This window comes from Blautia schinkii (genome assembly GCF_013304825.1).
Taxonomy (GTDB): Bacteria; Bacillota; Clostridia; order Lachnospirales; family Lachnospiraceae; genus Blautia_A; species Blautia_A schinkii_B.
In genome coordinates this window covers 1-57671 of record NZ_JAAWUO010000004.1, presented here as the reverse complement: position 1 = coordinate 57671, position 57671 = coordinate 1, and the positions used below count along the sequence as shown (strand labels likewise).

49 protein-coding genes and 1 pseudogene (1 of these 50 running past the window's edge) are annotated in these 57671 nt (G+C 44.5%); 42 read left to right on the top strand and 8 right to left on the bottom strand.

Annotation, left to right across the window (positions count from 1 at the left end; translation table 11 throughout):
- Both HFM85_RS16180 and uvrB read left to right on the top strand, forming a co-directional pair.
- On the top strand, positions 1 to 32 hold the 3' end of the coding sequence (locus HFM85_RS16180; RefSeq protein WP_243097245.1) for a hypothetical protein. 160 nt of this gene lie to the left of the window's left edge; 32 of the gene's 192 nt are visible here — the last part of the coding sequence; the start codon falls outside the window, past its left edge; its stop codon occupies positions 30 to 32.
- Positions 33 to 439: 407 nt separating this feature from the next.
- Entirely contained in the window at positions 440 to 2428 is a 1989-nt protein-coding gene (uvrB, locus tag HFM85_RS04325) for an excinuclease ABC subunit UvrB (RefSeq protein ID WP_173737336.1), read from the top strand.
- Between the two features lie 262 nt (positions 2429 to 2690).
- On the opposite strand, the gene HFM85_RS04320 is transcribed toward uvrB, so the two are convergent.
- Together HFM85_RS04320 and HFM85_RS04315 are read right to left on the bottom strand one after the other, a co-directional pair.
- Positions 2691 to 4286, bottom strand: a complete 1596-nt coding sequence (locus tag HFM85_RS04320; protein ID WP_243873810.1) for a response regulator — start codon at positions 4284 to 4286, stop codon at positions 2691 to 2693.
- A complete protein-coding gene (locus HFM85_RS04315; protein WP_179976547.1) occupies positions 4261 to 6087 on the bottom strand; it encodes a sensor histidine kinase in 1827 nt (608 codons plus the stop codon). Before HFM85_RS04315 ends, HFM85_RS04320 begins: the two co-directional genes overlap by 26 nt.
- A gap of 245 nt (positions 6088 to 6332) precedes the next feature.
- Here HFM85_RS04315 and HFM85_RS04310 point away from each other — a divergent pair, with 245 nt between their 5' ends.
- From HFM85_RS04310 to thiI, 13 genes are all read left to right on the top strand, one after another.
- A complete protein-coding gene (locus tag HFM85_RS04310; RefSeq protein WP_148447350.1) occupies positions 6333 to 7568 on the top strand; it encodes an ABC transporter substrate-binding protein in 1236 nt (411 codons plus the stop codon).
- Positions 7569 to 7646: 78 nt separating this feature from the next.
- Positions 7647 to 8525, top strand: coding sequence for a carbohydrate ABC transporter permease (locus HFM85_RS04305; protein WP_118062778.1), 879 nt, complete (start codon positions 7647 to 7649; stop codon positions 8523 to 8525).
- Positions 8526 to 8536: 11 nt separating this feature from the next.
- Positions 8537 to 9391, top strand: coding sequence for a carbohydrate ABC transporter permease (locus HFM85_RS04300; RefSeq protein WP_119240922.1), 855 nt, complete (start codon positions 8537 to 8539; stop codon positions 9389 to 9391).
- 36 nt (positions 9392 to 9427) lie between these two features.
- Positions 9428 to 10537, top strand: a complete 1110-nt coding sequence (locus tag HFM85_RS04295) for a glycoside hydrolase family 172 protein (RefSeq protein WP_173737335.1) — start codon at positions 9428 to 9430, stop codon at positions 10535 to 10537.
- 15 nt (positions 10538 to 10552) lie between these two features.
- Positions 10553 to 11806, top strand: coding sequence for an ABC transporter substrate-binding protein (locus HFM85_RS04290; protein ID WP_243097477.1), 1254 nt, complete (start codon positions 10553 to 10555; stop codon positions 11804 to 11806).
- A gap of 174 nt (positions 11807 to 11980) precedes the next feature.
- Positions 11981 to 13024: a heat-inducible transcriptional repressor HrcA gene (gene hrcA / locus HFM85_RS04285; RefSeq protein WP_015527075.1), complete on the top strand. Its 1044-nt coding sequence runs from the start codon at positions 11981 to 11983 to the stop codon at positions 13022 to 13024.
- An 18-nt stretch (positions 13025 to 13042) separates the two neighbouring features.
- On the top strand, positions 13043 to 13678 hold the full coding sequence (gene grpE, locus HFM85_RS04280; RefSeq protein WP_173737334.1) for a nucleotide exchange factor GrpE: 636 nt from the start codon (positions 13043 to 13045) through the stop codon (positions 13676 to 13678).
- Between the two features lie 57 nt (positions 13679 to 13735).
- Positions 13736 to 15628, top strand: a complete 1893-nt coding sequence (gene dnaK, locus HFM85_RS04275) for a molecular chaperone DnaK (protein ID WP_015527076.1) — start codon at positions 13736 to 13738, stop codon at positions 15626 to 15628.
- A 21-nt stretch (positions 15629 to 15649) separates the two neighbouring features.
- Positions 15650 to 16840: a molecular chaperone DnaJ gene (dnaJ, locus tag HFM85_RS04270; protein WP_119240925.1), complete on the top strand. Its 1191-nt coding sequence runs from the start codon at positions 15650 to 15652 to the stop codon at positions 16838 to 16840.
- 158 nt (positions 16841 to 16998) lie between these two features.
- Positions 16999 to 17952: a 50S ribosomal protein L11 methyltransferase gene (prmA, locus tag HFM85_RS04265; protein WP_173737333.1), complete on the top strand. Its 954-nt coding sequence runs from the start codon at positions 16999 to 17001 to the stop codon at positions 17950 to 17952.
- Between the two features lie 4 nt (positions 17953 to 17956).
- Positions 17957 to 18700, top strand: a complete 744-nt coding sequence (locus HFM85_RS04260; protein ID WP_173737332.1) for a 16S rRNA (uracil(1498)-N(3))-methyltransferase — start codon at positions 17957 to 17959, stop codon at positions 18698 to 18700.
- A 3-nt stretch (positions 18701 to 18703) separates the two neighbouring features.
- The gene (locus tag HFM85_RS04255; protein WP_173737331.1) at positions 18704 to 19858 is read left to right on the top strand and encodes a cysteine desulfurase family protein; all 1155 of its coding nucleotides are present in this window, start codon (positions 18704 to 18706) and stop codon (positions 19856 to 19858) included.
- 20 nt (positions 19859 to 19878) lie between these two features.
- Complete coding sequence (thiI, locus tag HFM85_RS04250) at positions 19879 to 21060, top strand: tRNA uracil 4-sulfurtransferase ThiI (protein WP_173737330.1); 1182 nt, start codon at positions 19879 to 19881, stop codon at positions 21058 to 21060.
- Between the two features lie 186 nt (positions 21061 to 21246).
- On the opposite strand, the gene HFM85_RS04245 is transcribed toward thiI, so the two are convergent.
- Complete coding sequence (locus HFM85_RS04245; protein ID WP_015527084.1) at positions 21247 to 21483, bottom strand: HPr family phosphocarrier protein; 237 nt, start codon at positions 21481 to 21483, stop codon at positions 21247 to 21249.
- A gap of 130 nt (positions 21484 to 21613) precedes the next feature.
- Between HFM85_RS04245 and mtaB the strand changes: the two genes are divergently transcribed.
- The 9 genes from mtaB (at position 21614) to HFM85_RS04200 (ending at position 28665) form a co-directional block, all read left to right on the top strand.
- On the top strand, positions 21614 to 22942 hold the full coding sequence (mtaB, locus tag HFM85_RS04240; protein ID WP_173737329.1) for a tRNA (N(6)-L-threonylcarbamoyladenosine(37)-C(2))-methylthiotransferase MtaB: 1329 nt from the start codon (positions 21614 to 21616) through the stop codon (positions 22940 to 22942).
- 89 nt (positions 22943 to 23031) lie between these two features.
- Positions 23032 to 23304 carry an IreB family regulatory phosphoprotein gene (locus HFM85_RS04235; RefSeq protein WP_015527087.1) on the top strand — a complete coding sequence of 91 codons (273 nt, stop codon included), beginning with the start codon at positions 23032 to 23034 and terminating at the stop codon, positions 23302 to 23304.
- 1 nt (position 23305) lies between these two features.
- Positions 23306 to 23761 (top strand): Holliday junction resolvase RuvX, encoded by a 456-nt coding sequence (gene ruvX / locus HFM85_RS04230; protein WP_173737328.1) that lies wholly within the window; start codon positions 23306 to 23308, stop codon positions 23759 to 23761.
- 68 nt (positions 23762 to 23829) lie between these two features.
- Entirely contained in the window at positions 23830 to 24099 is a 270-nt protein-coding gene (locus tag HFM85_RS04225; RefSeq protein WP_173737327.1) for a DUF1292 domain-containing protein, read from the top strand.
- Between the two features lie 290 nt (positions 24100 to 24389).
- Positions 24390 to 26030, top strand: a complete 1641-nt coding sequence (locus HFM85_RS04220; protein ID WP_173737420.1) for a ribonuclease J — start codon at positions 24390 to 24392, stop codon at positions 26028 to 26030.
- A gap of 4 nt (positions 26031 to 26034) precedes the next feature.
- Positions 26035 to 26373 (top strand): YlbF family regulator, encoded by a 339-nt coding sequence (locus HFM85_RS04215; protein WP_173737326.1) that lies wholly within the window; start codon positions 26035 to 26037, stop codon positions 26371 to 26373.
- A gap of 14 nt (positions 26374 to 26387) precedes the next feature.
- Entirely contained in the window at positions 26388 to 26792 is a 405-nt protein-coding gene (locus HFM85_RS04210) for an endolytic transglycosylase MltG (protein WP_173737325.1), read from the top strand.
- The gene (locus tag HFM85_RS04205) at positions 26789 to 27445 is read left to right on the top strand and encodes an O-methyltransferase (protein ID WP_173737324.1); all 657 of its coding nucleotides are present in this window, start codon (positions 26789 to 26791) and stop codon (positions 27443 to 27445) included. The genes HFM85_RS04210 and HFM85_RS04205 overlap by 4 nt, the downstream gene beginning before the upstream one ends.
- Positions 27442 to 28665, top strand: coding sequence for a peptidase U32 family protein (locus tag HFM85_RS04200; RefSeq protein ID WP_173737323.1), 1224 nt, complete (start codon positions 27442 to 27444; stop codon positions 28663 to 28665). The genes HFM85_RS04205 and HFM85_RS04200 overlap by 4 nt, the downstream gene beginning before the upstream one ends.
- A gap of 38 nt (positions 28666 to 28703) precedes the next feature.
- Here HFM85_RS04200 and sigK read toward each other — a convergent pair whose 3' ends face one another.
- Positions 28704 to 29333: an RNA polymerase sporulation sigma factor SigK gene (sigK, locus tag HFM85_RS04195; protein WP_173737322.1), complete on the bottom strand. Its 630-nt coding sequence runs from the start codon at positions 29331 to 29333 to the stop codon at positions 28704 to 28706.
- 179 nt (positions 29334 to 29512) lie between these two features.
- On the opposite strand from sigK, the gene HFM85_RS16175 reads away from it, so the two are divergent.
- Genes HFM85_RS16175 through HFM85_RS04180 form a run of 3 tightly spaced genes read left to right on the top strand, consistent with a single transcriptional unit; the run spans position 29513 to position 35102 of the window.
- The gene (locus HFM85_RS16175) at positions 29513 to 33052 is read left to right on the top strand and encodes a DUF5717 family protein (RefSeq protein ID WP_243873809.1); all 3540 of its coding nucleotides are present in this window, start codon (positions 29513 to 29515) and stop codon (positions 33050 to 33052) included.
- Positions 33049 to 34323 (top strand): DUF5716 family protein, encoded by a 1275-nt coding sequence (locus HFM85_RS04185; RefSeq protein WP_173737321.1) that lies wholly within the window; start codon positions 33049 to 33051, stop codon positions 34321 to 34323. Before HFM85_RS16175 ends, HFM85_RS04185 begins: the two co-directional genes overlap by 4 nt.
- Positions 34320 to 35102 (top strand): hypothetical protein, encoded by a 783-nt coding sequence (locus HFM85_RS04180; protein ID WP_173737320.1) that lies wholly within the window; start codon positions 34320 to 34322, stop codon positions 35100 to 35102. The genes HFM85_RS04185 and HFM85_RS04180 overlap by 4 nt, the downstream gene beginning before the upstream one ends.
- Here the strand turns inward: HFM85_RS04180 and HFM85_RS04175 are convergent.
- Positions 35097 to 36542, bottom strand: a complete 1446-nt coding sequence (locus tag HFM85_RS04175) for a hypothetical protein (RefSeq protein WP_173737319.1) — start codon at positions 36540 to 36542, stop codon at positions 35097 to 35099. The two genes, HFM85_RS04180 and HFM85_RS04175, sit on opposite strands and share 6 nt — an antisense overlap.
- Positions 36543 to 36718: 176 nt before the next feature.
- Between HFM85_RS04175 and HFM85_RS04170 the strand changes: the two genes are divergently transcribed.
- The 7 genes from HFM85_RS04170 (at position 36719) to HFM85_RS04140 (ending at position 43882) form a co-directional block, all read left to right on the top strand.
- On the top strand, positions 36719 to 37441 hold the full coding sequence (locus HFM85_RS04170) for a LytR/AlgR family response regulator transcription factor (protein WP_173737318.1): 723 nt from the start codon (positions 36719 to 36721) through the stop codon (positions 37439 to 37441).
- A gap of 91 nt (positions 37442 to 37532) precedes the next feature.
- The gene (locus HFM85_RS04165; protein WP_173737317.1) at positions 37533 to 38420 is read left to right on the top strand and encodes an amino acid ABC transporter substrate-binding protein; all 888 of its coding nucleotides are present in this window, start codon (positions 37533 to 37535) and stop codon (positions 38418 to 38420) included.
- A gap of 202 nt (positions 38421 to 38622) precedes the next feature.
- Positions 38623 to 39273 (top strand): amino acid ABC transporter permease, encoded by a 651-nt coding sequence (locus tag HFM85_RS04160; RefSeq protein WP_173737316.1) that lies wholly within the window; start codon positions 38623 to 38625, stop codon positions 39271 to 39273.
- Positions 39274 to 39294: 21 nt separating this feature from the next.
- Positions 39295 to 39987 (top strand): amino acid ABC transporter ATP-binding protein, encoded by a 693-nt coding sequence (locus HFM85_RS04155; protein ID WP_173737315.1) that lies wholly within the window; start codon positions 39295 to 39297, stop codon positions 39985 to 39987.
- A 122-nt stretch (positions 39988 to 40109) separates the two neighbouring features.
- A complete protein-coding gene (gene purB / locus HFM85_RS04150) occupies positions 40110 to 41543 on the top strand; it encodes an adenylosuccinate lyase (protein WP_118624081.1) in 1434 nt (477 codons plus the stop codon).
- A 108-nt stretch (positions 41544 to 41651) separates the two neighbouring features.
- Entirely contained in the window at positions 41652 to 42926 is a 1275-nt protein-coding gene (locus tag HFM85_RS04145; RefSeq protein WP_119240432.1) for an adenylosuccinate synthase, read from the top strand.
- Between the two features lie 134 nt (positions 42927 to 43060).
- A complete protein-coding gene (locus HFM85_RS04140; protein WP_173737314.1) occupies positions 43061 to 43882 on the top strand; it encodes an HAD family hydrolase in 822 nt (273 codons plus the stop codon).
- Positions 43883 to 44494: 612 nt separating this feature from the next.
- Here the strand turns inward: HFM85_RS04140 and HFM85_RS04135 are convergent.
- Both HFM85_RS04135 and HFM85_RS04130 read right to left on the bottom strand, forming a co-directional pair.
- Positions 44495 to 44782 carry a hypothetical protein gene (locus HFM85_RS04135; protein ID WP_110102488.1) on the bottom strand — a complete coding sequence of 96 codons (288 nt, stop codon included), beginning with the start codon at positions 44780 to 44782 and terminating at the stop codon, positions 44495 to 44497.
- Positions 44783 to 44998: 216 nt separating this feature from the next.
- A pseudogene (locus tag HFM85_RS04130) lies at positions 44999 to 45931 on the bottom strand (hypothetical protein).
- A gap of 502 nt (positions 45932 to 46433) precedes the next feature.
- Here HFM85_RS04130 and HFM85_RS04125 point away from each other — a divergent pair.
- The 3 genes from HFM85_RS04125 (at position 46434) to thrS (ending at position 49812) form a co-directional block, all read left to right on the top strand.
- A complete protein-coding gene (locus tag HFM85_RS04125) occupies positions 46434 to 46943 on the top strand; it encodes an SEC-C metal-binding domain-containing protein (RefSeq protein ID WP_173737313.1) in 510 nt (169 codons plus the stop codon).
- Positions 46943 to 47425, top strand: coding sequence for a YdcF family protein (locus HFM85_RS04120; RefSeq protein ID WP_022427352.1), 483 nt, complete (start codon positions 46943 to 46945; stop codon positions 47423 to 47425). The genes HFM85_RS04125 and HFM85_RS04120 overlap by 1 nt, the downstream gene beginning before the upstream one ends.
- 425 nt (positions 47426 to 47850) lie before the next feature.
- Positions 47851 to 49812 (top strand): threonine--tRNA ligase, encoded by a 1962-nt coding sequence (gene thrS / locus HFM85_RS04115; protein WP_173737312.1) that lies wholly within the window; start codon positions 47851 to 47853, stop codon positions 49810 to 49812.
- A gap of 61 nt (positions 49813 to 49873) precedes the next feature.
- Here thrS and HFM85_RS04110 read toward each other — a convergent pair whose 3' ends face one another.
- Positions 49874 to 50740 carry a shikimate dehydrogenase gene (locus HFM85_RS04110; RefSeq protein WP_173737311.1) on the bottom strand — a complete coding sequence of 289 codons (867 nt, stop codon included), beginning with the start codon at positions 50738 to 50740 and terminating at the stop codon, positions 49874 to 49876.
- A gap of 312 nt (positions 50741 to 51052) precedes the next feature.
- Here HFM85_RS04110 and HFM85_RS04105 point away from each other — a divergent pair, with 312 nt between their 5' ends.
- The 5 genes from HFM85_RS04105 (at position 51053) to HFM85_RS04085 (ending at position 57572) form a co-directional block, all read left to right on the top strand.
- Entirely contained in the window at positions 51053 to 51904 is an 852-nt protein-coding gene (locus tag HFM85_RS04105) for a sigma-E processing peptidase SpoIIGA (protein WP_173737310.1), read from the top strand.
- A gap of 15 nt (positions 51905 to 51919) precedes the next feature.
- Complete coding sequence (gene sigE / locus HFM85_RS04100) at positions 51920 to 52645, top strand: RNA polymerase sporulation sigma factor SigE (protein WP_119240425.1); 726 nt, start codon at positions 51920 to 51922, stop codon at positions 52643 to 52645.
- Positions 52646 to 52835: 190 nt separating this feature from the next.
- Positions 52836 to 53834, top strand: a complete 999-nt coding sequence (locus HFM85_RS04095) for an AraC family transcriptional regulator (RefSeq protein WP_173737309.1) — start codon at positions 52836 to 52838, stop codon at positions 53832 to 53834.
- 103 nt (positions 53835 to 53937) lie between these two features.
- Positions 53938 to 56586, top strand: a complete 2649-nt coding sequence (locus HFM85_RS04090; protein WP_173737308.1) for an alpha-L-rhamnosidase — start codon at positions 53938 to 53940, stop codon at positions 56584 to 56586.
- 200 nt (positions 56587 to 56786) lie between these two features.
- Complete coding sequence (locus HFM85_RS04085; protein ID WP_173737418.1) at positions 56787 to 57572, top strand: HD domain-containing protein; 786 nt, start codon at positions 56787 to 56789, stop codon at positions 57570 to 57572.
- Positions 57573 to 57671: the final 99 nt, after the last annotated feature.

The window sequence follows — 57671 nt, the reverse complement described above, 5'->3', positions numbered from 1 at the left end:
CGATTATAGAAGAATATTTCCATGCAGCCTGATGAAAAATAGAATAGTAGTGAAAGAAAAAGTACAAATAACAATCGAACATTTGTACTTTTTTCTTACCCTCCTCTATATACTTTTGAAATTATCTTTGATATAATAGGGACTGTTACAAGAACAAACAGTAAAAATAAGACAGGATCGGAGCCAAGTGATATCAGGTATTTCCGAGAGCTGTTTAATCCGGAAAAATCAGTTTTGTGACTTTTTGCAGTTACGAGCTAAAAGAAGTGATGATTCACCATAAAAATAAGCTTTTCGTTACGAATCCGGATACGAATTTTTGGCTGATATTAGTCGTACTGAAAAAGTTCACAGAACTTTTTCAATCGCATAAATGCGATTAAAAGTCACATCTTATTGAACATTAGTAGTTCAATAAGCGTGAATGGAGGAATTTACTATGAATGAGTTCAAACTAAAAGCCCCATACAAGCCCACCGGCGACCAGCCTCAGGCGATCGAGCGTCTGGTCAAAGGCTTCAAAGAAGGCAACCAGTTCGAGACATTACTGGGTGTCACCGGCTCCGGTAAGACCTTCACCATGGCGAATGTCATTGCCCAGTTAAACAAGCCAACTCTGGTACTTGCCCATAATAAAACACTGGCGGCACAGCTTTACGGCGAGATGAAAGAATTCTTCCCGGAAAACGCAGTAGAATATTTTGTCTCCTACTACGACTACTACCAGCCTGAGGCCTACGTTCCTTCCACAGACACCTACATCGCCAAGGATGCATCCACCAACGACGAGATCGATAAACTCCGTCTCTCCGCCACAGCGGCCTTATGTGAACGGAAAGACGTGATCGTGGTTTCATCCGTATCCTGTATTTACGGCCTGGGTGCGCCCCAGGAATTTTTTGATATGATGATCTCGCTTCGTCCGGGGATGGAGAAGGATCGTGACGAGGTTATCAAACAGCTGATCGATATCCAGTATACAAGAAATGAGATGGATTTTCATAGAGGAACTTTTCGGGTGCGTGGCGATGTGCTGGAAATCTTTCCAGCTAACTCTACAGACCGGGCAGTGCGTGTGGAATTTTTTGGCGATGAGATCGAGCGGATCACAGATATCGATGTGCTTACCGGTGAGATCAAAAGTGTGGAAAGCCATGCGGCGATTTTTCCGGCGTCTCATTATGTAGTACCACAGGAGCAGATCCGCCGTGCTGCAGATGCAATCCTGGAAGAAATGAAGCAGCAGGTGGAATATTTCAAAAGTGAGGACAAGCTGATCGAGGCTCAGCGAATTGCGGAGCGAACTAACTTTGATGTGGAAATGATGAAGGAAACGGGATTCTGCTCCGGGATCGAGAACTATTCCAGGCACCTGACAGGGCTTGCACCGGGGCAGCCACCGTATACACTGATGGATTACTTCGGAGATGATTTTTTGCTTATTATAGATGAGTCCCATAAGACAGTTCCCCAGGTTGGCGGTATGTATGCCGGTGATCAGAGCCGTAAACAGACACTGGTAGATTACGGCTTTCGACTTCCATCTGCCAAGGACAACCGTCCATTGAGCTTTGATGAATTCGAGAACAAGCTTGACCAGGTAATGTTTGTATCTGCGACACCGGGAGAATATGAATATGACCATGAGCTTCTCCGTGCAGAGCAGATCATCCGTCCTACAGGGCTTCTTGATCCGAAGGTGGAGGTGCGTCCGATCGAAGGACAGATCGATGATCTTGTAGCAGAAGTAAATAAGGAAATTGAAAAGAAAAATAAAGTCCTAATCACGACCCTGACCAAACGTATGGCAGAGGACCTTACCGATTATATGAAGGATCTGGGAATCCGTGTCCGATACCTCCATTCAGACATTGACACTCTGGAACGTGCGGAGATCATCCGAGATATGCGCCTGGATGTGTTTGATGTGCTGGTCGGGATCAACCTTCTGCGAGAAGGACTGGATATTCCGGAGATCACGCTGGTAGCGATCCTGGATGCAGACAAGGAAGGCTTCCTTCGTTCTGAAACATCCCTGGTACAGACTATCGGTCGTGCTGCCCGGAACAGCGAAGGCCATGTGATCATGTATGCGGATAACATGACAGAATCCATGGAAAAAGCAATCTCGGAGACTGAAAGAAGGAGAGCGATACAGGAGGCTTACAACAGAGAGCATGGCATCACTCCGACTACGATCAAGAAGGCAGTCCGTGATCTGATCGCAGTTTCGAAGAAGGTAGCGGAGACAGAAGTGAAGCTTAAGAAGGATCCGGAATCCATGAACCGCAAAGAACTGACGAAGGTGATCGCCCAGGTAGAGAAGCAGATGCGTGCTGCCGCAGCAGACCTGAATTTTGAGCAGGCTGCTGAGCTGAGAGACAAGATGCTCGAATTAAAAAAGAATCTGGAAGAATTAACGGAATAGGCTGCGAAGCAGCTGACGATATAATGCCCCTGGCTGTCAGCGTCAGGGGCATTTCTATGGAATAATTAAATAGAGAAGTGAGTTAAGGGTATCTGCCTGAGCTTTTGGGAAGAATTTTTATCAGGATTTTTTTCCATTTTTTCATAGCGATCCCTCCTTCGAAACAATATAATTGTTCCTTTTATTAATTGATTATAAGTAAAATTCCGGAGAAGGGCACTGGCATTTGTGACAGTAACTTTGTTATAAAGAAGAGAAGAAGTTACGTATGCTGTTCCCGATAGGCGGAAGGGGTGATCCCCATTTTCTTTTTGAAGCTGGTGCTGAAATAATATTGATTGGCATAACCACATTTCAGGCTGATCTCCTTCAGACTCATAGTAGTCGTAGTCAGGTAACGGGCGGCTGCGGAAATTCGCTGAGATGTGATAAAGTCGCTGAGACTGATCCCCTGATTTTTTTTGAAAAGAGCACTTAAATAAGCAGGGCTTACATTGGCAGAGGCGGCAATGTCATTGAGGCAGAGCGTATTGTCAGTGTAGTGTTCGTTGATATAGGAGATCACCAGTTCACAGAGCTTCTGGTGATAATCATTCATGGAGGAATCAAGTTTCCGGCATAAAAGATGGCATAGATCCTTCAGCCATTGACATAGTTCTTCCGTATTATGAAACTCATTTATGTGGTTGTAAACATACAAAATTTTAGCTTCAAGGTCATGAGTATCCAGATTTAATTCATAGAAAAATTTCAGAATTCGGCCGAGAAGAGAATAGATCTGTATGAAAGCGAAATTCTTTGTGCGAAATTTCTGGGTAAGCCAGTCGGAAAAATTTTGAAACCAGATATCTATGGCAGAGGTATCCTTTTTACAGAGAAGCCGGATCAGCTCATCTTCCTTTGTGTCTGAAAAATCTGCAACAGACAGATCGGAACCCAGAGCGTCTCTTCCGTCAAAGATATTCTGATGCGGGAAAAAGAATCTGTATTCCAGCGCATGTACGGCACTTTTGTAGGACTGGTTAAGGTTCCAGAAATCCCGGACAATTGTTCCGATACCCGCATTGAGGGACAGCCCCAGCGGCTGGCAGGCATCTGCTATTGAGGAAATAAGCTGGCTGGTAAGCTGACGGAAGCTGTTGGACTGGCAGCCACTGTGTCCCAGAATGCACAGATAGCCATCCATATCCGGAAGAAGGTGTACAAAATCAAGAGAAGCGGTTTCCTCAGTTATCAGATCCTGAAGGTTGAGAAGCTCCATCTGAAATTTTTCAATCCCGTAAACGGCTTTTAGATCCGGAGCATTTTCAAGTTCCAGAACAACAACTGTATAAAAATCATAATTCAGCTCCAGGTTCAGATACTGAAGATAAGGCTTCAGCCGGTAGGCAGCTTCAGAAGACGGAAGGTGGGTGATCTCGCGGAAAAACTTTTCCGTAAGAAGAGGTCTGCTTTGCTTCAGAAGCTGGAGATTTTTCTGTTCCCTTTCCATCAGTGCAAAAGCGTTTTTTACCTTCTGGATAAGATAGGCATAATCCAGTGGCTTTTCGATATAATCCAGAGCACCAAGGAGCAGAGCACGTCTTGCATACTCAAATTTATCATAGGCACTGATCAGAATGATCTTTACCATGGGATTGATCTCAAGAGCCTGGCGGCTCATTGAAATGCCGTCAAGATCCGGCATTTCAATGTCAGAAATGATCAGGTCTGCAGGCTCCTTTTTCATGGCTTCGATAGCAGAAGTTCCATTGTAGCAGACATGGATGATCTCTGCGTTCAGCGTTTCCCAGTCTATGTTTTTTTCGATACCTTCTGCAGATAAGTAATTATCATCTACGATCATTATTTTTTTCATCGATATCTTCCTCCATCTGTTCGAATTCAATGGTGACGTATGTGCCGTTTCCGGGGTTGCTGCGGATTCTTACGGAACCGTTTCCGTATAATGGGTTGGAAATACGGGAACTTACATTGGAAATTCCAAAATGTTTCTCATAATCAATAACATTATGTTCAATAGCATGGCGCAGCTGTGCAAGGGTTTCAGGATCCATGCCGGCACCGTTGTCCTCAATGGAGATCACAACCGTATCATCGCCATAAAGAACATGGATCGAAATAAAAACAGCTGGAGTACCCGAAGAAATTCCGTGCAGAATGGAATTTTCGAGAAATGGCTGAAGTGTAAACTTGCAGATCAGGAAATTTTCGATGCCATCTTCTGCTTCAATTTCCCAGGCCAGATTGTCTTTATGGCAGAGCTTTTCCATTTCCAGATAAAGCCGGGCGATTTCCAGTTCATCTTTAATAGGAATAAGTTCTTTTGATTTACGCAGGGTAAGACGGTAAAAGGCTGTCAGATCTGCAATCATCTGATCAGCAATGTCAAGCTTTCCAAGCGACTGGCAGGTACGGATCGATCCCAGGATATTATAAAGAAAATGCGGATTGATCTGTGACTGGAGCAGCTGGTATTTCAGACGCTCTTCGTTTACGGAAAGATTTACAATGGACTTCAGGTTTCCGGCTATTGTGTGCTGCATATCTTCAAAGGTGATGCCCAGTCTGTCGATCTCATCATACCTGGAAGGGTCATCCGGGTGGGGAACAGTAACGATAGACAGATGTTCCGGATCATGTCCCAGCTGAAAGGCTTCCATTGCATAGGAAAGTGCAGTGATCTTCCGGGTTAGATTTTCGGAAAACAGGATCACGATGATAACAGTAAGGGGCAAAAAAATAAGGACAGTGATCAGTAAGGCACGGATCAGGATGTGTGTGTTGCCCCTAATGTAGCTTTCAGGGATTTCGGTAACATGGAGCCAGCCATTGCTTAAAGTACAGCAGTTATAATATTTGTCGCCGCTGTGAAAAGAAGAATCTGCATTTCCTTTGAGTTTCTGAAACTGTGCTTTGGAAATTCCGGATAAATTCAGTGAGGATGTATTTTTTGCTGCAATCTCTCCGTGATCTGTGAGAATGTAGCTGTATATGCGGGAATCCAAAGCAGCAGGCTGCAGATAAGTGGTAAGCTCTGAGGTGTCCAGAGCAATGCCGTAGGCGTATTCCAGAATACCGGTGGCCTGATTTTTCAGTGCCCGGACGCAGAGGATCACATCGGCAGATGATTTTTTGGTGGACAGTATTTTAGGCAGAGGCATATTGGAAACCGGTATCCAGACAGAGGAAAAGCCTGAACCGGAAACAATATTTTTATCCAGACCATATGCAGAAAGCTCATCTGTGGAAAAGAAGTACAGGCCTTCTTTTGAACCGAGCTGAGCGGGCTGCAGAAAAACATATATATGGAAGAAATCGAATGTGGATTTATACAGCGAAATATTGTTTTTCACAGCGGTGAATTTTTTCAGTGCATCTACCTTATTAGAGGAAGGCTGATTTAGGGAGTACATTTGAAACTGTATGGTATCTGCTACATTTTCAACCTGACCGAGGCGGTCGTTCAGCTGAGAGACCAGCTGCTTGTCAGTCATTACGGCAGAATCGATGATACGATCTCTGGCAATGTTATAGGAAATGTGATAGCTGATGAAGGTCAGGGAAATCAGAGGTACCATAGTTGCGATCAGAAATGCGAGCAGGAGCTTATAGCGAAATGAGGAAAAACTGGGTGGGATACATTTGTGGAATTTCATAGTACATATTCTCCTTTATGTCAAAAACAAATTAATGAAACCGAATTCAGCTGTGAAAAAAGCCGTTACAAATATAGATTATATAAAAGGATTATAAAAAATTAACAACAAAAATACAAGAGAACGAAAAATAATATAAATAAATCATAAAATATTGTATTTAGAATGAGGGGGCTCTCTGGTATCCTTAAACCATCAAAAACAGGTGTGGACAAACACGAAAATGTCCAGAAAGGAAGAAAGATATGAAGAAAAAAGTAATGAGTGCAGTTTTGGCAGCAGCGATGGTTGTGGGTATGGCAGGTAACGTGGTTACTGTTTCCGCAAAGGAAAAATATGATCTTACCTTATACAGCGTCAACACCACAGACCCGGATTTTGAGGACTGGCTTGCAAATGTGGAAGATGCCACGGGCCTGAACATTAATGTAATTGCGGCACCTACAGATACAGATACACGTCAGCAGAAGATCACCACAATGCTTTCTACAGGAGATACTTCAGTGGATGTCATTGAGATCAACGATGAGATGAGCGCGGCATTTAAAAATTCCGGATGGCTGGAAGGACTGAATGATACAGTAATGACAGATGATATCATTGATCAGTTTGCTCAGGGATATGTAAAGGATATGATCACAGATAAGGACGGAAACATCGTCGGTGTTCCAGGCTATGCAGGATATCTTGCATTCTGGGTAAATCAGGAGATCATGGATGAGGTCGGAATCAAGTCCATTGATACAAAAGAGGACTTCATGAAGTATATGAAGGCTGTTTCCAAGGATGGAAGATTCGGTTACGGCGGTTCCTGGGAGAAAACTTATGCATTTAACGAGCTTGCACAGTTTGTAAACATGTTCGGCGGCGATTATTTTGACTGGACCAAAGAGGAAAACAAGGAAGCGGTTCAGTTCCTCCATGATCTGGTTGCTGATAAAGAAACCTCCATTGAGCAGATTGCTGATAAATATGATCAGATGAATCCGAAGATCAATGACGGAAAATACGGATGCTGGTTTATGTGGGGCCTTGGAACAGATTATGCAAAGGCAGATATGCTTGGCGCAGATAAGATCCACATGGAAATGGTACCGGATTTCAGCGGTAAGGGAGAGCGTGCGATCTTTACAGATTCTTGGAACTATGTTCTTAACAAAGCATCCAAGAATAAAGATGCAGCTGTGAAATTCCTTCAGTATATGGCTGATGAAGGCGGAATGGAAGCTTCCTATAAAGCATTTGACAGATATCCTGCAAGAAAGGATGTTGCAGAGAAGGTAGTTCCGGATTCTGACCCGGCAAAAGAAATGTACAGCAGATATGCAAATGAATGCAATGTACAGGGACGTCCACTGGCGGCACAGACAATGGAATTTATCAGCGATATGGGAACGATCTTCCAGTCCTGTATGAAAGACGAGATTACAGTTGATGAGTTCTGCAAGAAGGCTCAGGATGTGGTAGATATGTATAAGTAAAAGATATAAAAAAACAGCAATGTAAAGCAGAGGTAAAAGTCTGCTTTACATTGCTTGATGAACAGGGAGGAAAGTTCCATGACAATAAGTAAAAAAACTATGAAGTGGATACCATGGCTTTTGATCCTGCCGGTTGTACTGATCAGAGGCTTTACAACAGTATATCCCATTCTGATGACTGTGAAAAACAGCTTCTTTAATATCAGTATCCTTGCAGGTATCAATGAATTTATAGGCTTCAAGAATTACCTGAAGGTATTTTCTGATCCTAAAGTGCTTACATCGATCAGCTTTACGGCAATATTTGTGGTTGTTTCCATGATCCTGCATGTGATCCTCGGAGTTATCCTGGCACTGATCCTGAATATGAAATTCAAAGGCCGCCGTTTTCTGAGGACTATTGTGCTGATCCCATGGGCTATGCCAGCAGTAGTAGCCGGTATGGCTGCAAAATGGGCATTTAACAATGATTATGGTCTGATCAATGATTTTATCCGCTGGTTTGTACCGGGATACCAGAACAGCTGGCTGATCAATACAGGTACTGCAAGAGCAGCGGTAATTGCAATGGACCTGTGGAAGGATCTTCCGTTCTTTGCAATTCTTGTACTTTCCGGACTTCAGTTTATTTCCGGCGATATCTATGAGGCAGCAAAGGTAGACGGTGCAAACGGGATTCAGAGCTTTTTCCGGATCACACTTCCGCTGATCGCAAAAAATGTCCTGACGTTATGTATTCCGTTCACACTCTGGAGACTGACAACCTTCGATCTGGTTTATTCCATGACATCCGGAGGCCCTGGCGAGGATACTGCGCTGATCGCATACAGAATCACAACAGAAGCATTTACAAATCTGAACGTAGGATATGCTTCGGCGCTGGCCATGCTGCTGTTTGTTGTAATGGCAATCTTCAGCTGGCTGAACATACGTGTTATGAATAAGTTTGACAGTTAGGGGGAATTATCGTGAAGAATACAGGAAAATATAATGTTTATCATAAAGTGGTATCCGTTGGAAGATGGGTTCTGTTTGCAATCGTGGCTTTTCTGATCCTGTTCCCGGTTTACTGGATCTTTATTTCTTCGATCACACCGGCAGGAGAACTGTTTAAAACACCGATTGATTATCTTCCGGATCATCCCACACTGGAAAGCTACACATTTCTGCTACAGAATGTCGGACTGCTTTCAAAGATTGGAAACACCGTACTGATCGTCGGTCTTACTCTTGTGATCAGCACCGTGCTGTGTGCAATGGCAGCTTATGGCTTTTCAAGATTTAACTCAAAGGGAGTTTCTGTTGCATTTGCATTTGTTCTGGCTACCATGCTGATCCCTGAGGTTGTTACAGCCCGCCCGCTGTATGAGTTTATGCAGAAGGTAAAGCTGTATGATACATATCCGGGACTTATCCTTCTTTATATCAGTACCGTTATACCGTTTACGGTTCTGATCCTCAGAAACTTTGTCGGTGAGATCCCGATCTCACTGGAGGAGGCAGCTGCTATTGACGGCGCATCTTTTTCACAGAGACTGTTTACGATCGTTCTGCCGCTGATGAAGCCGGCGATCGCTACGGTTTGCATCATCAACTTTATTACCTGTCTGAATAACTTTTTCACACCGTTGTTTTATTCAAATGGTATTCAGGTACTTTCCGTTTCCATTGTACAGCTTCCGTTACGTGACAACATGTATGGAGTTCCGTGGGATCTTGTCAGCTCCATGGGATGGATCATCCTTCTTCCGATCATTATCTTTGTAGCTGTTTTTGAGAAACAGATCATGGATGGTATCATGGCAGGTGGAGTAAAAGCGTAAATATTTTTAATTTCCAAAAGAGAGGAGAAAACAGATATGTATCAGGCATTTACAGGCGGACTGGGAGGAATCGCACTTGCAAAGCATGGAAAAAGCCGTGCGATCAACGCGGAAAATCCTCATGGAGAAAAAGGCAGAGGCGGTATGGCTGCAAGTCATCTGGGACCATCCAGAAAAGGAAGCCCGTGTCTTAAGGATATTGAGCCGGGAACTGTGGTAACTCTGGCAGAAATGGAAGGACCGGGACAGATCAATCATATCTGGATCACCGTTGATAACAAGACTACAGAGGCAGATTGCTTTGTACTGAGGGATCTTGTGATCCGTATGTACTGGGATGACGAGGAAACTCCTTCCGTGGAAAGTCCTCTGGGTGATTTCTTCTGCTGCGGATTCGGAAGGGAATGTTTTGTAAATTCTGTTCCTGTGGCTGTTGTTCCAAGCAGGGGATTTAACTGCTATTTCCCGATGCCGTTTAAGAAGAAAGCAAAGATCACACTGGAAAACCAGCATGCAAATAAAATACCGGCTTTCTTTTATCAGGTAGATTACTGTCTCTATGATGAGCTTCCGGACGATATTGCTTATTTCCATGCACAGTGGAGACGGGAACGGTTGACAGAAAAAACAAAAGATTATACAATTTTGGATGGAGTAAAAGGAAAAGGCCATTATATAGGAACCTACATGGCACTTACCACACTGGAACGTTACTGGTGGGGCGAAGGAGAAGTGAAATTTTATATTGACGGAGATGAGGAGTATCCGACTATCTGCGGAACAGGAACGGAAGATTACTTTGGAGGTTCCTGGAGCTTTGCGAAGCAGGTAGATGGGAAAACCGTGGAACAGAATTATAATACGCCATATCTGGGATATCCGTATTATTCTGCCCATGACGAACTGATCCATAATTTTTATCACAATGATGACTGCCCGCCAATGCGAGGATTTTACAGATGGCATTTACAGGATCCGATCTGTTTTGAAGAGAATCTCCGCGTTACAATTCAGCAGATAGGTGTCGGATATCGTGGCCTGTTTGAACGACAGGATGATGTGGCAAGTGTAGCATACTGGTATCAGACACTTCCTCATGCACCGTTCCAGCCGTTGATGTCAAAAGAGGACAGATGGCCCAGATAAAAAGGGTGGTAGAGATTGAAAAAACAGGTATTTTGCGTGGCGTTTGCCCTGGCTCTGGCAGTGACAGGATGTGGAGTCCGGAAGAAGGAGGCTGCATCTGATATTGTACCGGAGAACAGACAGGAACTGACGATCCTTCATGTGGATGCAGGCACAGAGGGCTTTGATTCTTTTATCAGCCAGGCGGAAAAAGATCTTGGAATAGAGATTCATATCGAAAAATGTCCGGCTAATGCGGACAATCGTCAGGCCAAAATAGCAACTCTTCTGACATCGGGAGATGATTCGGTGGATCTGATCACAGTAAATGATGAGATGATATCCGAATTTAAAAATAAGGGATTTCTTTTTCCGCTGGAAGATACCGTTATGACAGAGGAGACAGCGGCGAATTTTCCACAGGAATACCTGAAAGAAATATGCATGTCAGACGGACATATTTTTTCGGTACCGTTCAAAATGGATATCATGGCATTCTGGGTGAACCAGGAATTGCTGGATCAGGCTGGTCTGGACAGACTCTCCTGTCTCAGTGATCTTGAGATCCTTCAGAAAAAGCTTCAGAATACGGGAAAATATGCATACGGGGATGCATGGGAGATTTCTTACATATATAATAGTATCAGCGAGTATGTCGATTTTTTCGGAGGAGATTATACAGACTGGACGGATCCGAAAACAAGAGAAGCGGCAGAATATATGAAGCGAATGCTGGATACAGGGATGATATCAGAGGAGAATCTGATCGACCAGCATGACCAGCTGAATGAAAAATTTATAAACGGCCAGTATGGATGTATGTTCATGTATACTGGTGCGTTGAGTACCTTTCAGAATGCAGGCGTGTATGGAAAAGATAAGCTCCATATGGCACCATTTCCGGAATTTGACGAGAAGGTGACCAATATCGCAACCTGGCAGTATGTACTGAATAAAAATTCTGCGCATAAAGAAGCAGCTCTGAAGTTCCTTCAGTATGTGTCCGGATATGAGGCCAGTAAAAATTACGGACAGCTGACAAAAATGTGTCCGGCAAGACTGGATGTGATCGAGGATAAGAGTCTTGAGCTGGAGGGAATTGAAATGATCCGGCAATATCTGAAAGATTATAAGCTGAAGGCAAGACCACTGTGTGCCGATTCCATAGAAGCTGTTTCGTCCATGGGAACGGAATTTCAGAAATATGTGCTGGGACAGAAAACAGAAGCGGAATTTTTTGCCGGGGCACAGAACTGCATAGACCAGTATTACAAAAAAGCATCGTACTGATGCTTTTTTTGTTGCGAAAAAATAAGAACTTTTTTTCAAAACATATTGACAAATATTTTACATGGTGATATCTTAAAGACTGTAGATGTTAGCACTCCACTAAAATGAGTGCTAACAGATATAAAAAAGAATCAACATCCGTCAGGAAGAATAAAAAGGAAAGGAGATGGCTTCATGGAAGAGGTGTTGAATGAGCGCAAGCAAAAAATCTTAAAAGCAATCATCAAGACCTATATGGAAACCGGAGAACCGGTTGGCTCCAGGACCATTTCCAAGTATGCGGATCTCAATGTAAGTTCCGCAACGATCCGAAATGAAATGTCAGACCTGACAGATATGGGCTATATCGTCCAGCCTCATACCTCAGCAGGAAGAATTCCTTCTGATAAGGGCTACAGACTTTACGTTAATGAGCTGATGAAGGAGAAGGAAGCCGAGGTTGCAGAGCTGCGGGATCTGATCATTGAGAAGACAGATAAGATGGATAAGGTGCTTAAGAAGGTTGCGAAGGTTCTTGCTTCCAATACCAATTACGCTACCATGGTTTCCGTTCCGCAGTACAGCGGCAACAAGATCAAGTTCATCCAGCTGTCGAGAATGAGCGAGCTTCAGCTTGTGGCAGTGGTTGTCAGTGACAACAACACAGTCCGGAACCAGATCATCAATCTGGATGAGGAAATGGACGACCAGACGATCCTGAAGCTGAATCTTCTTCTTAACACCAATCTCAATGGGATTCCGATCCAGGATATCAATCTTGGGATGATCGCCAGGCTGAAGGAACAGGCAGGCAGCCATAGTGGTGTGGTGGCCACAGTTCTGGATGCAGTGGCAGCCACTATTCATGTGGAAGAGGAAGATATGGAGATCTACACTTCAGGTGCAACTAACATTTTCAAGTATCCGGAGCTTGCCGATAAAGAGAAGGCAACGGAGCTGATCTCCGCATTTGAAGAGAAGCATGAACTTGCCGATCTTGTGAAAGAACAGATGTCAGATGGAGAAAATACAGGAATCCAGGTTTACATTGGTGATGAGATGCCGATCCAGACCATGAAGGACTGCAGCATTGTAACTGCCAGATATGAACTGGGAGACGGAATGTACGGAACCATCGGGATCATCGGCCCCAAGAGAATGGATTATGAGAATGTAGTGGACAGTCTGAAGGAACTGAAGAATCATCTGGATGACGTTTTGAAAAAGAAGAAAACTTAGAAAGGCGGTAGAAGAAAAGTGTCGGAGGAAACAAAGAAAACATCCGAAGAGCAGGAAGCGGAGAACGAGATTCCCGTAACTGACGGAGATCAGGAAGAAAAAAACCTGACACCGGAGGGAGAAGATCTGCCGGAGGAAGAAAATAATACTCCAGGCGAAGAAACTGCCCCACAGGATAAAAAAGAAGAAAAATCAAAGACTTCCTTCTTCGGAAAGAAGAAAAAAGATAAATCTGAGCAGAAGGTGGAGGAGCTTACCGATCGCCTGAAGCGAACCATGGCTGAATTTGATAATTTCCGTAAAAGAACAGAAAAAGAAAAATCCAGCATGTATATCATCGGAGCGAAAGAAATCGTTGAGAAGATCCTGCCGGTTGTGGATAACTTCGAAAGAGGTCTTGCACAGGCACAGGAAGGCGATGCTTTTGCAGATGGAATGAAAATGATCTACAAGCAGCTTACCACAACACTGGATGAGCTCGGTGTGAAGCCGATCGAAGCAGTTGGTAAAGAGTTTAACCCGGATTTCCATAATGCAGTGATGCATGTGGAGGATGAAGAGGTTGGCGAGAACATTGTGGTGGAAGAATTCCAGAAAGGTTACACTTATAAGGATTTTGTAGTACGCCACAGCATGGTAAAAGTTGCTAACTGATTAATTGTTAACAAGTTGTAATTTTACAGATACAGACTAAAACAGGAGGAAAAAATCATGGGAAAGATTATTGGTATTGACTTAGGTACAACAAACAGCTGTGTAGCCGTAATGGAAGGTGGACAGCCAACAGTTATCGCAAATACAGAAGGAGCAAGAACAACACCATCCGTTGTAGCATTCACAAAAACAGGAGAGCGTCTTGTAGGTGAGCCTGCAAAACGTCAGGCAGTTACAAACGCTGACAGAACAATCTCATCCATCAAGAGAGAGATGGGTACAGATTACCGTGTAACAATTGACGATAAGAAATATTCTCCACAGGAGATCTCCGCAATGATCCTTCAGAAACTGAAAAAGGATGCAGAGGCATATCTTGGTGAGAAAGTAACAGAGGCAGTTATCACAGTTCCGGCTTACTTCAACGATGCTCAGCGTCAGGCAACCAAAGATGCAGGTAAGATCGCAGGTCTTGATGTAAAACGTATTATCAACGAGCCTACAGCAGCAGCTCTTGCATATGGTCTTGACAATGAGAAAGAGCAGAAGATCATGGTATACGACCTTGGTGGTGGTACATTTGATGTATCTGTTATCGAGATCGGTGATGGCGTTATCGAGGTTCTTTCCACAGCTGGTAACAACCGTCTTGGTGGAGATGACTTTGATAAGAAGGTCACAGATTACATGCTTTCCGAGTTCAAGAGAACAGAGGGCGTAGACTTAAGCAACGACAAGATGGCTCTTCAGAGACTGAAAGAAGCAGCTGAGAAGGCTAAGAAAGAGCTTTCTTCCGCAACAACAACAAACATCAACCTTCCGTTCATCACAGCTACAGCTGAGGGACCGAAGCATTTCGATATGAACCTTACAAGAGCTAAATTTGATGAGCTGACACATGACCTTGTAGAGATGACTGCTGAGCCGGTTCGCCGTGCACTGTCTGATGCAGGTATCACAGCTTCCGAGCTTGGCCAGGTACTTCTGGTTGGTGGTTCTTCCCGTATCCCGGCAGTACAGGATAAGGTAAGACAGTTAACAGGCAAAGAGCCTAGCAAAAACCTGAACCCGGATGAGTGTGTTGCACTTGGTGCTTCCGTACAGGGTGGTAAGCTTGCAGGTGATGCAGGTGCCGGTGATATCCTTCTTCTGGATGTTACTCCGCTGTCACTGTCCATCGAGACAATGGGTGGTATCGCAACTCGTCTGATCGAGAGAAATACTACAATTCCTACAAAGAAGAGCCAGATCTTCTCTACAGCAGCTGACAACCAGACAGCTGTAGATATCAACGTTGTACAGGGTGAGCGTCAGTTTGCGAAAGACAACAAATCCCTTGGCCAGTTCCGTCTGGATGGAATCCCGCCAGCACGTCGTGGAGTTCCGCAGATCGAGGTAACATTTGATATTGATGCCAACGGTATCGTTAACGTATCCGCTAAGGATCTTGGAACAGGTAAGGAGCAGCACATCACTATCACAGCTGGTTCCAACATGTCCGATTCCGATATCGACAAAGCTGTCAAAGAGGCAGCTGAGTTCGAGGCTCAGGATAAGAAACGTAAAGAGGCGATCGACACAAGAAACAATGCAGACTCCATGGTATTCCAGGTTGAGAATGCACTGAAGGAAGCAGGCGATAAGCTTGATGCAAACGATAAAGCAAGTGTTGAGGCAGACCTCAATGCACTGAAGGATCTTCTTGCACAGACTGCAAATGCTCAGGAGCTTACAGATTCTCAGGTTGCAGACATCAAGGCTGCACAGGAGAAGATGATGGAGAGTGCTCAGAAGCTGTTTTCCAAGATGTATGAGCAGACTCAGGGAGCTCAGGGTCAGGCTGGTCCTGGACCGGATATGGGCAATATGGGCGGAAACGCTGGTGCTCAGGGCGGAAATGAAGCAGGATACGGCGATGATGTTGTAGATGCTGATTACAAGGAAGTCTAAGACAAGTAGGAAATAATTACAATGGCTGATAAAAGAGATTATTATGAAGTCTTAGGTGTGGATAAAAACGCCGATGACGCAACATTAAAAAAAGCATATCGTAAGCTGGCCAAAAAATATCACCCGGATGTAAATCCGGGTGATAAAGAGGCTGAGGCGAAGTTCAAAGAGGCGACAGAGGCTTACTCCGTTTTAAGTGATGCCGACAAGAGAAGACAGTATGACCAGTTTGGCCATGCAGCATTCGAAAACGGCGGCGGAGGCGGTGCCGGCGGCTTTGGCGGATTCGACTTTAACGGCGCAGATATGGGAGACATCTTCGGAGATATCTTCGGAGACCTTTTCGGCGGCGGAGGCAGAACCAGACGGGCAAATAACGGACCGATGAAGGGGGCAAACCTTCGTGCACGTGTGAATATTACTTTTGAGGAAGCGGTTTTCGGATGCGAGAAAGAGCTGGAGATCGTTCTGAAGGATGAATGTACCACATGTCACGGAACCGGAGCGAAACCTGGAACATCACCGGTCACCTGTCCGAAATGTAAAGGTCAGGGACAGATTGTTTACACCCAGCAGTCCATGTTCGGTATGGTACGTAATGTCCAGACCTGTCCGGACTGTAACGGAACCGGTAAAGTGATCAAAGAAAAATGCAGTGCCTGCCGTGGAACCGGATATACATCTTCCAGAAAGAAGATCCAGGTATCTGTACCAGCAGGTATTGATAATGGTCAGTGTATCCGTATCCGTGATAAAGGTGAGCCGGGAACTAACGGTGGACCAAGAGGAGATCTGCTGGTTGAGGTAAATGTAGCCCGTCATCCGATCTTCCAGAGACAGGATATGAATATCTTTTCAACAGCTCCGATCACATTTGCTCAGGCTGCACTTGGCGGTGAGATGCGTATTAATACCGTTGACGGCGAGGTGACTTATGAGGTGAAGCCGGGAACACAGACAGATACAAGAATCCGTCTGAAAGGAAAAGGTGTTCCGTCATTACGCAACAAGAACGTTCGTGGCGACCATTATGTAACACTGGTAGTCCAGACCCCGACCAACTTAAATGAGGATGCAAAGAAAGCTCTGGCAGCTTTTGACGCGGCATGCGGCAACCGTCCGGCAGAGGACAGTACAGCCGAGACTTCAGAAAAAACGGAAAAGAAGAAAAAAGGTTTCCGCGAGAAAGTCAAGGAAATGTTTGAGGAATAAATGAAGCAAAAACAGGAAAGAGGCGAAAAATGCCTCTTTCTTTTTTTACTGTATTCGTGTATATTAAAAGAAGTGCCCGTTTTTGGGGAAAAGAAAACAGGCAACAGACAGGAACGAAAATCCGTAAATGTGTATACAGCATAAGGAGATATAGAAATATGAAATGGAACCGTTTTACACTGAAAACAAAAACAGAGGCAGAAGATATTGTGATCTGTACACTTGCCGAGGTGGGAATTGAAGGTGTGGAGATCCAGGATAAGCAGCCACTGACCGATGAGGACAAGGCGCAGATGTTTGTGGATATCATGCCTGAAGGCCCGGCAGATGATGGTATTGCATATCTGAACTTTTATCTTGAGGAAGATGCAGATACAGAAGCCATCCTGAAGGATGTAAAAGCTGCACTGGAAGACTTAAGAAGTTTTGTTGACATCGGAGAAGCTACGATCACAGAATCCCAGACAGAGGACAAGGACTGGATCAATAACTGGAAACAGTATTTCCATCAGTTCTATGTAGACGACATTCTGATCGTGCCGTCCTGGGAAGAAGTGAAGGCAGAAGATAAGGACAAGATGATCCTCCACATTGATCCGGGAACAGCTTTTGGTACAGGAATGCATGAGACCACACAGCTTGTGATCCGTCAGCTGAAGAAATTTGTGAAGCCAGGCATGGAGATCCTGGATGTGGGAACCGGAAGTGGAATCCTTGGAATCGTAGCATTAAAGCTTGGCGCAGGCCATGTGGTAGGAACAGATCTTGATCCATGTGCAGTTCCGGCGGTATCCGAGAATAAAGAAGCAAATCAGATTGAAGAGAAGTCTTTTGACATGATGATCGGAAATATCATTGATGACAAAGAGGTGCAGGATCAGGTCGGATATGAGAAATATGACATTGTAACTGCAAACATTCTTGCAGATGTTCTGGTTCCTCTGACACCGGTTATCGTTGCACAGATGAAAAAAGGCGCTTACTACATTACATCCGGCATCCTGGATATAAAGGAGGATGTTGTAGTGCAGGCTGTAAAAGACGCCGGACTGACTCTTGTTGAGGTGACTCATCAGGGCGAGTGGGTATCTGTGACAGCAAGAAAGGACTGATCTCATGCAGCGATTTTTTGTGGAACCGCATCAGATCGACAGGGACAGACATGAGATCCACATCACAGGAAATGACGTCAATCATATCGCGAATGTGCTTCGTATGAAAAAAGGTGAGGAGCTCTGGATCAGCGATAAAGAAAAAGAGTACCACTGTGTGATTGAAAGTACGGAAGAGGATGAGGTACTTCTTCATATTTTATATGTTCAGGAGCCGGATTATGAGCTGAAAAATCGCATTTATCTGTTTCAGGGCCTGCCGAAAGCAGACAAGATGGAGCTGATCATCCAGAAGGCAGTAGAGCTTGGAGCATATTCCGTAGTTCCGGTTTCAACCAGACGTTGTGTGGTAAAACTGGATAATAAGAAAGCAGAGAAAAAAGTGTCACGCTGGCAGCAGATCGCAGAGAGTGCGGCAAAACAGTCCAAGCGTATGTTGGTACCGGAAGTCCGTTCAGTGATGACTTTTAAAGAGGCCCTTGCCTATGCAAAAGAACTGGACGTTCTGCTGATCCCTTATGAGCTTGCAAAAGGAATGAAAGAGACAAAGGAGCTGATCCGGTCGATCGAACCGGGAAAAAGCATAGGTGTCTTTATCGGCCCTGAGGGTGGTTTTGAAGAGCAGGAAGTGGCAGATGCCATGGAAGCGGGTGCGAAACCTATCACCCTGGGACACCGAATCTTACGGACGGAAACCGCGGGACTCGCAGTACTTTCTGTTCTGATGTTTCAACTGGAGGATGAATAGATTATGGAAGCATATTTTGACAATTCCGCGACAACGAGATGCTTCGATGAAGTAAAGGATATTGTCTGCAAAACCATGACAGAAGATTTTGGAAACCCTTCTGCCATGCATAAAAAGGGAATGGAAGCGGAGAATTATGTCCGCAGAAGTGCCCAGACCCTTGCAAAATTACTGAAAGTGAATGAAAAAGAGATTCTTTTTACCTCCGGTGGAACAGAATCGGATAACCTTGCCATCATTGGCGGTGTGGAAGCCAATAAGCGTATGGGAAACCATATCATCACAACAGCAGTAGAGCATGCAGCGGTGGCCCAGCCTTTTGCTTATCTGAAGGAGCAGGGCTATGAGGTGACAATTCTACCTGTTGACGAGCGGGGAGTTGTAAAGCTGGATGCATTGGATGCAGCTTTGCGTTCGGATACGATCCTTGTGTCTGTTATGTATGTAAACAATGAAGTTGGTGCGGTGATGCCGATCGACGAGATTGGAAAACTGGTTCATAAGAAAAGTCCGAAAGCACTTTTTCATGTAGATGCGATCCAGGCATTTGGTAAGTACCGTATCTATCCGAAGAAACTGGGAATAGACCTTCTTTCTGTGAGCAGCCACAAGATCCACGGCCCGAAAGGTGTGGGATTTCTTTACATCAATGAGAAAGTAAGAGTACAGCCTCAGATCCTTGGTGGTGGGCAACAGAACGGTATGCGTTCCGGAACAGACAATGTACCGGGAATTGCAGGTCTTGGTGTGGCAGCTGAGATGGTTTACACAGATTTTGACAAAAAAATACAGCACCTCTATGACCTGAAACAGCGGATGGCAGAGGGCTTAAGAGAACTTGGAGACGTTACTGTCAACGGAATGCCGTTAAATGAGGGGGCACCGCACATTATGAGCGTTACCTTCCACGGAGTCCGGAGCGAAGTTCTGCTTCATACACTGGAAGAATTCGGAGTATATATTTCCGCAGGAAGTGCATGCTCCAGCCATAAGAGAAAACCAAGTGCGACTTTGACAGCAATGGGATTATCAAGAGCTGATGTGGAGAGCACTGTCCGTATCAGCTTCTGTGAGGAGAATACTTTTGAGGAAGTGGATTACTGCATCGATACCCTGAAGAAATCGATTCCAATGTTGCGCAAATATGCACGCAGATAATATACAGGAAAGGAATTTTTATGTTAGTACACGCATTTCTGATCAAATATGCGGAGATTGCCCTTAAGGGAAAAAACCGCTACCGTTTTGAAGATGCTCTCGTACATCAGATGGAGATCGCACTCTCCAAGATTGAGGGCGAGTTTGAGGTAAAAAAAGAGCAGGGAAGAGTCTATGTATTCTGTCCGGAAAATTATGATTATGATGAGGCTGTGGATGCACTGCAGCATGTATTTGGTATTGTTGGTATCTGTCCGGTTATGATTTATGAGGAACAGGGATTTGAGAAGCTTGCAGAAGATGTGGTTGGATATATGAAGCAGTGGCATCCGGACTTTAACGGAAGCTTCAAGGTATGGACACGCCGTGCAAAGAAGTCTTATCCGATCAGCTCTATGGAAGTCAGCGCAGAGCTGGGTGGACGTATTCTGGATGCTTTTCCTGAGGCAAGTGTGGATGTTCATCATCCGGAACTGGATCTTTCTGTTGAGATCCGTGACAAAATCTATGTATATTCCCAGACAATCCCGGGAGCAGGCGGAATGCCCATCGGAACCAACGGAAAAGCCATGTTGCTTCTTTCCGGCGGAATAGACAGTCCGGTTGCCGGTTATATGATCGCAAAACGTGGAGTTAAGATCGATGCGGTATATTTCCATGCACCGCCTTACACAAGCGAACGTGCCAAACAGAAAGTTGTGGATCTTGCCCGTCTGGTAGCAAAATACAGTGGACCGATTCGCCTTCATGTTGTTAATTTTACAGATATCCAGCTTTATATTTATGATCAGTGCCCGCATGATGAGCTTACTATCATTATGAGAAGATACATGATGCGTATTGCTGAGCACTTTGCGAAAAAAGACCGCTGTCTTGGCCTGATCACAGGTGAGAGCATTGGACAGGTTGCAAGCCAGACATTACAGAGCCTTGCTTCCACAAATGAAGTCTGCACACTGCCTGTATACCGTCCGGTGATCGGCTTTGACAAAGAGGAGATCGTCCGCATTTCCAGAAAGATCGATACTTTTGAGACATCCATACAGCCGTTTGAGGACTGCTGTACTATTTTTGTTGCCAAGCATCCGGTAACGAAGCCCAATCTCAAAGTGATCCGCCGTTCTGAGCAGAAACTCTCTGAGAAGATTGATGAGCTGATGGAGACTGCACTGAACACAACTGAAATTATTGAGATCCGGTAAATGAGAGAAAAGGAACCCCGGTAAACAGGTTTCATGAAATGGATGAGGCTTAACTGCAATATAAAAAAGCCGCATACCGGAAAAAAGGGAAATTCCGGTGTGCGACCCATTCATCCATATAGTTTATCACATGAAAAAAGAGGAACTGCATGTTCCATACAGTTCCTCTCAAATATACATCATGGATTAGTCGATTGTATATTTGGAAATAATCTGCATTACGTTATCCAGAGCAGCGCCGTCTGCGTGGATGTTGAGGTCGATTGGCTTGGAGAGATCCAGGCTGAAGATACCCATGATGGATTTTGCATCGATCACATATCTTCCGGACACTAAATCAAAATCGCAGTCGAATTTGCTGATCTCGTTTACGAATGCCTTCACCTTATCGATGGAGTTCAGTGAGATTTTAGCTGTTTTCATTATAATAACCTCCCTTGATAGATTTTTGTTTTACAGCTTTCATCTTACCTGTCGGCCCCAGAAAAGTCAAGGTAAAAAGAGATAAAAATTGTTTCAATAATTAGTTAAAATGTAAAAAAAGTGAGGAAACATGGGAAATAAAGTTGCATTACACAATCTTGGCTGCAAAGTCAATGCTTATGAAATTGAAGCTATGCAGCAGCTCCTGGAGGAGGCAGGCTATGAAATCGTACCTTTTGAACCGGGAGCGGATATTTATGTGATCAATACCTGTACTGTCACCAATATTGCAGACAGAAAATCAAGGCAGATGCTCCACAAAGCAAAAAAAATGAATCCGGAGGCCATTGTTGTGGCAACAGGCTGCTATGTACAGACAGGTGGAGACAAGCTGGAAAAGGATGAGGCTATTGATCTTGTGCTTGGCAATAACCGGAAAGGAAATATCGTGGATGCACTGGCAGAATATGCCGAGAACAAACCGGGCCACGACTCTCACGTGATCAAGATCAATCAGACAAAAGAATACGAGGATCTTTCCATTGATCATACAGCGGAGCATGTAAGAGCGTACATTAAGGTTCAGGACGGATGCAACCAGTTCTGTACCTACTGCATCATTCCTTATGCAAGAGGCCGTGTGAGAAGCCGCAATATTGAAAGTGTGCTGAAAGAAGTCCGTGCACTTTCCCAAAAAGGATATAAGGAGATAGTTCTTACAGGAATCCACTTAAGCTCCTATGGAGTGGACTTCCCGGAGGAGAAGAAAGAGACGTTGCTTTCGCTGATCCGTGCAGTTCATGAGATTGAAGGAATCAAAAGAATCCGTCTTGGTTCCCTGGAGCCTGGAATCGTTACCAGAGAATTTGCAGAAGGGATTGCTGCACTTCCGAAGGTTTGCCCGCATTTTCATCTTTCCCTTCAAAGTGGCTGCGATGAAACCCTTGAGAGAATGAACCGCAGATACAGAAGTGGCGAATACAGGGAACGCTGTGAGCTTTTAAGGGAAGTTTACGGAAATCCGGCATTGACTACAGATGTGATCGTTGGTTTTCCGAAGGAATCAGAAGAGGAATTTCAGAAGTCCTATGATTTTGTGGACAGTATCCGTTTCTATGAGACACATATTTTCAAGTATTCCAGAAGACAGGGAACAAAAGCAGCTGCCATGGATGGACAGCTGACAGAGGCCGAAAAAGCTCTTCGCAGTGAAAAAATGATCGCCATGCATCACAGACATGCAAGCGATTACGAGAAATCCATGCTTGGAAAAATACTGGAAGTTCTTATAGAGGAAGAGTACAAAAAAGACGGCCAGACCTGGTATCTGGGACATAGCCGGGAATATATCAGGACAGCTGTGAAAAAGTCTGAAAGCTACGGTGTGAATGATATTGTGAAAGTGAGAGCGGAGGAATTTCTGGAAGAACATATCATGACAGGCAAAGTTGTGGAGTAGAGAATGAGAGCTCGCTTAAAATTAAGATTGTAATTTATGTAAATTTATATTAAAATAAAAAAGAATATATTTTAAGGACGTGAGAGATAATGGCAGAGAATAATCTGGGAAATACACAGTATTTCAGAACAAAACCGGATCAGGAACTTCAGGTAAAAGAAGTCCTGGACCTGGTGTACAATGCAATGGATGAGAAGGGATACAATCCGGTAAATCAGATCGTAGGATATATTATGTCCGGAGACCCGACCTACATCACCAGCCACAAGGGTGCGAGAAGCATGATCATGAAGGTGGAGCGTGATGAGCTGGTAGAGGAACTTCTTACCGAGTATATCAAGAATAAATCCTGGGAACGGTAATATGAGAGTACTGGGACTGGATTACGGCTCGAAGACAGTGGGAGTTGCAGTAAGCGATCCTCTTGGTCTGACAGCACAGGGCGTGGAGACAGTATGGCGCAAGCAGGAGAACAAGCTGCGCCGTACACTGGCACGTATTGAAGAGATCATTTCGGAGTATCAGGTGACAGAGATCGTTCTGGGATACCCGAAGAATATGAACAATACCGTAGGAGAGCGGGCTGAGAAATCTCTGGAATTCAAGGAAATGCTGGAGAAACGTACAGGCCTGCCTGTTATTATGTGGGATGAAAGACTGACTACCATGGCAGCGGACCGTACACTGGAAGAGACTGGCGTGCATAAGGAAGACCGTAAACAGTATCTGGATCAGGTAGCTGCAGTCTTTATTTTGCAGGGATATCTGGATGCCGCAGCATACAAAAAAGCGCGGGAGAACGATAACCCGGAAGAGTAGACCACGAACGAAACAGGAACGCGGATCATAATATCCGCCTGACAAGAACGGATAAGGAAGAATTAAATATGGAAAAAATAATATTTCAGTCAGACGACGGCACAACTGCTGAGTTTTACGTAGAGGAGCAGACCAACATTGCGGGTGTGACTTATCTTTTGGTGTCCGATTCACAGGATGAGGAAGCAGACGCATATATTCTGAAGGACATTTCAGCTCCGGGAAGCACTGAAGCTTGTTATGAGATAGTCGAGGATGAAGAGGAGCTTCAGGCTGTATACGCAGTTTTTCAGCAGATGCTGGATGACGTGAATTTTGAATGGAGGAGCGATTTTTGAAAAGCGAGAACAACGGTGACAACAGAAACGCGGAAAACAGAAACTTTAACTCCGCAGGCGGTTCCAGAAGACAGGGACCAAGACAGAGAAACGCTGGATCAAGGACAAGACAGTACAGGGGCGGGAATAATAACAATAAGAGCCGTCAGGACAAGCCCTTCCGCCCGGCAGTAAAGAAGACAGCGGCCACTGGAACAGTAAAGAACAATTTCAGAAACACACAGAGACCGGCAAGAAACAGCGGCAGACCTTCCGGACGGAAAAACAATAACCGCAGATCATCCTCGAAACTGAAGATCATACCGTTAGGCGGTCTGGAACAGATCGGAATGAATATCACTGCTTTTGAGTATGAAGACAGCATTGTAGTTGTAGACTGCGGACTTTCTTTTCCTGAAGATGATATGCTGGGAATCGATCTTGTTATTCCTGACGTAACGTACTTGAAGGAGAACATCTCAAAAGTCAAAGGATTTGTGATCACTCACGGACACGAGGATCATATCGGAGCACTTCCGTATGTACTGAAAGAGGTCAATGTTCCAATCTATGCGACCAAGCTTACGTTGGGACTGATCCGCAATAAACTGAAAGAACACAATCTTGTGCGCTCCACGAAGATGAAAGAAGTGAAGCATGGACAGGTGATCAATCTTGGAGATTTCGCTGTGGAATTCATTAAGACCAATCACAGTATCCAGGATGCCTCTGCACTTGCCATCTACTCTCCGGTAGGAATCGTGGTACACACAGGAGACTTTAAGGTAGATTATACGCCGGTATTCGGAGATGCCATCGACCTTCAGCGTTTTGCTGAAATCGGAAAGAAAGGGGTTCTTGCATTGATGTGCGAGAGCACCAATGCCGAGAGACCGGGATTTACAATGTCCGAGCGTACAGTAGGGCATGTATTTGATAACCTGTTTAACGAATACCGTACATCCAGGATCATTATTGCAACATTTGCTTCCAATGTCGACCGTGTGCAGCAGATTATCAACACTGCATATCGTGTTGGAAGAAAAGTTGCAGTAGAAGGCCGAAGTATGGTTAATGTTATTTCCGTGGCATCTGAGCTTGGCTATCTTCAGATTCCGGAGAATACGCTGATTGATATCGATCAGGTGAAGAATTATCCGGATGACAAGGTTGTTCTGATCACAACGGGAAGCCAGGGCGAGTCCATGGCAGCACTTTCCCGTATGGCAGCCAATATCCATAAAAAGATCACCATCAAGCCGAATGATACCATTATTTTCAGTTCCAACCCAATTCCCGGAAATGAGAAAGCCGTTTCGAAGGTTATCAATGAGCTGTCCATGAAGGGCGCCAAGGTTATCTTCCAGGATGTCCATGTTTCCGGACATGCCTGCCAGGAAGAAATCAAGCTGATCTACTCCCTTGTGAAGCCGAAATATGCGATTCCGATCCACGGAGAGTACCGTCATCTGACAGCACAGAAACACATTGTGGAGGATCTGGGAATTCCGAAGGAGAATATCTTTATCCTTGCTTCCGGCAATGTACTGGAACTGGACGGACAGGATGCAAAAGTAACAGGAAGCGTCCACACAGGAGCGATTTTTGTAGACGGACTTGGTGTGGGTGATGTTGGAAATATCGTGCTTCGTGATCGTCAGCATTTGTCTGAGGACGGAATCATGATCGTAGTTATGACCCTGGAGCGTCACAGCAATGTGGTTCTTGCAGGACCGGATATTGTTTCCAGAGGTTTTGTATATGTAAGAGAATCCGAGGATCTTATGGAGCATGCAAAACAGGTTGTAGAGACAGCACTGGATTCCTGTCTGGAGAACAACATTACAGACTGGGGCAAGATCAAGACTGAGGTAAAAGATGCTCTGGGCGAATATCTGTGGAAACGTACCAAGAGAAGTCCGATGATCCTGCCAATCATTATGGAGGCATAGGAACATGGATGAGATCAGCATGGACATTGAGAAGCTTCTCGATGCTGTGCACAGAAGCAGTGAATACCAGGAATATCAGAAACAGACAGCTCAGCTTGATAAAGATCCTGAGCTTAAGGCAAGGGTGATGAGATTCCGGGGAGATAATTTCAGACTTCAGAGCCAGGCAAACCAGGATGAGCTGTTTCATGCAGCGGAACAGCTCAACCAGGAGTCTGCAAGTCTGAGACAGAACCAGAGAGTAAATGCCTATCTTGACGCTGAGCTTGCACTGTGCAGACTGATGCAGAGGATCTGCAGAACTCTGGTGGCCGGGATAGACATACAGATTCCTGATCTATAGGAGGAAGAAAGACTATGGCAGACACAAGAGACAAGCTGGGCAGAGCCGGCGTTTTTCTGGCTGGAGGGGTATTTAAGATCGCCCTGTATATCTGCGTCATTGTATTTCTGATCTGGGTTGGAAAATCAACATATCAGTTTGGCTATAATGTGTTCAACCAGCAGGCTATGAGCCCTGGTGAGGGACAGCAGGTGACTGTGGTTATCAAAGAAGGTTCATCTGCATATAATGTTGGCAGGACACTTGAACAGAAAGGTCTTGTAAAAGATGCGCTTGCTTTTGCAGTACAGGAGAGAATGTCCGTATATCACGGACAGATCAAGGCAGGTACATATCTCTTAAGCACAGCCTACACACCGACCAGGATACTGGCCGTGCTGTCGGGAGAAGATAATGAGGAAGGATCGAACAGCCAGTGATCGTAGAAGAACGCATGAAAACCTATATCAATTCTCTTGATATGGGAAATACTCCTTTTTTGCAGGAGTTGGAAGCACAGGCACTTGCGAACAGGGTGCCGATCATCCGGAGGGATATGCAGAGCTTTATGAGGATGCTTCTGGCCATGAAACAGCCGAAGCGAATTCTGGAGGTGGGGACTGCCGTAGGCTTCTCCACACTTCTTATGTGTGAATATGGACCGGAGGATCTTAAGATCACCACCATAGAGAATTATGAAAAAAGAATTCCTGTTGCGAAGGAAAATTTCAGACGTGCAGGAAGAGAATCACAGATTACACTTCTGGAAGGGGATGCCGGTGAGATTCTGAAAGAACTTACCGGAACGTTTGACATGATCTTCATGGATGCGGCTAAGGGCCAGTATATCAACTGGCTGCCAGATATGCTGCGCCTGATGGAAGAAGGAAGTGTACTGGTGTCAGATAATGTTCTGCAGGAGGGAGACATTATTGAATCCCACTATCTTGTGGAACGGCGCAACCGGACAATTTATAAGAGAATGAGAGAATATCTCTGGCAGCTGACCCACAGTCCCATACTTCGTACTTCGGTCCTTCCGCTGGGAGACGGAGCAGCTGTAAGCATAAAAACAGGAGAACAGGTTTTATGAAACGACCAGAACTTTTGGTTCCGGCGAGCAGCCTTGAGGTTTTGAAGGTTGCCGTCATATATGGTGCAGATGCCGTTTATATCGGTGGAGAAGCTTTTGGACTTCGTGCAAAAGCTAAGAATTTTTCAAAAGAGGATATGTGCGAGGGTATCAGATTTGCACATGACCATGGCGTAAAAGTTTATGTGACAGTGAATATCCTGGCTCATAACAGAGATCTTGAGGGAGTAAGGGAATATCTTCAGGAACTGAAAGAGATTGGTCCTGACGCACTGATCATCGCAGATCCGGGAATCTTTATGTATGCAAAAGAGATCTGTCCGGAGATCGAACGCCACATCAGCACTCAGGCCAACAATACCAACTATGAGACATACCGTTTCTGGTATAATCTTGGTGCAAAGCGTGTGGTGAGTGCCAGAGAGCTTTCTCTGGAGGAAATACGTGAGATTCGCGCACACATTCCGGATGATATGGAGATCGAGACATTTATCCATGGAGCGATGTGCATTTCCTATTCAGGAAGATGCCTGCTCAGCAATTTTATGGCTGGAAGGGATGCCAACCAGGGAGCCTGTACACATCCATGCAGATGGAAATATTCTGTTGTTGAGGAGAAGCGTCCCGGGGAATACATGCCGGTATTTGAGAATGAGAGAGGAACTTTTATTTTCAATTCCAAGGATCTCTGTATGGTAGAGCATATGGAAGATATTCTGACAAGCGGTATTGACAGTCTGAAGATCGAGGGCCGCATGAAAACAGCTCTTTATGTGGCAACAGTAGCCAGAACTTACCGTAAGGCTATTGATGACTGTCTGGAAAGCCCGGAGAAGTATCATGAAAATATGCCTTGGTATCAGGAACAGATCTCAAACTGTACATATCGTCAGTTTACAACCGGATTTTTTTACGGAAAACCGGATGAGAACACACAGATCTACGACAGCAATACTTATGTGAGAGAGTACACATATCTTGGATTTGCAGAGGAAATCGATGAAAGAGGGCTTGCGAGACTGACGCAGCGAAACAAGTTCTCTGTAGGAGAGACCATCGAGATCATGAAGCCGGACGGAAGAAATATTTCTGTTCAGGTAGAAGCTATCTACAATGAAGAAGGCGAGTCCATGGAGAGTGCACCGCATGCACAGCAGAGAATCTATGTGAAGCTTACTGAGACACCGGAGGTATTTGATATCCTTCGAAGAGGTGAATAAGATATTACCAGGGGAGAACGGAAAAAACGTTCTCCCCTTTATTGCTTTTCGGGAAAAATAGCTCTGAGTTTTCGTAGTGCATTTTTTTCGATGCGGGATACATAGGAACGGCTGATGAAGAGATCTTTTGCGATTTCCCGCTGGGTCAGGGGCTCCTGACCGCCCAGACCGTAGCGACAGCAGATCACATGGTACTCTTTTGGGGAAAGGATGTTTTTGATGTGCTTAAGAAGATGGGAAATATTGTCCCGTTTAAAACAGTCTTCCACAACATCTACCGGCGGACTTTCGATCACATCCAGAAGACTGATCTCGTTGCCTTCCCGGTCAGTGCCGATCGGGTCGTAAAGAGAGACTTCCCTGGAGCATTTTTTGCGGGCGCGCAGCATCATAAGAAGCTCATTGTCAATACAGCGGGCAGCGTATGTGGAAAGTCTGGAAGTGCGGCTTAAGTCAAAGGTGGAGATAGCTTTGATAAGACCAATGGTGCCAATGGAGATCAGGTCATCCGGGTCTTCTTCACAGCTCTGGTATTTCTTTGCAACGTGGGCTACCAGACGGAGATTGTGTTCGATCAGAATGTTTTTGGCTTCCGGATCGCCCCTTTGGAAGCGGAGCAGATAGTGCTGCTCTTCATCAGCAGACAGCGGTTTTGGGAAAGTTTTCAAAGATTCACCTCAAAGGGGATTTCCATACAGTTTATGAAAAGGACACGCTTTTCGTGCTTTTCCAACAAAAACTTTCCGTTTGGGACAAAGGCGAACACCTGTTGCGCCGCTTTTGGTTCTGGTGTATAATCATAAAATATGAATGATAATAACAGTGTATATGACGAGGAGTACATATTTTGAAAAAGAGGATAGAACAGCTTCTTAACGGAAAATTTATTTATGAACAGCCGGGGCTTCTGTTTTCCCAGGATGAGATCTCCGTCAGTCTTAAAGCAGGAGATACGACAAAGAATGAGATCTATTTTGGAACAGATGATAACCGCAGAATCAGTGGCTTTGTCACATCTTCAGACAGGCGGCTGGTACCGGGATTTGACCGCTTTTCAGGAACAACGGTGCGTATGCCGTATGGAGTAGACGCAGAAGGAATGGAGCCAGGCGAGTGCTTTGAGGGATGGCTGTGTTTTACAACAAGCATCGGAGAATATAAACTTCCGTTTAAGGTAACGACAAAAACAGAAGAAGTGAAGAGTTCTGGCGGCAAGGTTTCTTCACTGGATGAATTTATCCGGATTGCGAAGAGGGATTCCCGTGAGGCATACAGGATCTTTACTGAACCTCATTTTTCCCTGATCCTTAAAGATCAGAGCGAGAAGATCCGTGCCCTTTATGCTGGATTGTCCCAGCAGCCGGTGACATACCAGCATCTGGAGGAATTTCTGATAGCTGTAGGTGCCAAGGAGAAAGTAACTCTGGAATTGAATAAAGATGAGGCGAATTTCTATGATGTCAGAGAGACTGTTCAGGAGTCACTTTACATCCACAGAAGCGGCTGGGGACATTTGCGTGCTGATATCGAAGTAAACGGAGATTTTCTGGAAGTCAGCAAACATGTTGTTACAGAGGACGATTTTATCGGAAGTGCCTGCGAAGTGAATTACGTGATTCACAGAGAGAGAATGGGTCGAGGCAACCAGTACGGGGAGATCATTGTACGGACTCCATATCAGAAGCTGATCTTTGGGGTGCTGGCATCCCGCGGAACAGAGAGTACTGTAAATATCGATCTTCTGGAGAAACAATACAGGGCTGAGATGATCAGGGAATATTTGGGATATGTCTGTGGCAGAGTGGATTTTGATACCTGGACAGCGAATGCCCATGAGCGTTTTAACAAGCTTGGTGAGAACGGGCTGAAATATCCGGAGTATGAGCTTTTTGAGGCATATGTCCTTCATCTGGAAGGTAACGATGAGGAAGCAGAGAAGATTCTGGCGCGATATCAGAACAAGTCCTTTCATCATAATGAACTGGAACTGGCCGGAATTTATCTTTATCTTTGTGTGGAGACCGGTATTTACAGAGATAAATCCCAGGCTCTGCGTAAGATCCAGAATTTCCAGATGCAGAAGGAGGACAGTTTTATCCTTCTGAAGCTTTTGTTTGACATGGATCAGAATCTTTCCCCATCCAGAAAGATCTTTCTTATGGAGGAACTCTTTGAGAGAGGATGTACAAGTCCGTTTCTGTATCTGGAAGCATGGAACAGCATCTGCAAAGATATGTCGCTGCTTCACAGAATGAATCGTTTCTGGGCGCAGGTATTCCTTTTTGCGGGCAGGGAACAGATGCTTACAGAGGAGCTTGTGATGCGTCTGTCTTATCTTTCAGGTTACGAGAAAACATTTAATGAGAGCTTTTACCGTGCCATGGTCATGGGATGCGAGGCATTTCCTGCGGATGATACAGTTGAGGCTATCTGTAAATACATTATGAAGGGAAATCCGAGAAGGGCAGAATATTTCCGATGGTTTTCCAAGGCTGTGGATCGGGGAATCCGTATCACAAGACTGTATGAATATTATGTGGAAACACTGGATACCTCTTACAGAAGAGCACTGCCGAAGCCGCTTCTTATGTATTTTACTTATAACAACAATACACTTGGAGATTCTAAGCGCGCATATCTTTATGCCTGCATCATCGCTGAGAAAGAACGTGATCCGCAGACTTATGAGAGCTACAGGGAGAGCATGAGAGAATTTGCTTTGCGCAAGCTCCGTGAAGGCCGGATGAATGAGAATTATGCAGCTGTCTACCAGGAATTTATGAGGGAACCGGGAAACAGTGAGGAAGCACAGGTAACTGCTTCCAGAATGTTTACCAGCAGATTGTATACAGATGATCCTAAGGTACGCAGTGTGATCGTCCGGCACAGACAGATAAATAAGGAGGAAATCTATCCGTGTATTCACGGCGTTGCCTATCCACGCGTTTATACGAAGGATGCAGCTGTTGTTTTCCAGGATGAGAAGCAGAGACGTTATGCTGCAACTGTGGATTACAACCGTTCTCCGCTATTTGACGACAGGGAGATGGTTCCGGCAGTTCTGGAGAAGGGAGCAGATGAACCGGGTGTGCTGCTTTATTACTGTGAAAGCCATGAGATTACCAGAGAAAATCTGGGAATTTTCCATAAGCTGGTACGTTCTGCTGCTTTTACCGAAGAGTACAGATGTCTTGTGCGAAAAAGAATTCTTGATTATTACAGTGCCCACATCCAGGGAGAGGATCTGGATGTATATCTTAAAAGAATGGATTACCGTGAATATGCAATGGTGGATAAGAAGACACTGCTTACGATCCTGATCCAGAGAGGGCTTTTTCCACAGGCAATGAGTGTTGTGGAAGCCTTTGGTTTTGAAGGTGTGGATGAACGTGCACTTCTGAAGCTGGTCAGCAGAATGATCATCCGCTGTGACAGTGCGGAGGATGAGGAACTGATCGCCCTTGCTTCTTATGTATATCGTACAGGTATCTATGACGAGGTGATCTTACAGTATCTCATGAAGTTTCGTTTCGGACCTGTGGATGAACTTTTGGATATCTGGAAAAGTGCCAGTGGTTTTGAGATGGATACCTACAAGCTGGAGGAGAGAATCCTTTCTCTTCTGATATATACATCGGATTACAGGGAAGAAGGAGAGAAGATCCTGAAAGCGTATGTCAGCCATTCCGGAAAAGAGCGTGTGATAGGAGCTTACCTCACTATGAAGGCTTACGGAATGTTTGTAAAAGACAAGCCGGAGACACCATGTATCTGCGAGTACCTGAAATGCAGACAGGAGAAAGAATGGCCTGGTGACAGGATCTGTGATCTGGCACTTCTGAAAATTCTTTCTGAGGAGAAAGATTCTGATGAAGCAATCCTTGCGCTGGAAGAGAAGATCCTTGCTTCCTGTGTAAAAGAAGGTCAGATGTTTGCATTTTTTGCAGATCTGGATCAGTCTATCCTGCAGCCTTACCAGCTGGATGATAAGACATTCGTGGAATATCATGGTTCTCCCGAGGATTCCGTTACACTGTATTATTCTTTGGATACAGGGCTTGGAACTGCACCGGAATATAAGAGCGAACCGCTGCGTAATATATATGAAGGAATTTTTGTGAAGACATTTACTCTGTTTTACGGAGAAACCCTGCGCTATTACTTCCAGACAGAGGATGCAGACGGAGTGCATAAGACAGATGAAAAAGTTCTTACAATGAACCAGACTGATGACAGGGCATCCAGTAAATATCTGCTGATCAACCAGATTCTCTGTGCCAGAAAACTGGAGAAAGAACAGGAAGTCAGGGAGAAGCTTGAACAGTATCTTCGTCAGGAACAATACGTCAAAGAAATGTTTGTCATAGAGAAGGAATCCGAAAGATGAATGAAATTCGTGATCTGATCATAGGAATCGATATAGGAAAAGAATATACGCAGATCTGTTACTACGACAGAAAGGCAGAAGAAGCCCGTTCTCTTTCCATGAAGGTGGGAACCAGTCAGTATGAGGCACCGGGATGCCTCTGTTACCGTGCAGAACATGATGATTATTGTGTGGGACTGGAAGCGGAATATTTTGCCAGGGAAAAAGGCGGCATCATGGTTGGAAATATTTATGATATCTGCCGCAGGGAGGAGAAACCTCAGGTAGCAGGAGAAGAGAAAGATCCTGCAGAGCTTCTGTCCTGTTTCTTAAAGGGAATCCTGAGATTTCTCGGAATTCAGGATATCGTAAAAAATACAAAGTGTTTATGTATCACCTCACCGGAGCTTACAGGAGTTCAGGTGCGGAATTACCAGAAAGCCTGCAGCCTGGCTGGTTTTCCGGCTGAGAAATACATGCTTATGGATTATGGTGAGAGTTTTTATTATTATGCACTGGGCCAGAAGCGTGAAACATGGAACAGAAGTGTAGGCTGGTACACATTTATAGGAGAGAACGTAACGTTCCGCAAACTGACGATCAATGGATCTGTAAGACCTTTTCTTGTAAAAATGGAAGAGCCGGTAAGTGCACAGCTTCCATCGGAAGATGAGATCCGGGATGTGGAGTTCTGCCGCTTTGTGACCAAAACTTTGGGAAAAGAGCTTTTTTCCAGCGTACAGATCACAGGGGAAGGATTTGACCAGCAGTGGGCACAGCAGTCAGTGAGGCTTCTCTGCCATCAGGGGCGGAAGGTATTTTATGGAAATAACCTTTTTGCAAAAGGTGCCTGCATAGCCGGTAAGGACCGTCTGGAGGATAAGAAGCTGAAAGGCTACCGTTTCTTAAGTGATTCCCTTGTGACAACAGATGTGGGAATGGATATGCGTGTGATGGGCTCCCCGGCTTACTATCCGCTGATCGAAGGCGGTTATAACTGGTATGAGTGCGGAGCAGGCTGTGAACTGATCCTGGATGATACGGAGGAGCTGGTGTTTGTTGTGGGAATTCCGGATGAACCGGAAAAGAGGCGTGTAGCCATGTCTCTTCCGGGGATTCCCAAGCGTCCGAACAGGACAACGAGATTGTCTCTGGAACTGAAATATGTATCACCGAAAGACTGTGAGATCACAGTAAAGGATCTTGGGTTCGGAGAGATGTATCCATCCAGCGGAAAAGTCTGGAAGGAATTGGTACGTTGGGATGAGACAGAAGAAAGGAAACAGGCATGAGTGGATATATTTTATGTCAGGTAAGAAAAGCAGAGAAGCCTTTTTTCATAGAGAATATCAGCACCAACATCTATTCTATTGAAGAACTCTGCTATTATTTTTATAACAATCTGTATCTGATAGACAGTTCACTGATCAATCAGAAGCTGTGTACCTGGATTGAGGAGGAACTGGAACTGCCCAAGCTCGCAGCAAAACTTCGGCCTTATATCGGCAGGGAGGCAGGGCTTGAGGAAGTTTTGTACCCTGTTTTTAAGGAGATCAATTATCTTGCCTATGAAGAGCTTCGAAGCCTGAATGCAAGGATCGAGACACGAAATGCGGAAGCAGAAGAGATAAGAGAGAAGCGAAAAGGCGATGCACTGATGGAGAACCGGATGTATGTCAATGCCATCCGTGTTTATCAGAAGCTTATTGAGAAAGAAGATGCAGCTGTGATTTCAGATGAGATGAGAGAGCGGATTTTCCATAATCAGGGATGTGCCTACAGTTATCTGTTCCAGATGGATAAGGCTTTGGACTGTTTCTGGATGGCATGGCAGGTGAAAAAATCAGAAGAAGCTCTGAAAACATATCTTCTGGCATACAGAAGTGTGCATACACAGGAAGATTTTGAGAAGACAGAAGACGAACTGAAGGTGGAAGAACCTATGAAAAAAGAGGTTTCTGAAATTTTGAACTGTTTTATCAGTCTTCCCCAGGAGCAGATCGCTTCCGGGGAGACAGATCGTTTTCTGGAAGATATTACAAGAGAATATCACAGAAGTACAGGCTCATGATGAGAGCCCTTCAAGAAGTCCGAGCAGGAGCTGCCGGGCTTCTTTTTGTGTATAAACCGCGTCTTCTTCTGCGAGAGAACAGAGATAATCGTCCAGTGCCTGTCCGATGCTGGTCTCTTTCAGATAAATGCAGAGGAAGGTATCTTTCTCTGAGAGAAAGCAGAGAAATACAGAGTAATCCGACAGAACTTCCAGATGGATTCCTGTTTCAGAAAGAATGGAAGGTTTCAGAATCTTGCATTTCTGATTTCCCATATCTGTATCCAGAAGATACTGGAGAGCTTTTTGGCGCACAGACTTTGGAAGAGGCGTCTGATGGTAGGAATACGGACCATTAAAAAGACCGGTATCTGCCAGCTTGCGAAGACCATCCAGGGTAAAATAATTGCAGGAGGTTTCATTAGCTGTGAAAGTAAATTGTGGCTGTTTCATAATTGCAGACAGCTGTGTATAGACCGGGCTGCAAAGATCAACATCTCTGTGGGTAAACAAAGCCTGGATAAATTCCGGACCATAGGACATCAGTGCAAGGCAGGGGTGGGATTCCAGTGCAAAATTGGTGGTAGCTTTTGACTGGAAGATCGCTCCGAAAATATTAAGAATCTGCTCAGGAGAGTCAGACTGCTGGAAAAGGCGTCTGGAATTGTTAAGGATACGCTGAAACTCCTGGTTATAAGAACGGACAACTTCCGGATTATCTGTGAAAATAAACGTCATCATGTCTGAGGAAAGAAGAAGCAGCCGTTTCTCTGTGATAAAGAAAAACGGATACAGTTCAAACTGCAGATCCTCACGCCCGAACCGGGTGTAGTAATAGTAAGGCTGGTAATTCTGGAAACCGGACAGGATCGGCAGGAGCGTGCAGAGAAAAGTATCCAGATTCATATTACAATCCGGTGATGTCTTGGGATTCTGGAGAAGCGGAAGAACCTGGATTACCGGCGGGAGCTTATGATACTGTGGATACAGATGGGCAAAAATCTGTACAAGAAGCCGGCAGCCAGCAGGTATATTGGTGCGGATCTGTTCTTCGGAACCGGAAAGCAGGATGTCTTCAAAAAGACTGAGAACTTTTTTCTCCACGTCAAAAGAGAATTCTCCTCTGTAAAAAGGCAGTGCAGGAAGTCTGCGGAATGCGGTTTGTGAAAAAGCCTGTTGAGAGCTGATCACACGGAGAAGCTCCTGGATATATTTTCGGTTATAATAAACTTCTTTTCCTATCTTTTCAATCTTATATAATTCCATCAGTTCCTGGCGCTGTGCAGGGTTGATACGGATGGAGTCACAGAACTGGCGGACGAAATCTGTGCCTGGCAGCCGTTTGCCTGTGATCATACGCTGCAGGGAAGTCCTGTCAAGTCCGGAAGAGGCAGATAGCTGATAGACAGTCTCTCCAGTGTTTTTGATGTATTCACGACATTTGCTGCTGAATTCAGACATTGTTTTTGTCTCCTTTTGATATATTATGGCATTATTATACGGAAATGGTTCATGATTTGCAATAATTTGTAAAAAAACAAGGCACAATTAGTAGCACATATTGAAAGACAGCCCATGGAAAAATAAAATAAACCTATAAGGTTTACATCGAAAAACAGGAAAGGGCAGCATGAACTATGGCAGTTATAACGATTGCAGTGTGTGATGAAGTGCGGAAAGATGCACAGAAACTGGTAAAGAAGCTTTCCGAGCTGATTCCGGAGGCAGAACTCCTGGTGTACAGGAAAAGAGAGAGCCTTCTTAAAGGGCTGAAAGATGAACATAAGAGATGTGATGTCCTGTTTATGGGACTGGACGGAGAAAAGGGAGAAAGTTTGGAGACCGTACGTGCCATAAGGCTTGGGGGCAATTATGTTCCGGTCGTGTTGGTGGCGGCCAATGATCACTTCTATAAAGAAGCTTTTGAAGTGTTTGCATTTAACTATATCACTAAACCCGTAGGGATCGGGGAACTGGAGCATGTGATGAAACCGATCCTGCGCTCCTGTGAGCTGGATGGGGGAAAGGTGCTTCACTTTCAGTACAGAACGCAGATATATACTTTGCAGCACAGACGTCTGGCATACATATCAAGCAGCCTGCATAATGTGGTTTTTCACCTCACAGACGGTACAGTTATCCGGTGCAGGGCAAGGCTTACAGATTTTTCTGATCAGCTGGCGGACAGCAGTTTTCTTCGATGCCATCAGAGTTTCCTGATTAATCTGGAGAAAGTTACCTCCCTAAATAAGAACAGTTTCATAGTAGGAGGGGCAGAAATTCCCATTTCAAGAACTTATCTCAAGAATTCCAGGCAGAAATATAAAGATTATCTGGATCAGCAGAAGGTTCCCTCTTGACAGCTTCTTTTTGGTATGTTACTATAACCATACGCTTTCACGTGGTAGAGTGACCACGTGATAAAGGAATGATAAATAAAGGAGAACAATCATGAAGAAGAGAACAGTTGCAGTAGTAATGGCGGCAGCGATGACAATAGGGATGATGGTAACAGGAGTCAGTGTACAGGCAGGTGTTGAGGATAAGACCCTGATCGTCGGATTTGATGCGGAGTATCCGCCATTCGGATATAAGGATGATAGTGGAGAATATGTAGGATTTGACCTTGACCTGGCACAGGAAGTATGTGATAATCTTGGCTGGGAGCTTGTTAAGAAACCGATCAACTGGGATTCCAAGGATATGGAGCTGAATTCCGGAACGATTGACTGTATCTGGAACGGTTTCACCATTAACGGACGTGAGGATGACTACACATGGACAGATCCTTACATCAACAATGAGCAGGTGATGGTAGTTGCCAAGGATTCCGGAATCGAGAAGCTTGCAGATCTTAAAGGCAAGAACGTAGTTGTACAGGCTGCATCCGCTGCACTTGATGCGCTGAACAATGATGATAACAAAGATCTCAAGGATAGCTTTGCATCTCTTACGGAGAATCCGGATTACAATACAGCATTTATGAACATTGATTCCGGTGCTGCAGACGCAGTTGCGGTTGATATCGGTGTAGCCAACTATCAGCTTTCCCAGAGAGGCAAGGATAAATATGTGATCCTTGACGAGCCGATTCAGAATGAGCAGTATGGTATCGGATTCAAGAAGGGCAACGACGAGCTTAAGGATCTTGTATGGGATGAGGTTAAGAAGCTTGATGAGGCAGGCGAGGTTGACAAGCTTGCGGATAAGTATGAACTGGATAAGAGCATGCTCTGCATCAGCGAGGATAAGGATGCAGAAGATTCTGATTCCACAGAAGCTGACGCAGAGGAAAGTGCAGACAGCACAGAGAAGGATGCAGATTCCGAGTCCAAATAAGAGCAGATAGTTTTATCAGAGAACTGTTCAACAGTAGAAATAAGAAACATAGCAGAAGCTATTGAGGTTTCTGCATAAAAAAGGAAATGAGGGTGCTTCGGTGCATATTGAAATACCGGGCACGCTCATTTCCTGTTGTTTACAGGAATTACAGGTATCAGTTCCATAAAAGGGACAGATACTCCGAACCAGGAGGAAAAAAATGAGTTTTAGTGTAATGCTTCAGCAGCTGGCAGGAGGAATGCTGGTCTCCATTGAGATCTTTTTTGTAACTTTGCTGTTTTCTCTGCCACTGGGACTTCTGATCTGTTTTGGCAGAATGTCCAAGAAAAAGATGATACGAAGAATTGTATCTGCTTACATATCCATCATGAGAGGAACACCTCTTATGCTGCAGCTTATGGTTGTATATTTCGGACCATATTTCATTTTCGGCATCCGCATTTCTATGGGATACAGCCTGATTGCTGTATTTATCGCGTTTGCCATTAATTATGCGGCTTATTTTGCAGAGATCTACCGCGGGGGTATTGAGTCCATGCCTGTAGGACAGTATGAGGCTGCGAAAATTCTGGGTTACAACAGAGTGCAGACATTTTTCCGCATCATCCTTCCGCAGGTGATCAAGAGGATTCTGCCGTCCATCACAAATGAGGTTATTACGCTGGTCAAGGATACCTCTCTTGCATTTGTAGTTGCAGTAGCGGAGATGTTTACCATTGCGAAGCAGATCGCAAGTGCACAGACGACTATGATGCCTTTTGTGATTGCAGCTGTGTTTTATTATGTATTTAACCTGCTGGTAGCCATTGTGATGCAGAAGGTTGAGAAGAGTATGAATTACTACCGTTAATCGGAATGGAGAATATACAATATGAAATTATTTGAAATGAAACATATCAAAAAAAGCTTTGACGGACTGGAAGTTCTCAAAGATATCTCCCTTGATGTGGAAGAGGGAGAGGTTTTAAGCATTATCGGCCCTTCCGGTTCCGGCAAGTCTACTATCCTGCGCTGTGCAACAGGTCTTGAAACACCGGATAGCGGCGAGATCATCAAGCATGGTGATGTGGGACTGGTGTTCCAGCAGTTTAATCTGTTTCCGCATTTTTCCGTGATGAAGAATATTGTGGATGCACCTTTAAAAGTACAGAAAAGAAAAAAAGACGAAGTTTATGCACAGGCAAGAAGCCTTCTTAAGAAAATGGGTCTTGCAGATAAGGAGAAGGCTTATCCTTTCCAGCTTTCAGGAGGCCAGCAGCAGCGAGTATCTATTGCCCGTGCGCTTTGCATGAACCCGAAGATCCTGTTTTTTGATGAACCTACATCTGCACTTGACCCGGAGCTTACAGGTGAGATCCTGAAGGTTATCAAGGATCTTGCTCAGGAGCATATTACCATGGTGATCGTTACTCATGAGATGAATTTTGCAAGAGATATCTCAGATCGGATCATCTTTATGGATAAGGGTGTGATCGCAGTAGAAGGAACCCCAGAGGAAGTATTTTCTTCAGATAATGGAAGAATGAAGGAATTTCTGGGAAAATTCCACAGTGATATGGAGTAACAAACGGTTGCTTTTAAAGAGGCAATGTTATATAATTTCAAGAGGCGTGAATTAACCAGAGCCGGGCAGATAACGGACTTTTCGCCATTCCGGCCCGGATGTATGCAATCAGGAGGATAATAATGAATACAGACAGATATGTAAGCCCGCTGTCAGAGCGGTATGCAAGCAAAGAGATGCAGTACATTTTTTCCCCGGACATGAAATTCCGCACATGGAGAAAACTGTGGATCGCACTTGCTGAGACGGAGCGTGAGCTTGGCCTTAACATTACCCAGGAGCAGATTGACGAGATGAAGGCTCATGCGGATGATATCAATTATGATGTGGCTAAGGAGCGCGAGCGTCAGGTTCGCCATGATGTAATGTCTCACGTATACGCATTTGGTGTACAGTGCCCGAAGGCAAAAGGCATCATCCATCTGGGAGCAACCTCCTGTTATGTAGGAGATAACACTGATATTATCGTTATGACAGAAGCACTGAAGCTTGTACGCAAGAAACTTGTGAACGTTATCGCAGAATTGTCCAAGTTTGCTGCACAGTATAAGGATCAGCCTACTCTGGCATTTACACATTTCCAGCCGGCACAGCCGACAACCGTAGGTAAGAGAGCAACATTGTGGACACAGGAATTCCTGATGGATCTGGAGGATCTTGAGTATGTTTTAAGTACTATGAAGCTTCTTGGCTCCAAGGGAACAACCGGTACACAGGCTAGCTTCCTGGAACTTTTTGACGGGGATCAGGAGACCATCGACAAGATCGATCCGATGATCGCAGAGAAGATGGGATTCAGATCCTGCTATCCGGTTTCCGGACAGACCTATTCCAGAAAGGTTGATACCCGTGTGCTGAATATCCTTGCGGGAATCGCTGCAAGTGCACATAAGATGTCCAACGATATCCGTCTTCTTCAGCATCTGAAGGAAGTAGAGGAGCCATTTGAGAAATCCCAGATCGGATCTTCCGCTATGGCATATAAGAGAAATCCGATGAGAAGTGAGAGAATCGCTTCCCTGTCCAGATATGTGATGATCGATGCATTGAACCCGGCAATCACATCTGCAACACAGTGGTTTGAGAGAACTCTGGATGACTCTGCAAACAAGCGTCTCAGCGTTCCGGAAGGATTCCTTGCGATTGACGGAATCTTGGATCTCTGCCTCAATGTTGTAGACGGACTGGTTGTTTATCCGAAGGTTATCGAGAAGAGACTGATGTCTGAGCTTCCGTTTATGGCAACTGAGAATATCATGATGGATGCAGTTAAGGCAGGCGGAGACCGTCAGGAGCTTCATGAGCGTATCCGTGAGCTTTCCATGGAAGCAGGAAAGAACGTGAAGGTAGAGGGTAAAGATAACAATCTTCTTGAGCTGATCGCAGCAGATCCGGCATTTAACCTGACTCTTGAGGATCTTCAGAAGGCCATGGAACCGTCCAGATATACAGGACGTGCCAAAGAGCAGACAGAAGCTTTCATTGCAAATGTGGTGCAGCCGGTGCTGGATGCGCATAAAGATCTGCTTGGCGTTAAGGTTGAGATCAACGTATAATGCTGTAAGCATAAAAAGAACACAGACAAGAATGTCAGTTTTCTGTGGATGATAACAGATAACGTGGCATTCCGAATAATAGAGAAAGACACAAGGAGGAACTGTGTTATGGTAACTGCAGTAGTAGGAGCAAACTGGGGAGATGAAGGTAAAGGCAAGATCACAGATATGCTTGCTGAGAAAGCCGATATCATCGTAAGATTTCAGGGTGGAGCCAATGCGGGCCACACCATCGTAAATGATTACGGTAAATTCGCACTTCATACACTTCCGTCAGGTGTGTTTTACGGACATACGACCAGTGTCATCGGAAACGGTGTTGCACTGAACATTCCTGTATTTTTTAAAGAGTACAATGAAGTGGTAAGCCGTGGAGTACCTGCACCGAAGATCCTGATCTCCAACAGAGCACAGATGGTAATGTCTTACCACATTCTGTTTGATCAGTATGAGGAGGAGCGTCTTGGCGGCAAGGCTTTCGGTTCCACAAAATCCGGAATCGCTCCGTTCTATTCTGACAAATATGCAAAGATCGGCTTCCAGGTAAGTGAGCTTTTTGATGAGGAAGCACTGAAAGAGAAGGTTGTACGTATCTGCGAGACCAAGAACGTAACACTTGAGCATCTCTATCATAAGCCTCTTCTGAAACCGGAAGACATCATGAATGAGCTGATGGAATACAAGAAGATGGTTGAGCCATACGTATGCGACGTATCTCTCTATCTCTGGAATGCACTGAAAGAGGGAAAACAGGTTCTTCTTGAGGGACAGCTTGGAACCTTAAAAGACCCGGATCACGGAATCTATCCGATGGTTACATCCTCTTCCACACTGGCTGCTTATGGTGCCATCGGTGCAGGCCTGCCTCCATATGAGATCAAGAAGGTCGTAACCGTATGCAAAGCTTACTCCAGTGCAGTTGGAGCAGGTGCATTCGTTTCTGAGATCTTCGGCGAGGAAGCAGATGAGCTGAGAAAACGCGGCGGTGACGGCGGTGAGTTCGGTGCTACTACAGGCCGTCCGAGACGTATGGGATGGTTCGACTGTGTTGCATCCAAATACGGATGCCGTCTCCAGGGAGCTACAGACGTTGCTTTTACAGTACTGGATGTTCTGGGATATCTGGATGAGATCCCGGTTTGCACAGGCTATGAGATTGATGGAGAGGTAACAACAGAATTCCCGACCACTGTACAGCTTGAGAAAGCAAAACCGGTTATCGAGAAACTTCCGGGCTGGAAATGTGATATCCGCGGAATCAAGAAATACGAGGATCTTCCGGAGAACTGCAGAAAATATGTAGAGTTCGTAGAAAAACATATTGGATTCCCGATCACAATGATCTCTAACGGACCAGGAAGAAGCGACATCATTTACAGATAATTATTTTTACAGTATCAGGATTATGACAACAGGAAGCGCCGGGGAAGAATTTCTCCGGCGCCCTTTTGGTTCAAAGAGATATTCAGTTAAAATAACAGATAGAATAGCTGATGTATCATGTGAAAGGAAGCTCAATGAAAAATTTTAAAAGAATCGCGGCACTTGCAGGTGTTGTCATATTACTTCTTATATTCTGCCTTCCAATGGCATTTGCCTGGGGAAGCAGTGAAAACGCCCAGGCTTTGTTCCGGGGGGCTTTTGCGGCAGCAGTTCTGGTACCGATCGTAGCGTATGTTTTCTGGATGGCGTACCGGATCTGGGGAAATAAGAAACCGAGAGAGAATGAAAACCGTATGATCGAGAATATTATTTTTGATGTGGGAAATGTGCTGATGGGCTATGACTGGGAAGAGTATCTTCGGAGCTATGACTTCCCGGAAGAAAAGTATCAGAAAATCGCAGATGCAGTATTTCGAAACCCGATCTGGGAGGAACAGGACCGTGGACAGCATGAGGAGTCCTGGTATGTAGATAAATTTGTGGAAAGTGCACCGGAATATGAAGCAGATATCCGTGAGGTGGTACGACGTGATCCGGAGTGTATGCATCTGTATGATTATGCGGAAACCTGGGTGAAATATCTCAAAAATCAGGGATATCATCTCTATGTCCTTTCCAACTACGGAACTTATATGCTGGATCGTACAAAGCAGGATATGTCTTTTCTGAAATATATGGACGGAGTGGTATTTTCCTGTGATGTGCAGCAGATCAAGCCTGAGGTGGATATTTACAAAACACTTCTGAAGCGTTACAGCCTGAAACCGGAGAAATCGGTATTTCTGGATGATCGTGCCGTGAACTGTGAGGGAGCCGGAAAAGCCGGTATTCATACCATTCAGTTTGAGAATCTGAAACAGGCGGCGAAGGAGCTTGAGAAGCTTGGTGTGAAATGACCTTCAGTGTGAAAAGAGAAACGCAGAGGGCCTGCACCATCGCGAAGCCCTCTGCATTCTAAAGGGGAGGATATGATAAGTATCTCCCGGAACGGCATCTGTTATACAGAAAATATATAAGATCTTGTGATCTTTTTGACACATGTGGTGGTAAGTTTTTATTTTTAGGGTAACTTTAAGAAAGGTAAGCAAAAAATTATATTTTTACTTCCCATTTGATGCAAAAAGGTCTATATTGGACATGGGCAGTTACTGCTAACGGTAACAAAAGCTTATGGGTACCCTGGTAAATACTTCCTGTACAATATAAGCATACTTTTGGCTATGAAATGCTTTTAAACATAGTGGGTATTTTAGATCCCAGTATGCTGTTTCCTGTGACCATCTGAGATGGTAGAGTTCTTTTAAGTGATCCAATCAAACTCCTTTTTTTACAAGGAAATTTCTTAAGTAAATGACATTGGGAGTGAACAGTAACTCTGAAACAGTTAAGACAGGCGGAAAATCCGCCTGCTCTTGACATGCAGATTTGCACCTGTTATATATAAAGAGTAAGGGCAAAAAGCTCTGTGAAAGAACTTTTCACCCTTCATTATCATAGAAGAATCTTATTTACAGACTTTTTCTCACAGTCTCTCTGTAGTTTACTATTGCTTTTTTGGCAGCATCAAAATCCTTTTCTAGTACATAAATACATGTTGTTTCATTCTTATGATCAATTCCCGATGCAAAAGTATGATAAAAAATCAAGAAAAAAAGATTATTGATAAATGTTGCTTTTTTCAATCTGGTTTCATAAGGAATATTATTTTCATTCAACGCTTGTGTTAACCGCACGAGATGATCCATATTATCAGTTTCACATAATTTAATTTTCCCATTATCCTGAATATACTTCATAAAACCACCTCCGTGCTATATGTACACATATAAGAATAAATAATTTCCTGAATCCGTGAAGTTCATCCTTTAAGTGAACCAACCTGCCAAGGGCAAGTTAGTTCCATGATAAAAATATACTTCCCTGTCTATTTTCAATACCAATGTCGTGACTCCAAGCGCTCATTGGGCAAAAAAGGTACACGAAATAAGCCTACTATAAAATTGCTTTGTTACTTATGCGTTTGTGACAGCATATTTCTGACAGATATCAGAAAATATATGCCGCCAGATGTTGCTTTTTCCAAGTCCGATTATCAACTGGCGTGCACGCATGGTTACATGGCCTGCCATCATGATCAGGTTGCTGATAACTGTGCGTAAACGACGGCGTTTAACATCCCTCTTCTGACGAGGTGCTCGTCCTCCAATTGTGCCCTGACCGATCATACGGAGAATGTTATATGCGATCATCCCCAATTCGAGTATCAGTGCATTGGTCGTGAACTTTCCAGATTGAACTGACCATATTTATCAATGGTTCGTTCCGTAATCTTGTAGCCGGTACGGAGTGTAAACTCTTTAATCCATCAGAACAGCAACATTGTCGATGGAGTCATTGCCGGAATCAAGGCGAATCAACAGCGGCTTATCTGTCAGTTTGTGGCAAAGCGTTATTGTTTCCTGCAGAAATTTAACCGTCCCCTTCTGACAATGCTGTTTTCCTTCACGGAGTTCGAAATTGATGGCGTACCCCTCTGTACCTATATATGCCATCATAGGCGCATAGCCGTCAACCCCTTTGTAGGTTCGTGAAACACCGATGTCATCCATACGCTGGCGCAGTGTCTATTCGGAAGGAATGCTCCGGGTGATGCCAAGAGCGGCTTTGTAAAAGTCCTTGTCATCGTCCATTTCATGGACAGCTTCAAAGTAAGGTTTGCCCATGCAAAGCATTCCAAGGTAAGTGAGTACAATATCACCGTTCTTAATCTGATGCTGAGACCGGTTGGATGTCACATCCATGCGATTGAGTTTTTTGATGAAATCGCTTTTCCCAAGGAGGGCGCCCACAATAGCCAGACCGCTGGCTGGGATAATGCGTTCATTTGTAAACTCGACAATAATGTTCTTATTAGTGTTCAGTGTGATTCGGTGGTTGTTATTTATGGTAAAAAACTCCAATCCATAGGTTTTGTTACGTCTATTTTACCATAGATTGCTTTCACCGGTTGGGTGAATAATGATATTGAACAACAGAGTATCGCAAAAGCTTGAAATTATAGGATTTAAGGAGCCTGTGAAGAAATCAACTTCACGGATTTAGGGAAGATATAAAAGTGGAGCTGCATAGAGCAGTTCTAAACTGATTTAATTTTAGCAAAGAAGGTGATGCCTGCCAAGAGGAAAACACAAATTTATGCACATTTTTTTTAGAGAGGGAATCCGTGTAATCATTCAATGTGGATAACTTTCCTAAATTTATAAGAAATGTGTAAATATGTGAAATCACAAAATGGGTAGGCTATAAAATAAATTTACCTTTCAAAACTGATATGAAACAGATGTATTTGATTTCTTCGCCAAAAGATGATATAATAAATAAAAATTGCGAAGCGGAATATAAATCTCCGTCTTATTTATCTAAAATTTTGGAAAAGAGGATCAGACAATGAGCGATATGACAATTCTTGAGCAGTGGCGTTCCATTGCTTATAATCAGAATGCAGATAAGAATAAGCTTCAGCGCTTCTGGGCAAATTATTTTAACATTGAGAAGAATATTTATGAGCAGCTTCTTGAGAACCCGGATGAGATCGTTTCCGGAACTGTAAAAGAGCTTGCTGAGAAATACGGTCAGGACGTTATGACTATGGTTGGTTTCCTTGACGGAATCAATGACAGTCTGAAGGTTCCGAACCCGATCGAGACTATGGATGAGAATACCAAGGTAAACCTTGCATTTGATAAAGAGGCTCTCTATAAGAACATGGTAGATGCCAAGGCTGACTGGCTTTACAACCTTCCTCAGTGGGACAAGATCTTCACAGAAGAGAAAAAGAAAACCCTCTACATGGAGCAGAAGAAATCCGGCACAGTTGTGAAACCGCACAAGGTCGGAAGAAACGATCCGTGCCCATGCGGAAGCGGCAAGAAATACAAACACTGCTGCGGAAGATAATGAGCGTAAAGAAGAATCTGGATTACATTATCGTGTTAGGTGCCCATGTGGACGGAACACGGATGACACTTGCCCTTCTGGAACGAGCCAGAAGGGCCCTTCTTTATCTTGAAGAAAATCCGGGTACGAAGGCAGTGCTCTCCGGAGGAAAAGGTGATGGAGAAAACATTTCCGAGGCAGAGGCCATGTATCGCTACCTTACCGGTCACGGAATAAACGGGGACAGACTGATACGGGAAGAGGAATCTACCAGTACGAAAGAGAATTTGGAGTTCAGCCGCAGAAAGATCGGAACCACAGACTGTTCCGTAGGCGTGGTGACGAACAATTTTCATGTATGGAGAGGAGCAGCCATTGCAAGAAAATGTGGATTCCGGGAAGTGGCCATGGTACCTTCCAGGTATCGAAGCTGGCGTCTTTTTATCTACATTCCCCGTGAGATTCTGGCCATTATCAAAGACAAACTCATGGGAAATCTGTAGATCTGTGCGAGAAGAGAAATCTCAAAAATTTTGCCAACATGCGTTGACAAATAAAAATCATGAGCTTATAATAAACCACAGAAAAAGCAATAAAGCAACACGTTGACGAGACGAGTAAGCTGTGAAATGTTACAGAGAGAGATGTGAAGTGCTGGAAATATCTTATCAGGAAACAGTCGAAAACTACCTCCGAGTGGCCCCAATCCGGTCCGGTGATTCCGTTATCATCTAAATTGAGAGGCTTTGTATCCTGGCGTGACCAAGGAAGCAGAGCAAGCAGGGTGGAACCGCGAGAATGAACAAACTCGTCCCTTACAGTGCACGATGTACTGTGAGGGATTTTTTATTGCAAAAAAATCCTTCATAATAACAGAAACTGCACTGTGTACCATAGAAATTTACCGAAAATGAAAGGAGAAACGATTATGATCATCACATTAAAAGACGGATCAAAAAAAGAATATGCAGAAGCAAAATCTGTAATCGATATCGCATATGATATCAGTGAAGGTCTTGCACGCGCAGCATGTGCAGGAGAGGTAAACGGAGAGGTTGTAGATCTCCGTACAGTTCTTGACAGTGACTGTGAGCTTAACATCCTTACAGCAAGAGATGAGAAAGGTCTTGCAGTTCTCCGCCATACAGCATCCCATGTAATGGCGCAGGCTGTACAGAACTTATATCCGAACGCAAAAGTTGCCATCGGACCATCTATTGATACAGGATTCTATTATGATTTCGATCATGAGCCATTTTCACGCGATGATCTTGATGCCATCGAAAAAGAGATGAAAAAGATCATCAAAAAAGGCGCAAAGATCGAGCGTTTTACAAAATCCCGTGAAGATGCCATCGCATACTTCAAGGAGAAAAATGAACCATACAAAGTAGAGCTGATCGAGGATCTTCCGGAGGGAGAAGAGATTTCCTTCTATTCTCAGGGAGACTGGACAGATCTCTGCGCAGGACCGCACCTTATGAGCGTGAAAGGCATTAAGGCGTTCAAACTTCTTTCTTCTTCCAGCGCATACTGGAGAGGCAGCGAGAAGAACGCAATGCTTACACGTATCTATGGAACAGCATATGCAACAAAGGATGAACTGAAAGAGCATCTGGAGCAGATGGAAGAGGCTAAGAGACGTGACCACAACAAACTTGGCCGTGAGATGAAGATTTTTACAACTGTAGATGTAATCGGACAGGGACTTCCGCTTATCATGCCAAACGGTGTTATCATGATGCAGGAACTGCAGCGATGGATCGAGGATGAGGAGACAAAGCGTGGATACGTAAGAACAAAAACTCCTCTTATGGCAAAGAGCGATCTTTACAAGATCTCCGGACACTGGGATCATTACAAGGACGGTATGTTCGTACTTGGCGATGAGGAGAAAGATAAAGAGGTATATGCACTTCGTCCGATGACATGCCCGTTCCAGTACTATGTATACAAAGCAGAACAGCACAGCTACCGTGACCTGCCAATCCGTCTTGGCGAGACCTCTACGTTGTTCCGTAACGAGGACTCCGGTGAGATGCATGGCCTGACACGAGTTCGTCAGTTTACTATTTCCGAGGGACATCTGATCGTAAGACCGGACCAGATGGTAAAAGAGTTCAAAGACTGTATCGCACTTGCTCAGTACTGTTTGCAGGTACTTGGTGTTGAGGAAGATGTAACATACCATCTTTCCAAATGGGACCCTGCAAATAAAGAGAAATACATTGGTGAGCCGGAGGTATGGGAAGAGACAGAAGGCCATATCCGCCAGATGCTTGAGGAGCTGAACATTCCGTTCACAGAGGATGTGGGAGAGGCTGCTTTCTACGGACCGAAGGTTGATATCAACGCCAAGAACGTATACGGAAAAGAAGATACTATGATCACAATTCAGTGGGATGCACTTCTTGCTGAGCAGTTTGATATGTACTACATCGATGAGAACGGTGACAAACAGCGTCCGTACATCATCCACCGTACATCTATGGGATGCTATGAGAGAACACTTGCATGGCTGATCGAGAAATATGCCGGTATGTTCCCGACATGGCTTTGCCCGGAGCAGGTTCGTGTGATCCCGATCTCCGAGAAATTCAATGGCTATGCCGAGAAGGTTGAGGCTCAGATGAAAGAAGCCGGCATCCGCTGCTCTGTAGACGGACGTTCTGAGAAGATGGGCTACAAGATTCGTGAGGCACGTCTTGAGAGAGTACCGTATATGCTTATCGTTGGTGCAAAAGAGGAAGAAGAGGGCAAGGTTTCCGTAAGAAGCCGTTACCTTGGAGACGAGGGAATGAAAGACCTGGGTGAGTTCATCAGCTTCATTAAAGAAGAGATTAAGAACAAGACGATCCGTAAGATCGAGGTTCAGGAAGAGAAAAAATAATTACAGGAAATTTTAAATAATAAGAGGCGGTCCGCATTGTATGTAATGTGGACCGCTTTTTTTATTTAAAATACTTCTCCCGCACGATCTCAACCGGCATATCCAGTCCAGTCCAGATATGAAACGCCTTTACACCCTGGTGGAGCAGCATATACATGCCGTTAAATGTTGGACAGCCGGCTTCTCTGGCTTCCCGGAGAAGTCTTGTTTCCCTTGGTTCGTATACAACATCTGCAACAGTAAGCTCCGGGTGGAACAGAGATTTATCCGGGATCACAGTTCCAGTAACATCAGGAACCATACCAACAGAAGTGGCGTTGATCAGAAGATTGCTCTCTTCCATAGCATCTTTCAGTGCTGCATGGTCATCCATCTCATGAAGAATCATCTCACACTCAGTCATATGGGACATTTTTTCAGCCATGGCAGCAGCACGCTCCCAGTAACGGCTGGTAGGACGGGCAAAAACATGGATTTTCTTTGCGCCTTCCAAGGCAGACTGGCCGCAGATAGCCATTCCGGCACCGCCTACACCCATAACTGTGATCGTACGTCCTTTCACATCACAGCCGGCATCTCTGGCAGACTGGGTAAAACCATAGCCATCTGTATTAAATCCCTTTAATATCCCATTATCATTACGAACAGTATTTACAGCTCCGATCAGCTGTGCAGTAGGTGAAAGCTCATCAAGAAGCTCCACGATCTTGTTCTTGTTAGGCATGGTCAGGTTAAAGCCTTTGATTCCGCAGGCTTTCAGTCCTTCAACGGCCTGGGAAAGCGTTTTCTCTGTTACATCAAAACAAAGGTATACATAATCAAGACCAAGGTAGCGGAATGCCTCGTTGTGCATTAAAGGTGATACGCTGTGTGCAACAGGGCTTCCAAGCAGGCCGGTAAGTCCTGTATGTCCGGTAATATTAATCATTGTTCGATTCCCTCCTGTATCTTATGAAAGAATGTGGTTCGACAGAAACCACCAGATTCTGCTAAATATTATCAGAAAACATTTTAACACTATAAAGCGCGAAAAACAACAAATAAGGATATTGTACGGAAATTTATACATTTCTGTCGCGGATTCATAAAAAATATCTATAGATGTCGAGTAACCCAGAAATCCCACGACAAATTTGCAGGACTGGCTTCCAGGCTTTGACAAAATATGCAGGGAAACTGCCATATAATAAACTCACTTACCAAAGCTGAGAATCAATGGCAATAGCAGCGGGGGAATCTTATGTATCACACTATATACATAGATATCGTTTTTATGACGAATTTCCTTATGGATTATATGCTTTTAAGGCTTGTGGGAAAATTCCTGCATCTGGACGTAAAACGTTTTCGGTGCATGATATCCGCTGTATTTGGATCTTTTGTATCCTGCCTGCTTCTTTATGTACCTTTCAGGATCATTCTTCCTGTGGCTGTACTGATTCATGGCGGCTGCGCTTTTTTTATGGCGGCATTTGCATTTCGTCTAAAAAAAGGCGGGCTTCTTGCAAAAACCATCCTGGCAATGTACCTTACAGCATTTGTAGTCGGAGGTATTTACCAGGCACTGGAAGCAGAAAAAACCATGACAGTAAAAACATTTCTGCTTTTTATGGCAGGGATCTACGGAGGTCTTTACACGCTGACGTGCGCGGCAAATTCCATCCGGTTAGGAAGAAGAAACATTTATCCGGTAATCCTGAAATATCAGGAAAGAACACAGCAGTCCTACGGCTTTTTTGACACGGGAAACCTCCTTATGGATCCTGTGAACAAACAGCCCGTATCTATTATAAAACCGGAGCTTCTGGAAAAGCTCCTTTCCAGTGAGCTGACAGAAAAACTGATGTACATAAAAGAAGAACCGCAGAATCTGAAAAGCACGGAGCTTTCCACGCTGCAGCCGCATTTTTTGTCTTTCCGGGGAGCCGGAGGGAAAGAAGGCATTATGCTGGCTGTGGTTTTGGGGGAACTTGAGATCCAGACTCCCGGAAGGGTGGTGCATGTGGGAAAACCGGTGCTTGCCATAACATCTGAGCCCTCAGCTTTGGGAGAAGAGTACGGGATACTTTTGAATTCCAGACTATTGCATTAAGGAGGGGGCATTGCTATGAACAGAGCAGCAGCTAAATATTATCCATTTCAGGTGATTTCAAGATTTATGATCAACAGGCCGGGAGAGGTTTTTTATATCGGAGGGAATGATATCCTTCCGGCACCGCTTCCTCCTGAACAGGAGGCAAGTGCCATCAGCCTGTTAAATACAGATCAGGAGAAAGAGGCAAAGGCTGTGCTGATCGAACACAATCTCCGGCTTGTGGTATATATTGCCAAAAAATTTGACAATACAGGAGTTGGAGTGGAGGATCTGATCTCCATTGGGACGATCGGGCTTATCAAGGCGATCAATACTTTTAATCCTGTGAAAAATATCAAGCTTGCAACCTACGCGTCCAGATGTATTGAAAACGAGATCCTGATGTATCTCCGCAGAAACAGCAAAACCAAGATGGAGGTTTCCATTGATGAACCACTGAATGTGGACTGGGATGGAAATGAGCTTCTGCTTTCTGATATTCTGGGGACGGATGATGATGTGATCTCACGGAAACTGGAAGATGAGGTGGAGATCACCCTCCTGGGAAAAGCCATTTCCAAGCTTACCAAACGGGAACAGATGATCATTCGTCTCCGCTTCGGTCTGGGAAACAGAGAGGGTCTGGAGAAAACCCAGAAAGAGGTAGCTGACCTTCTTGGAATCTCCCAGTCCTATATTTCCCGACTGGAAAAAAGAATCATGAAACGTCTTCGAAAAGAAATCGTGAAATATGAATAGAAGAGCGGCATTTCAGAGGAATTGTCTAAAAAACAGTTTACCGTGAAAAATGAAAGTGTTATATTGTAATTACTGAGCGTGAACTACTGCATCAGGCTGCGAAAGTCAAGCATAGCTCAGGTTTCTTTTGAATAATCTTGGAAACCGATGTAGGATAAAGAGCAGAACATTATCTGCAGGAGTATACATAATGAACAGAGAAGAACTTGACTGCTACTTACGGCAGTCAACACCAAGAGAAAAAGAGGTGCTGCAGGGAATCCCCCTGGAGGAACTACACAGGCAGGATACCTGCCGCTTTGCAAAAGCCGGCCAGGGGACTTATCTTTTTGAGGAAAGCTTATTTATGGCTCCGGGGGAGAAAATCGTGGTGAGCAGGCAGGATCGTTATGTGGAGGTACTGCCTCATCAGCATGATTATATTGAACTATGTTATTTATGGTCAGGGAGCTGCGGCCAGACCATAGAGGGAAAAAAGATCGTCACCGGTGAGGGAGATGTGTGTATTTTTGATACACAGGCCGTACATTCCATTGAACCAGGCGGCGAGAACGATATTTTGGTAAATATCCTGATGAGCCGGGAGTTTTTTGACAGCGCATTTTTAAGTCGGATGCCAAGACAGGGAATCGTGTCGGAATTTCTGGCAGAGTCTGTTACAAAAAGCAGGAAAAAACAGCATTATCTGTATTTTAAAGCCCACCGGAACAGCCGTGTACGTGAGATCATGGAAGAAATCATCTCGGAATATTATACCCGGGACATCGGGATGGAAGAAGTGATGGAAAGTTATGTGATTATTCTTTTTACAGAGCTTCTCCGCGTGTGGAGAGATGAGACCAGAAAGCAGGCCTCCGTTTCCAGGGAAGTACAGATCCTGGAGCTTCTTGCCTACATTGAGAAGAATTATGAGACCTGCACACTTCCGCAGATGGGAAAAGCTTTCGGTATGCATGGCAATTATCTTACTGCCCTTCTTAAAGAAAAAACAGGGCGGAGTTTTGTGGAACATGTTCAGGAGCAGAGGCTAAAAAAAGCCCGCACCTTGCTTGAGACAACAGAACTGCCTCTATCAGAGCTGATCCCTCTGTGTGGCTACAACAATATGAACTTTTTTTACCGGAAATTCCGCGAGGCGGAAGGATGCACTCCTGCCAGGTATCGGAAAGAACACAGACATACATTATAAATGGTTAATATTTTGATGAAAAAGCGTTATTGAAGGATAACGTTTTTTTTGTTACTATTTTTGCAGGAAATAACCATAACACAGAAAAACGAGGGTGAAAAATATGTTAAAAATTACAGAAATCCGTATGGATTATGAGAAAGAACAGATTGGAATCACACATGTTCCGGAATTCAGCTGGACATTAGAAAGTGACAAGAGAAATGTGATTCAGGAGTCTTATGAGCTGGAAATTGCAGAAGACGCGGCTTTTGATAAGAAGATATATGAGAGCGGTAAGGTAAAAGGCGATGCATCTGCACAGATCCAGCCGGATAACGTGAAGCCGGAATCCCAGAAGAAATATTTTGCCCGTGTAAAAGTAACTGCTGCAGGGGAAGAAACCGACTGGGCAGAGACATCTTTTGTTACAGGAATTATGGACAATAAAGAGTGGAAAGCTGTGTTCGTATCTGCTGAGGAAGAGAATGACAAGGATAATTCCAAAGGAACTTATGTAAGAGGCGAGTTCACAGTAGCGAAGCCTGTAAAAGAAGCATTCGTATCTGTAACTGCACTTGGACTTTATAATTTCTATCTCAATGGAAAGAAGGTAGGAAACGATCAGCTTACACCAGGCTGGACATCCTATCGCAAGCATCTTTGTTTCCAGACATACGAAGTAACCGATTACCTGAAAGAAGGAAAGAATGCAGCAGGTGCAATTCTGGCAGCGGGCTGGTATAAAGGAAAAATGGGCTTTGACGGCCTTGCAAAAAGAAGAAACCATTATGGTGAGAATACAGCACTTCTTGCACAGATGGTCATCCGTTATGAGGACGGAACAGAGGAAACAGTTGTCACAGATGAGAGCTGGAACGGCGCAGATGCACCTGTAGTATTTGCAGAGATCTACGATGGTGAGATTTACGATGCAGCTAAAGAGATCAAAGACTGGGCAGAAGCAGACTGCAAAGATGGACAGTGGAAACCGGTCCGCAAACTGGATTATGACTTCTCTGTACTCACAGGCCAGGGCAGCGGAAAAGTTTCCCTTATGGATGAAGTGAAGCCAAAAAAAATCTTCAGAACACCGGCAGGAGATACAGTTATCGATTTCGGACAGAATATGAGCGCACTGATCCAGGTTACAGCAGCAGGCAAAAAAGGTGATGTGATCCAGCTGGACTGCTTTGAGGTGCTGGATTCCAAAGGAAATGTATATCTGGATAACCTGAGAGGGGCAAAGGAATCTCTTCAGTATACATTCGGGGAAGACGGAACCATCACGTACCGTCCGTCATTCACATTTATGGGATTTCGCTATGCGAAGATCGTTTCCTTCCCGGGTGAGCCATCCCTTGATAATTTCACTGCAAATGCCATCCATACCAATATGGAGCGTACAGGATTCCTTGAGACATCTAATCAGGATCTGAATCAGCTGGCGCACAACATTCTCTGGGGACTGAAGAGCAATTTCGTGGATGTTCCAACAGACTGCCCACAGCGAGATGAGCGTCTTGGATGGACAGGCGATGCGGAGATCTTCTGCCGTACAGCATGCTTCCTTGAGAATACCTATTCCTTCTACCGCAAATGGCTCCGTGATGTGGAGGCAGATCAGACAGCAGAAGGAGGCGTTGCCCATGTTGTTCCGGATATCATTTCCGGTAATGAGGGAGACAACTGGCTTCTGGAACAGGGCAGCCATTCTGCAGCAGCCTGGGCAGACGTAGCTGTGATCAATCCATGGACAATGTATCTGACATTCGGTGACAAAGAGATCCTGAAGATCCAGTACAATAGCATGAAGAACTGGATCAACTTTATGAGAGAATATTCTGTAGATTATATCTGGAACTACAAGCTTCAGTTCGGTGACTGGGTAGCTCTTGATGCTGAAGAAGGCAGCTATTTTGGTGCAACACCAAATGATCTGACTTGTACTGCATACTTTGCATATTCCACAGGTCTGTTTGTAAAAGCAGCAGAAGCTCTGGGATGTACTGAGGACGTGAAAGAGTACACAGATCTTTACAATAAAGTTGTAGATAAATTCCAGAGAACCTTCTTTGATGAAAACGGTGAGATGACAGCACAGACACAGACAGCCCATATCGTGGCACTGTACTTCGGACTGGTACCGGAAAAATACAAAGAAAAAACAGTTCAGGGACTTTTAAGACTTCTGAAAAAAGAGAATGATCATCTTGTAACAGGATTCGTGGGAACTCCGTATTTCTGCCACGCATTAAGCCAGAACGGACATGTAAAAGAAGCTTATGACCTGCTTTTTAAAGATGATTTCCCATCATGGCTGTATCAGGTAAAAATGGGCGCAACTACAGTCTGGGAGCACTGGGATGGACTGAAACCGGACGGAACCATGTGGAGTGCAGATATGAACTCCTTTAACCACTATGCTTACGGTTCTATCGGAGAGTGGCTGGTTCGTGTAATGGCAGGTCTTGAAGTTGACGAGAAGAAACCTGGATACAAACATGCAGTGATCTATCCGAGAATGGGTGGAAACCTGGACTATGTAAAGGCTGAGTATCGTTCTGTATACGGACCGGTAAGAAGCTTCTGGGAAGAAAAACCGGAAGAGACAGTTCTTCATGTTTCTGTACCTGTGAATACAACAGCTACCATCTGCCTGGATGGTGCGAAGGAAGTGAAAGCCGCAGACGGACTTAACTTCACAGCTGCAGATGGATTTATGCAGGCTGAAGCCGGATCAGGAGATTATGAGATTCATTTTGTAAGATAATATATAGAATAATATAGGAAAAATGTTAAAAAGAAGACAGCTGCCTGGTTTATCGAGAAGATAAATTCCGGGCAGCTGTTTTTATGATTTTCAAAATTTCAGGAAATACAGTAGAATTTGTCAGAGACCTTCGATATAATAAACACAGAATGTTGTTAAAAAAGCAGAACGAAAGAAAAATACGGAAAGGGTGTGGCTGGATGATCGACATTGCACATGCAAAACAGGAATTCGAAAAATATCTGGATGAATACGACCGAGAGGATGAACAGATCTATCTGAAGATCGAGCATACCTACGGTGTTGTGAAATATGCAGGAGAGATCGCCGAAAGAATGGAATGTTCCGGGGAAGATGTGGAGCTTGCAGAGCTGATCGGTCTGCTCCACGATATCGGACGTTTTGAACAGATCCGGAGATTTCACAGTTTTGAGCCGGGAACCATGGATCATGCAGTATTCGGGGCAGATCTTCTCTTTGGGGAGGAGAAGATGATCCGGCGCTTTGTGAAGGATGATAAATTTGATGAACTGATCGATGCAGCAATCCGGAAACACAGTGATTTCAAACTGGAAGGAATCCACGATACAAGAACACTTTTCCATGCAAAACTGATCCGGGATGCAGACAAGCTGGATAACTGCAGGGTAAAGCTGGAGGCGTCAATAGAGGCCATGCTTGGTGTATCAGAGGAGACTGCAGGGGAAGGACTGATCTCACCGAAAGTATGGGAATCCTGTCTGAGAAGAGAATCGGTGCTCTCAGCAGACAGGCAGGTGCCTGTAGATTACTGGGTCTCCTATCTTGCGCAGTACTATGATATCAATTTTCCGGAAACCTGCGAGATCATAGAGGAAGAAGATTATATCACCAGGATCGCGGACAGAATCCATTATCAGGAACAGGATACCAGGGATAGGATTCGCATACTCACAGAAGATCTGAAACGATATCTGGAGATGCCGGCTGTATCAGTGAAAGAATAAAATACAAAAAAAATGAAATTTATAGTTGACAAGCATAACTCCCGGTGGTATTATAACTGAGCTGTCGCAAATAATTGTTTTTGAAAAACAAACAATTAA

What these genes read in the sequence shown, in the direction of transcription:
- uvrB (WP_173737336.1), top strand. Translation starts at nt 440, where the DNA reads ATGAATGAGTTCAAACTAAAAGCCCCATACAAGCCCACCGGCGACCAG.
- HFM85_RS04320 (WP_243873810.1), bottom strand. Translation starts at nt 4,286, where the DNA reads ATGAAAAAAATAATGATCGTAGATGATAATTACTTATCTGCAGAAGGT.
- HFM85_RS04315 (WP_179976547.1), bottom strand. Translation starts at nt 6,087, where the DNA reads ATGAAATTCCACAAATGTATCCCACCCAGTTTTTCCTCATTTCGCTAT.
- HFM85_RS04310 (WP_148447350.1), top strand. Translation starts at nt 6,333, where the DNA reads ATGAAGAAAAAAGTAATGAGTGCAGTTTTGGCAGCAGCGATGGTTGTG.
- HFM85_RS04305 (WP_118062778.1), top strand. Translation starts at nt 7,647, where the DNA reads ATGACAATAAGTAAAAAAACTATGAAGTGGATACCATGGCTTTTGATC.
- HFM85_RS04295 (WP_173737335.1), top strand. Translation starts at nt 9,428, where the DNA reads ATGTATCAGGCATTTACAGGCGGACTGGGAGGAATCGCACTTGCAAAG.
- hrcA (WP_015527075.1), top strand. Translation starts at nt 11,981, where the DNA reads ATGGAAGAGGTGTTGAATGAGCGCAAGCAAAAAATCTTAAAAGCAATC.
- dnaK (WP_015527076.1), top strand. Translation starts at nt 13,736, where the DNA reads ATGGGAAAGATTATTGGTATTGACTTAGGTACAACAAACAGCTGTGTA.
- dnaJ (WP_119240925.1), top strand. Translation starts at nt 15,650, where the DNA reads ATGGCTGATAAAAGAGATTATTATGAAGTCTTAGGTGTGGATAAAAAC.
- prmA (WP_173737333.1), top strand. Translation starts at nt 16,999, where the DNA reads ATGAAATGGAACCGTTTTACACTGAAAACAAAAACAGAGGCAGAAGAT.
- HFM85_RS04260 (WP_173737332.1), top strand. Translation starts at nt 17,957, where the DNA reads ATGCAGCGATTTTTTGTGGAACCGCATCAGATCGACAGGGACAGACAT.
- HFM85_RS04255 (WP_173737331.1), top strand. Translation starts at nt 18,704, where the DNA reads ATGGAAGCATATTTTGACAATTCCGCGACAACGAGATGCTTCGATGAA.
- thiI (WP_173737330.1), top strand. Translation starts at nt 19,879, where the DNA reads ATGTTAGTACACGCATTTCTGATCAAATATGCGGAGATTGCCCTTAAG.
- HFM85_RS04245 (WP_015527084.1), bottom strand. Translation starts at nt 21,483, where the DNA reads ATGAAAACAGCTAAAATCTCACTGAACTCCATCGATAAGGTGAAGGCA.
- mtaB (WP_173737329.1), top strand. Translation starts at nt 21,614, where the DNA reads ATGGGAAATAAAGTTGCATTACACAATCTTGGCTGCAAAGTCAATGCT.
- HFM85_RS04235 (WP_015527087.1), top strand. Translation starts at nt 23,032, where the DNA reads ATGGCAGAGAATAATCTGGGAAATACACAGTATTTCAGAACAAAACCG.
- ruvX (WP_173737328.1), top strand. Translation starts at nt 23,306, where the DNA reads ATGAGAGTACTGGGACTGGATTACGGCTCGAAGACAGTGGGAGTTGCA.
- HFM85_RS04225 (WP_173737327.1), top strand. Translation starts at nt 23,830, where the DNA reads ATGGAAAAAATAATATTTCAGTCAGACGACGGCACAACTGCTGAGTTT.
- HFM85_RS04215 (WP_173737326.1), top strand. Translation starts at nt 26,035, where the DNA reads ATGGATGAGATCAGCATGGACATTGAGAAGCTTCTCGATGCTGTGCAC.
- HFM85_RS04210 (WP_173737325.1), top strand. Translation starts at nt 26,388, where the DNA reads ATGGCAGACACAAGAGACAAGCTGGGCAGAGCCGGCGTTTTTCTGGCT.
- HFM85_RS04200 (WP_173737323.1), top strand. Translation starts at nt 27,442, where the DNA reads ATGAAACGACCAGAACTTTTGGTTCCGGCGAGCAGCCTTGAGGTTTTG.
- HFM85_RS04185 (WP_173737321.1), top strand. Translation starts at nt 33,049, where the DNA reads ATGAATGAAATTCGTGATCTGATCATAGGAATCGATATAGGAAAAGAA.
- HFM85_RS04180 (WP_173737320.1), top strand. Translation starts at nt 34,320, where the DNA reads ATGAGTGGATATATTTTATGTCAGGTAAGAAAAGCAGAGAAGCCTTTT.
- HFM85_RS04175 (WP_173737319.1), bottom strand. Translation starts at nt 36,542, where the DNA reads ATGTCTGAATTCAGCAGCAAATGTCGTGAATACATCAAAAACACTGGA.
- HFM85_RS04170 (WP_173737318.1), top strand. Translation starts at nt 36,719, where the DNA reads ATGGCAGTTATAACGATTGCAGTGTGTGATGAAGTGCGGAAAGATGCA.
- HFM85_RS04165 (WP_173737317.1), top strand. Translation starts at nt 37,533, where the DNA reads ATGAAGAAGAGAACAGTTGCAGTAGTAATGGCGGCAGCGATGACAATA.
- HFM85_RS04160 (WP_173737316.1), top strand. Translation starts at nt 38,623, where the DNA reads ATGAGTTTTAGTGTAATGCTTCAGCAGCTGGCAGGAGGAATGCTGGTC.
- HFM85_RS04155 (WP_173737315.1), top strand. Translation starts at nt 39,295, where the DNA reads ATGAAATTATTTGAAATGAAACATATCAAAAAAAGCTTTGACGGACTG.
- purB (WP_118624081.1), top strand. Translation starts at nt 40,110, where the DNA reads ATGAATACAGACAGATATGTAAGCCCGCTGTCAGAGCGGTATGCAAGC.
- HFM85_RS04145 (WP_119240432.1), top strand. Translation starts at nt 41,652, where the DNA reads ATGGTAACTGCAGTAGTAGGAGCAAACTGGGGAGATGAAGGTAAAGGC.
- HFM85_RS04140 (WP_173737314.1), top strand. Translation starts at nt 43,061, where the DNA reads ATGAAAAATTTTAAAAGAATCGCGGCACTTGCAGGTGTTGTCATATTA.
- HFM85_RS04135 (WP_110102488.1), bottom strand. Translation starts at nt 44,782, where the DNA reads ATGAAGTATATTCAGGATAATGGGAAAATTAAATTATGTGAAACTGAT.
- HFM85_RS04125 (WP_173737313.1), top strand. Translation starts at nt 46,434, where the DNA reads ATGAGCGATATGACAATTCTTGAGCAGTGGCGTTCCATTGCTTATAAT.
- HFM85_RS04120 (WP_022427352.1), top strand. Translation starts at nt 46,943, where the DNA reads ATGAGCGTAAAGAAGAATCTGGATTACATTATCGTGTTAGGTGCCCAT.
- thrS (WP_173737312.1), top strand. Translation starts at nt 47,851, where the DNA reads ATGATCATCACATTAAAAGACGGATCAAAAAAAGAATATGCAGAAGCA.
- HFM85_RS04110 (WP_173737311.1), bottom strand. Translation starts at nt 50,740, where the DNA reads ATGATTAATATTACCGGACATACAGGACTTACCGGCCTGCTTGGAAGC.
- HFM85_RS04105 (WP_173737310.1), top strand. Translation starts at nt 51,053, where the DNA reads ATGTATCACACTATATACATAGATATCGTTTTTATGACGAATTTCCTT.
- sigE (WP_119240425.1), top strand. Translation starts at nt 51,920, where the DNA reads ATGAACAGAGCAGCAGCTAAATATTATCCATTTCAGGTGATTTCAAGA.
- HFM85_RS04095 (WP_173737309.1), top strand. Translation starts at nt 52,836, where the DNA reads ATGAACAGAGAAGAACTTGACTGCTACTTACGGCAGTCAACACCAAGA.
- HFM85_RS04090 (WP_173737308.1), top strand. Translation starts at nt 53,938, where the DNA reads ATGTTAAAAATTACAGAAATCCGTATGGATTATGAGAAAGAACAGATT.
- HFM85_RS04085 (WP_173737418.1), top strand. Translation starts at nt 56,787, where the DNA reads ATGATCGACATTGCACATGCAAAACAGGAATTCGAAAAATATCTGGAT.